This is a genomic window from Vibrio sp. CB1-14, assembly GCF_040412085.2.
Classification (GTDB): domain Bacteria; phylum Pseudomonadota; class Gammaproteobacteria; order Enterobacterales; family Vibrionaceae; genus Vibrio; species Vibrio chaetopteri.
In genome coordinates, this window is record NZ_CP115920.1 from 1 (window position 1) to 57,671 (window position 57,671).

At 48.1% G+C, this 57,671-nt stretch carries 44 protein-coding genes, 3 tRNA genes, 5 rRNA genes, 1 pseudogene and 1 riboswitch (1 of these 54 running past the window's edge); of the genes and pseudogenes, 20 read left to right on the forward strand and 33 right to left on the reverse strand.

The window, feature by feature from the left end:
- The 8 genes from PG915_RS00005 to PG915_RS00040 all read right to left on the reverse strand — a co-directional run bounded on the left by PG915_RS00005 (position 1) and on the right by PG915_RS00040 (position 10,557).
- Positions 1–2,848, reverse strand: a 23S ribosomal RNA gene (locus PG915_RS00005).
- Positions 2,849–3,194: 346 nt separating this feature from the next.
- Positions 3,195–3,270 (reverse strand) — tRNA-Ala (locus PG915_RS00010).
- A gap of 41 nt (positions 3,271–3,311) precedes the next feature.
- Positions 3,312–3,388, reverse strand: a tRNA-Ile gene (locus tag PG915_RS00015).
- 67 nt (positions 3,389–3,455) lie between these two features.
- Positions 3,456–5,006 (reverse strand): 16S ribosomal RNA (locus PG915_RS00020).
- 386 nt (positions 5,007–5,392) lie between these two features.
- Positions 5,393–5,509, reverse strand: a 5S ribosomal RNA gene (rrf, locus tag PG915_RS00025).
- Positions 5,510–5,636: 127 nt separating this feature from the next.
- A 23S ribosomal RNA gene (locus PG915_RS00030) occupies positions 5,637–8,522 on the reverse strand.
- A gap of 343 nt (positions 8,523–8,865) precedes the next feature.
- A tRNA-Glu gene (locus PG915_RS00035) sits at positions 8,866–8,941 on the reverse strand.
- A gap of 64 nt (positions 8,942–9,005) precedes the next feature.
- A 16S ribosomal RNA gene (locus tag PG915_RS00040) occupies positions 9,006–10,557 on the reverse strand.
- The 16S, 23S and 5S rRNA genes sit together here with 3 tRNA genes alongside, the layout of an rRNA operon.
- Before the next feature lie 626 nt (positions 10,558–11,183).
- Between PG915_RS00040 and PG915_RS00045 the strand changes: the two genes are divergently transcribed.
- Complete coding sequence (locus PG915_RS00045; RefSeq protein WP_353497367.1) at positions 11,184–11,639, forward strand: RNA-binding protein; 456 nt, start codon at positions 11,184–11,186, stop codon at positions 11,637–11,639.
- Here PG915_RS00045 and murI read toward each other — a convergent pair.
- The 3 genes from murI to PG915_RS00060 all read right to left on the reverse strand — a co-directional run bounded on the left by murI (position 11,602) and on the right by PG915_RS00060 (position 15,030).
- Positions 11,602–12,393: a glutamate racemase gene (gene murI, locus PG915_RS00050; RefSeq protein WP_353497368.1), complete on the reverse strand. Its 792-nt coding sequence runs from the start codon at positions 12,391–12,393 to the stop codon at positions 11,602–11,604. The genes PG915_RS00045 and murI overlap by 38 nt on opposite strands.
- 87 nt (positions 12,394–12,480) lie before the next feature.
- On the reverse strand, positions 12,481–13,137 hold the full coding sequence (locus tag PG915_RS00055; RefSeq protein WP_353497369.1) for an ATPase: 657 nt from the start codon (positions 13,135–13,137) through the stop codon (positions 12,481–12,483).
- Positions 13,138–13,173: 36 nt separating this feature from the next.
- Positions 13,174–15,030 (reverse strand): TonB-dependent receptor domain-containing protein, encoded by a 1,857-nt coding sequence (locus PG915_RS00060; RefSeq protein WP_353497370.1) that lies wholly within the window; start codon positions 15,028–15,030, stop codon positions 13,174–13,176.
- A 53-nt stretch (positions 15,031–15,083) separates the two neighbouring features.
- Positions 15,084–15,293: riboswitch (cobalamin riboswitch) on the reverse strand.
- Between the two features lie 154 nt (positions 15,294–15,447).
- Between PG915_RS00060 and trmA the strand changes: the two genes are divergently transcribed.
- A complete protein-coding gene (gene trmA, locus PG915_RS00065; protein WP_353497371.1) occupies positions 15,448–16,557 on the forward strand; it encodes a tRNA (uridine(54)-C5)-methyltransferase TrmA in 1,110 nt (369 codons plus the stop codon).
- A gap of 73 nt (positions 16,558–16,630) precedes the next feature.
- On the opposite strand, the gene PG915_RS00070 is transcribed toward trmA, so the two are convergent.
- Together PG915_RS00070 and fabR are read right to left on the reverse strand one after the other, a co-directional pair.
- A complete protein-coding gene (locus tag PG915_RS00070; RefSeq protein WP_353497372.1) occupies positions 16,631–17,002 on the reverse strand; it encodes a YijD family membrane protein in 372 nt (123 codons plus the stop codon).
- Positions 17,002–17,643, reverse strand: a complete 642-nt coding sequence (fabR, locus tag PG915_RS00075) for an HTH-type transcriptional repressor FabR (RefSeq protein WP_338163261.1) — start codon at positions 17,641–17,643, stop codon at positions 17,002–17,004. Before fabR ends, PG915_RS00070 begins: the two co-directional genes overlap by 1 nt.
- A 383-nt stretch (positions 17,644–18,026) precedes the next feature.
- On the opposite strand from fabR, the gene sthA reads away from it, so the two are divergent.
- On the forward strand, positions 18,027–19,427 hold the full coding sequence (gene sthA / locus PG915_RS00080) for a Si-specific NAD(P)(+) transhydrogenase (RefSeq protein ID WP_353497373.1): 1,401 nt from the start codon (positions 18,027–18,029) through the stop codon (positions 19,425–19,427).
- A gap of 86 nt (positions 19,428–19,513) precedes the next feature.
- Here sthA and dinF read toward each other — a convergent pair whose 3' ends face one another.
- From dinF to PG915_RS00095, 3 genes are all read right to left on the reverse strand, one after another.
- Positions 19,514–20,860 (reverse strand): MATE family efflux transporter DinF, encoded by a 1,347-nt coding sequence (gene dinF, locus PG915_RS00085; RefSeq protein WP_353497374.1) that lies wholly within the window; start codon positions 20,858–20,860, stop codon positions 19,514–19,516.
- Between the two features lie 95 nt (positions 20,861–20,955).
- Positions 20,956–21,768: a class I SAM-dependent methyltransferase gene (locus PG915_RS00090; protein WP_353497375.1), complete on the reverse strand. Its 813-nt coding sequence runs from the start codon at positions 21,766–21,768 to the stop codon at positions 20,956–20,958.
- Positions 21,769–22,600: 832 nt separating this feature from the next.
- Positions 22,601–23,218, reverse strand: a complete 618-nt coding sequence (locus PG915_RS00095) for a c-type cytochrome (protein WP_353497376.1) — start codon at positions 23,216–23,218, stop codon at positions 22,601–22,603.
- A 195-nt stretch (positions 23,219–23,413) separates the two neighbouring features.
- On the opposite strand from PG915_RS00095, the gene yihA reads away from it, so the two are divergent.
- Positions 23,414–24,082 (forward strand): ribosome biogenesis GTP-binding protein YihA/YsxC, encoded by a 669-nt coding sequence (gene yihA / locus PG915_RS00100; protein ID WP_353497377.1) that lies wholly within the window; start codon positions 23,414–23,416, stop codon positions 24,080–24,082.
- Between the two features lie 715 nt (positions 24,083–24,797).
- Here the strand turns inward: yihA and polA are convergent.
- Together polA and hemB are read right to left on the reverse strand one after the other, a co-directional pair.
- Positions 24,798–27,587 (reverse strand): DNA polymerase I, encoded by a 2,790-nt coding sequence (polA, locus tag PG915_RS00105; protein WP_353497378.1) that lies wholly within the window; start codon positions 27,585–27,587, stop codon positions 24,798–24,800.
- A 656-nt stretch (positions 27,588–28,243) separates the two neighbouring features.
- On the reverse strand, positions 28,244–29,266 hold the full coding sequence (hemB, locus tag PG915_RS00110) for a porphobilinogen synthase (RefSeq protein WP_353497379.1): 1,023 nt from the start codon (positions 29,264–29,266) through the stop codon (positions 28,244–28,246).
- A gap of 132 nt (positions 29,267–29,398) precedes the next feature.
- Between hemB and PG915_RS00115 the strand changes: the two genes are divergently transcribed.
- The gene (locus tag PG915_RS00115) at positions 29,399–30,160 is read left to right on the forward strand and encodes a TatD family hydrolase (protein ID WP_353497380.1); all 762 of its coding nucleotides are present in this window, start codon (positions 29,399–29,401) and stop codon (positions 30,158–30,160) included.
- Between the two features lie 410 nt (positions 30,161–30,570).
- Here PG915_RS00115 and tatC read toward each other — a convergent pair whose 3' ends face one another.
- From tatC to PG915_RS00190, 15 genes and pseudogenes are all read right to left on the reverse strand, one after another.
- Positions 30,571–31,323: a twin-arginine translocase subunit TatC gene (gene tatC / locus PG915_RS00120; protein ID WP_353497381.1), complete on the reverse strand. Its 753-nt coding sequence runs from the start codon at positions 31,321–31,323 to the stop codon at positions 30,571–30,573.
- A gap of 83 nt (positions 31,324–31,406) precedes the next feature.
- On the reverse strand, positions 31,407–31,811 hold the full coding sequence (gene tatB / locus PG915_RS00125) for a Sec-independent protein translocase protein TatB (RefSeq protein WP_418641802.1): 405 nt from the start codon (positions 31,809–31,811) through the stop codon (positions 31,407–31,409).
- A 3-nt stretch (positions 31,812–31,814) separates the two neighbouring features.
- Complete coding sequence (gene tatA, locus PG915_RS00130; protein WP_353497382.1) at positions 31,815–32,066, reverse strand: Sec-independent protein translocase subunit TatA; 252 nt, start codon at positions 32,064–32,066, stop codon at positions 31,815–31,817.
- Positions 32,067–32,121: 55 nt separating this feature from the next.
- On the reverse strand, positions 32,122–33,756 hold the full coding sequence (ubiB, locus tag PG915_RS00135; RefSeq protein WP_353497383.1) for a ubiquinone biosynthesis regulatory protein kinase UbiB: 1,635 nt from the start codon (positions 33,754–33,756) through the stop codon (positions 32,122–32,124).
- Positions 33,753–34,388: a ubiquinone biosynthesis accessory factor UbiJ gene (locus PG915_RS00140; RefSeq protein WP_353497384.1), complete on the reverse strand. Its 636-nt coding sequence runs from the start codon at positions 34,386–34,388 to the stop codon at positions 33,753–33,755. The genes ubiB and PG915_RS00140 overlap by 4 nt, the downstream gene beginning before the upstream one ends.
- A 10-nt stretch (positions 34,389–34,398) precedes the next feature.
- Complete coding sequence (gene ubiE, locus PG915_RS00145; protein WP_353497385.1) at positions 34,399–35,181, reverse strand: bifunctional demethylmenaquinone methyltransferase/2-methoxy-6-polyprenyl-1,4-benzoquinol methylase UbiE; 783 nt, start codon at positions 35,179–35,181, stop codon at positions 34,399–34,401.
- A gap of 45 nt (positions 35,182–35,226) precedes the next feature.
- A pseudogene (rmuC, locus tag PG915_RS00150) lies at positions 35,227–36,558 on the reverse strand (DNA recombination protein RmuC); the annotation flags it as partial.
- Positions 36,559–36,808: 250 nt separating this feature from the next.
- On the reverse strand, positions 36,809–37,240 hold the full coding sequence (fliJ, locus tag PG915_RS00155; RefSeq protein ID WP_353497387.1) for a flagellar export protein FliJ: 432 nt from the start codon (positions 37,238–37,240) through the stop codon (positions 36,809–36,811).
- Positions 37,241–37,284: 44 nt separating this feature from the next.
- A complete protein-coding gene (fliI, locus tag PG915_RS00160; protein WP_353497388.1) occupies positions 37,285–38,634 on the reverse strand; it encodes a flagellar protein export ATPase FliI in 1,350 nt (449 codons plus the stop codon).
- Positions 38,627–39,376 (reverse strand): flagellar assembly protein FliH, encoded by a 750-nt coding sequence (fliH, locus tag PG915_RS00165; protein ID WP_353497389.1) that lies wholly within the window; start codon positions 39,374–39,376, stop codon positions 38,627–38,629. The genes fliI and fliH overlap by 8 nt, the downstream gene beginning before the upstream one ends.
- Before the next feature lie 2 nt (positions 39,377–39,378).
- Positions 39,379–40,395: a flagellar motor switch protein FliG gene (locus tag PG915_RS00170; RefSeq protein WP_112461401.1), complete on the reverse strand. Its 1,017-nt coding sequence runs from the start codon at positions 40,393–40,395 to the stop codon at positions 39,379–39,381.
- Positions 40,361–42,103 carry a flagellar basal-body MS-ring/collar protein FliF gene (gene fliF, locus PG915_RS00175; RefSeq protein WP_353497390.1) on the reverse strand — a complete coding sequence of 581 codons (1,743 nt, stop codon included), beginning with the start codon at positions 42,101–42,103 and terminating at the stop codon, positions 40,361–40,363. The genes PG915_RS00170 and fliF overlap by 35 nt, the downstream gene beginning before the upstream one ends.
- 3 nt (positions 42,104–42,106) lie before the next feature.
- Positions 42,107–42,463 (reverse strand): flagellar hook-basal body complex protein FliE, encoded by a 357-nt coding sequence (fliE, locus tag PG915_RS00180; RefSeq protein WP_042502074.1) that lies wholly within the window; start codon positions 42,461–42,463, stop codon positions 42,107–42,109.
- A gap of 12 nt (positions 42,464–42,475) precedes the next feature.
- A complete protein-coding gene (locus PG915_RS00185; protein ID WP_418642302.1) occupies positions 42,476–43,813 on the reverse strand; it encodes a sigma-54 dependent transcriptional regulator in 1,338 nt (445 codons plus the stop codon).
- 15 nt (positions 43,814–43,828) lie between these two features.
- On the reverse strand, positions 43,829–44,644 hold the full coding sequence (locus tag PG915_RS00190; protein ID WP_353497392.1) for an OmpA family protein: 816 nt from the start codon (positions 44,642–44,644) through the stop codon (positions 43,829–43,831).
- A gap of 571 nt (positions 44,645–45,215) precedes the next feature.
- Between PG915_RS00190 and PG915_RS00195 the strand changes: the two genes are divergently transcribed.
- From PG915_RS00195 to PG915_RS00265, 15 genes are all read left to right on the forward strand, one after another.
- Positions 45,216–46,034: a FliM/FliN family flagellar motor switch protein gene (locus PG915_RS00195; protein WP_353497393.1), complete on the forward strand. Its 819-nt coding sequence runs from the start codon at positions 45,216–45,218 to the stop codon at positions 46,032–46,034.
- A complete protein-coding gene (gene fliN, locus PG915_RS00200; protein ID WP_353497394.1) occupies positions 46,031–46,402 on the forward strand; it encodes a flagellar motor switch protein FliN in 372 nt (123 codons plus the stop codon). The genes PG915_RS00195 and fliN overlap by 4 nt, the downstream gene beginning before the upstream one ends.
- A 6-nt stretch (positions 46,403–46,408) precedes the next feature.
- Entirely contained in the window at positions 46,409–47,197 is a 789-nt protein-coding gene (fliP, locus tag PG915_RS00205) for a flagellar type III secretion system pore protein FliP (RefSeq protein WP_353497395.1), read from the forward strand.
- Positions 47,198–47,206: 9 nt separating this feature from the next.
- Complete coding sequence (fliQ, locus tag PG915_RS00210; protein ID WP_112461405.1) at positions 47,207–47,476, forward strand: flagellar biosynthesis protein FliQ; 270 nt, start codon at positions 47,207–47,209, stop codon at positions 47,474–47,476.
- The gene (gene fliR / locus PG915_RS00215) at positions 47,476–48,252 is read left to right on the forward strand and encodes a flagellar biosynthetic protein FliR (RefSeq protein ID WP_353497396.1); all 777 of its coding nucleotides are present in this window, start codon (positions 47,476–47,478) and stop codon (positions 48,250–48,252) included. Before fliQ ends, fliR begins: the two co-directional genes overlap by 1 nt.
- Positions 48,249–49,376, forward strand: coding sequence for a flagellar biosynthesis protein FlhB (gene flhB, locus PG915_RS00220; RefSeq protein WP_353497397.1), 1,128 nt, complete (start codon positions 48,249–48,251; stop codon positions 49,374–49,376). The genes fliR and flhB overlap by 4 nt, the downstream gene beginning before the upstream one ends.
- A gap of 36 nt (positions 49,377–49,412) precedes the next feature.
- Positions 49,413–51,506 carry a flagellar biosynthesis protein FlhA gene (flhA, locus tag PG915_RS00225; protein WP_353497398.1) on the forward strand — a complete coding sequence of 698 codons (2,094 nt, stop codon included), beginning with the start codon at positions 49,413–49,415 and terminating at the stop codon, positions 51,504–51,506.
- A gap of 40 nt (positions 51,507–51,546) precedes the next feature.
- Positions 51,547–52,509, forward strand: a complete 963-nt coding sequence (locus tag PG915_RS00230; protein WP_353497399.1) for a diguanylate phosphodiesterase — start codon at positions 51,547–51,549, stop codon at positions 52,507–52,509.
- A gap of 200 nt (positions 52,510–52,709) precedes the next feature.
- Positions 52,710–53,570 carry a lateral flagellin LafA gene (gene lafA / locus PG915_RS00235; RefSeq protein WP_353497400.1) on the forward strand — a complete coding sequence of 287 codons (861 nt, stop codon included), beginning with the start codon at positions 52,710–52,712 and terminating at the stop codon, positions 53,568–53,570.
- A 232-nt stretch (positions 53,571–53,802) separates the two neighbouring features.
- Positions 53,803–55,173: a flagellar filament capping protein FliD gene (gene fliD / locus PG915_RS00240; RefSeq protein WP_353497401.1), complete on the forward strand. Its 1,371-nt coding sequence runs from the start codon at positions 53,803–53,805 to the stop codon at positions 55,171–55,173.
- The gene (fliS, locus tag PG915_RS00245) at positions 55,173–55,559 is read left to right on the forward strand and encodes a flagellar export chaperone FliS (RefSeq protein ID WP_353497402.1); all 387 of its coding nucleotides are present in this window, start codon (positions 55,173–55,175) and stop codon (positions 55,557–55,559) included. The genes fliD and fliS overlap by 1 nt, the downstream gene beginning before the upstream one ends.
- On the forward strand, positions 55,543–55,854 hold the full coding sequence (locus tag PG915_RS00250) for a LafD (RefSeq protein ID WP_353497403.1): 312 nt from the start codon (positions 55,543–55,545) through the stop codon (positions 55,852–55,854). Before fliS ends, PG915_RS00250 begins: the two co-directional genes overlap by 17 nt.
- Before the next feature lie 4 nt (positions 55,855–55,858).
- Positions 55,859–56,923 carry a flagellar hook-length control protein FliK gene (locus PG915_RS00255; RefSeq protein ID WP_353497404.1) on the forward strand — a complete coding sequence of 355 codons (1,065 nt, stop codon included), beginning with the start codon at positions 55,859–55,861 and terminating at the stop codon, positions 56,921–56,923.
- 18 nt (positions 56,924–56,941) lie between these two features.
- The gene (locus PG915_RS00260; protein WP_353497405.1) at positions 56,942–57,418 is read left to right on the forward strand and encodes a flagellar basal body-associated FliL family protein; all 477 of its coding nucleotides are present in this window, start codon (positions 56,942–56,944) and stop codon (positions 57,416–57,418) included.
- An 8-nt stretch (positions 57,419–57,426) separates the two neighbouring features.
- Positions 57,427–57,671, forward strand: partial view of a FliA/WhiG family RNA polymerase sigma factor gene (locus tag PG915_RS00265; protein ID WP_353497406.1) — the start only. Its footprint extends 484 nt past the window's final position; 245 of the gene's 729 nt are visible here — the first part of the coding sequence; it begins with the start codon at positions 57,427–57,429; the stop codon falls past the right edge of the window.

A 57,671-nucleotide genomic window follows, 5' to 3' on the forward strand; every position in this document is an offset into this window, starting at 1 on the left:
CAACGCCTCACAACGCTTACACACCCTGCCTATCAACGTTCTAGTCTCGAACAACCCTTTAGGACACTTAAAGTGCCAGGGAAGACTCATCTCAGGGCTCGCTTCCCGCTTAGATGCTTTCAGCGGTTATCGATTCCGAACTTAGCTACCGGGCAATGCCATTGGCATGACAACCCGAACACCAGAGGTTCGTCCACTCCGGTCCTCTCGTACTAGGAGCAGCCCCCTTCAATCTTCCAACGCCCACGGCAGATAGGGACCGAACTGTCTCACGACGTTCTAAACCCAGCTCGCGTACCACTTTAAATGGCGAACAGCCATACCCTTGGGACCAGACTTCAGCCCCAGGATGTGATGAGCCGACATCGAGGTGCCAAACACCGCCGTCGATATGAACTCTTGGGCGGTATCAGCCTGTTATCCCCGGAGTACCTTTTATCCGTTGAGCGATGGCCCTTCCATTCAGAACCACCGGATCACTATGACCTGCTTTCGCACCTGCTCGAATTGTCATTCTCGCAGTCAAGCGGGCTTATGCCATTGCACTAACCACACGATGTCCAACCGTGTTTAGCCCACCTTCGTGCTCCTCCGTTACTCTTTGGGAGGAGACCGCCCCAGTCAAACTACCCACCAGGCACTGTCCGCAGCCCCGATAAGAGGTCAACGTTAGAACATCAACACTACAAGGGTGGTATTTCAAGGACGGCTCCACGAATACTGGCGTACTCGTTTCAAAGCCTCCCACCTATCCTACACATGTAGGGTCAATGTTCAGTGCCAAGCTGTAGTAAAGGTTCACGGGGTCTTTCCGTCTAGCCGCGGGTACACTGCATCTTCACAGCGATTTCAATTTCACTGAGTCTCGGGTGGAGACAGCGTGGCCATCATTACGCCATTCGTGCAGGTCGGAACTTACCCGACAAGGAATTTCGCTACCTTAGGACCGATTATAGTTACGGCCGCCGTTTACCGGGGCTTCGATCAAGAGCTTCGACCTAAGTCTAACCCCATCAATTAACCTTCCGGCACCGGGCAGGCGTCACACCGTATACGTCATCTTACGATTTTGCACAGTGCTGTGTTTTTAATAAACAGTTGCAGCCACCTGGTATCTGCGACTCCCCATAGCTCCATCCGCAAGGGACTTCACCGCGAGGAGCGTACCTTCTCCCGAAGTTACGGTACCATTTTGCCTAGTTCCTTCACCCGAGTTCTCTCAAGCGCCTTGGTATTCTCTACCCGACCACCTGTGTCGGTTTGGGGTACGATTCCTTACAATCTGAAGCTTAGAGGCTTTTCCTGGAAGCATGGCATCAATGACTTCACTACCGTAGTAGCTCGACATCGTGTCTCAGCCTTAAAGAGAGCCGGATTTACCTAACCCTCAAGCCTACGCACTTGAACCTGGACAACCGTCGCCAGGCCCACCTAGCCTTCTCCGTCCCCCCATCGCAATTGTAAGAAGTACGGGAATATTAACCCGTTTCCCATCGACTACGCCTTTCGGCCTCGCCTTAGGGGTCGACTCACCCTGCCCCGATTAACGTTGGACAGGAACCCTTGGTCTTCCGGCGTGGAGGTTTTCACCCCATTATCGTTACTCATGTCAGCATTCGCACTTCTGATACCTCCAGCAGACCTTACAGTCCACCTTCAACGGCTTACAGAACGCTCCCCTACCCAATGACCTAAGTCATTGCCGCAGCTTCGGTTTATAGCTTAGCCCCGTTACATCTTCCGCGCAGGCCGACTCGACTAGTGAGCTATTACGCTTTCTTTAAATGATGGCTGCTTCTAAGCCAACATCCTAGCTGTCTAAGCCTTCCCACATCGTTTCCCACTTAGCTATAATTTGGGATCTTAGCTGGCGGTCTGGGTTGTTTCCCTCTCCACGACGGACGTTAGCACCCGCCGTGTGTCTCCCGGATAGTACTTACTGGTATTCGGAGTTTGCAAAGGGTTGGTAAGTCGGGATGACCCCTAGCCTTAACAGTGCTCTACCCCCAGTAGTATTCGTCCGAGGCTCTACCTAAATAGATTTCGGGGAGAACCAGCTATCTCCAGGTTTGATTGGCCTTTCACCCCTAGCCACAAGTCATCCGCTAATTTTTCAACATTAGTCGGTTCGGTCCTCCAGTTGATGTTACTCAACCTTCAACCTGCCCATGGCTAGATCACCTGGTTTCGGGTCTATATCCAGAGACTGAACGCCCAGTTAAGACTCGGTTTCCCTACGGCTCCCCTAAACGGTTAACCTTGCCACTGAATATAAGTCGCTGACCCATTATACAAAAGGTACGCAGTCACACCACGAAGGTGCTCCTACTGCTTGTACGTACACGGTTTCAGGTTCTATTTCACTCCCCTCACAGGGGTTCTTTTCGCCTTTCCCTCACGGTACTGGTTCACTATCGGTCAGTCAGTAGTATTTAGCCTTGGAGGATGAATTCTCCATATTCAGACAGGATATCACGTGTCCCGCCCTACTCGATTTCACTGATGATGAGATGTCGACTACGGGGCTATCACCCTTTACTGCGGCACTTTCCAGAGCCTTCGTCTGTCTCATTAAAAGCTTAAGGGCTAATCCAATTTCGCTCGCCGCTACTTTCGGAATCTCGGTTGATTTCTCTTCCTCGGGGTACTTAGATGTTTCAGTTCCCCGGTTCGCCTCGCTGAGCTATGTATTCACTCAGCGATAACTGCTTATGCAGTTGGGTTTCCCCATTCAGGAATCCCAGACTCAAAGGTTATTACTACCTAATCTGGGCTTATCGCAAGTTATTACGCCTTTCATCGCCTCTGACTGCCAAGGCATCCACCGTGTACGCTTAGTCACTTAACCATACAACCCCAAAGAGTTTCAAAGAAACCTCGAGATTGTCGTTAAACAACCAAAGTTGTCTGCAATTTTTATACATGATGCAGACTCGATTTTGCCGGACTCAAATAACTCTTTGTTTCCGCTTTTGAAAAGCAGAGGCAAAAGTGGACTTTCGTCACTTCCAAGAACACTTGAATGTGTGTTGGTACCTAAATGATTAAATCATCTAGGATTTGAGAACTTTTAAATGAATAACATTAATCAAATGTTATTCGTCAGCTTTCCAAATTGTTAAAGAACGAGATTTGCTTTCTAGTTAAAGAAAGAAACCATTTTTAAATATTCTCAAAGAGAAAACACTTAAAGATGGTGGAGCTATGCGGGATCGAACCGCAGACCTCCTGCGTGCAAGGCAGGCGCTCTCCCAGCTGAGCTATAGCCCCATCAGTGTTGATGCTTATCGCCAATCATCTGGGAGGAAGATTGGTGGGTCTGAGTGGACTTGAACCACCGACCTCTCGCTTATCAGGCGAACGCTCTAACCACCTGAGCTACAGACCCAAGCATCGTCTTTAATTCATAAACCTAATCAATCTGTGTGAACACTCATCGCAATAATCTATTCGTATAAGGAGGTGATCCAGCCCCAGGTTCCCCTAGGGCTACCTTGTTACGACTTCACCCCAGTCATGAACCACAAAGTGGTGAGCGTCCTCCCGAAGGTTAAACTACCCACTTCTTTTGCAGCCCACTCCCATGGTGTGACGGGCGGTGTGTACAAGGCCCGGGAACGTATTCACCGTGGCATTCTGATCCACGATTACTAGCGATTCCGACTTCATGGAGTCGAGTTGCAGACTCCAATCCGGACTACGACGCACTTTTGGGATTCGCTCACTTTCGCAAGTTGGCCGCCCTCTGTATGCGCCATTGTAGCACGTGTGTAGCCCTACTCGTAAGAGCTATGATGACTTGACGTCGTCCCCACCTTCCTCCGGTTTATCACCGGCAGTCTCCCTGGAGTTCCCGACATTACTCGCTGGCAAACAAGGATAAGGGTTGCGCTCGTTGCGGGACTTAACCCAACATTTCACAACACGAGCTGACGACAGCCATGCAGCACCTGTCTCAGAGTTCCCGAAGGCACCAAAGCATCTCTGCTAAGTTCTCTGGATGTCAAGAGTAGGTAAGGTTCTTCGCGTTGCATCGAATTAAACCACATGCTCCACCGCTTGTGCGGGCCCCCGTCAATTCATTTGAGTTTTAATCTTGCGACCGTACTCCCCAGGCGGTCTACTTAACGCGTTAGCTCCGAAAGCCACGGCTCAAGGCCACAACCTCCAAGTAGACATCGTTTACGGCGTGGACTACCAGGGTATCTAATCCTGTTTGCTCCCCACGCTTTCGCATCTGAGTGTCAGTATCTGTCCAGGGGGCCGCCTTCGCCACCGGTATTCCTTCAGATCTCTACGCATTTCACCGCTACACCTGAAATTCTACCCCCCTCTACAGTACTCTAGTCCGCCAGTTTCAAATGCAGTTCCGAGGTTGAGCCCCGGGCTTTCACATCTGACTTAACGAACCACCTGCATGCGCTTTACGCCCAGTAATTCCGATTAACGCTCGCACCCTCCGTATTACCGCGGCTGCTGGCACGGAGTTAGCCGGTGCTTCTTCTGTCGCTAACGTCAAATGATGCAGCTATTAACTACACCACCTTCCTCACGACTGAAAGTGCTTTACAACCCGAAGGCCTTCTTCACACACGCGGCATGGCTGCATCAGGCTTGCGCCCATTGTGCAATATTCCCCACTGCTGCCTCCCGTAGGAGTCTGGACCAGTGTCTCAGTTCCAGTGTGGCTGATCATCCTCTCAGACCAGCTAGGGATCGTCGCCTTGGTGAGCCATTACCTCACCAACTAGCTAATCCCACCTGGGCTAATCTTGACGCGAGAGGTCCGAAGATCCCTCTTTGACTCGAAGGCATTATGCGGTATTAGCCATCGTTTCCAATGGTTATCCCCCACATCAAGGCATATTCCCAGGCATTACTCACCCGTCCGCCGCTCGACGCCGTTAACGTCACCCGAAGGTTCAGTTAACTCGTTTCCGCTCGACTTGCATGTGTTAGGCCTGCCGCCAGCGTTCAATCTGAGCCATGATCAAACTCTTCAATTTAAGATTTTGTCGGCTCAATGAATACTGACTTTAAACTACATAAGTAATCTAAAGCTATTATCGTTCCAACAGAACGATAATGAATTGACTAGTGCCAAGTCTTTCGACTTGATTGGTCACTCAGTTCATTGAAAACCTAATTTGATACCGAGGTATCTAATTTGATTATCATCAACGAGTGCCCACACAGATTGATAGGTTTATATTGTTAAAGAGCTTTGCTTTCAACACCTTAGTGCGTCAGCGAGGTGCGTATAATACGCTTCTCACTTTGAAAGTCAACATAAAATTCTAAGAAACTTTAGAACTCTATGGTGACTTGCTTATTAAATAAGCAAGTGCGAACCTTTTGTCTTCACTTTTCAAAAAAGTGAAAATAAATAGGAGCCTGGCGATGTCCTACTCTCACATGGGGAAGCCCCACACTACCATCGGCGCTATTGCGTTTCACTTCTGAGTTCGGCATGGAAATCAGGTGGGTCCACAATGCTATGGTCGCCAAGCAAATTCTGTTTTGCCTTCAGATTTTCTGAAAATCTGAAAACAATAAATCCGGAAAGCTGTTAATGCGTTCTCTACACATTCAATTTGTTCTTGCTTTGAGTCCAATCAAAACCCTTTGGGTGTTGTATGGTTAAGCCTCACGGGCAATTAGTACAGGTTAGCTCAACGCCTCACAACGCTTACACACCCTGCCTATCAACGTTCTAGTCTCGAACAACCCTTTAGGACACTTAAAGTGCCAGGGAAGACTCATCTCAGGGCTCGCTTCCCGCTTAGATGCTTTCAGCGGTTATCGATTCCGAACTTAGCTACCGGGCAATGCCATTGGCATGACAACCCGAACACCAGAGGTTCGTCCACTCCGGTCACTCTCGTACTAGGAGCAGCCCCTTCAATCTTCCAACGCCCACGGCAGAATAGGGATCGAACTGTCTCACGACGTTCTAAACCCAGCTCGCGTACCACTTTAAATGGCGAACAGCCATACCCTTGGGACCGAACTTCAGCCCCAGGATGTGATGAGCCGACATCGAGGTGCCAAACACCGCCGTCGATATGAACTCTTGGGCGGTATCAGCCTGTTATCCCCGGAGTACCTTTTATCCGTTGAGCGATGGCCCTTCCATTCAGAACCACCGGATCACTATGACCTGCTTTCGCACCTGCTCGAATTGTCATTCTCGCAGTCAAGCGGGCTTATGCCATTGCACTAACCACACGATGTCCAACCGTGTTTAGCCCACCTTCGTGCTCCTCCGTTACTCTTTGGGAGGAGACCGCCCCAGTCAAACTACCCACCAGGCACTGTCCGCAGCCCCGATAAGAGGTCAACGTTAGAACATCAACACTACAAGGGTGGTATTTCAAGGACGGCTCCACGAATACTGGCGTACTCGTTTCAAAGCCTCCCACCTATCCTACACATGTAGGGTCAATGTTCAGTGCCAAGCTGTAGTAAAGGTTCACGGGGTCTTTCCGTCTAGCCGCGGGTACACTGCATCTTCACAGCGATTTCAATTTCACTGAGTCTCGGGTGGAGACAGCGTGGCCATCATTACGCCATTCGTGCAGGTCGGAACTTACCCGACAAGGAATTTCGCTACCTTAGGATCAGTTATAGTTACGGCCGCCGTTTACCGGGGCTTCGATCAAGAGCTTCGACCTAAGTCTAACCCCATCAATTAACCTTCCGGCACCGGGCAGGCGTCACACCGTATACGTCATCTTACGATTTTGCACAGTGCTGTGTTTTTAATAAACAGTTGCAGCCACCTGGTATCTGCGACTCCCCATAGCTCCATCCGCAAGGGACTTCACCGCGAGGAGCGTACCTTCTCCCGAAGTTACGGTACCATTTTGCCTAGTTCCTTCACCCGAGTTCTCTCAAGCGCCTTGGTATTCTCTACCCGACCACCTGTGTCGGTTTGGGGTACGATTCCTTACAATCTGAAGCTTAGAGGCTTTTCCTGGAAGCATGGCATCAATGACTTCACTACCGTAGTAGCTCGACATCGTGTCTCAGCCTTAAAGAGAGCCGGATTTACCTAACTCTCAAGCCTACGCACTTGAACCTGGACAACCGTCGCCAGGCTACCTAGCCTTCTCCGTCCCCCATCGCAATTGTAAGAAGTACGGGAATATTAACCCGTTTCCCATCGACTACGCCTTTCGGCCTCGCCTTAGGGGTCGACTCACCCTGCCCCGATTAACGTTGGACAGGAACCCTTGGTCTTCCGGCGTGGAGGTTTTTCACCCCATTATCGTTACTCATGTCAGCATTCGCACTTCTGATACCTCCAGCAGACCTTACAGTCCACCTTCAACGGCTTACAGAACGCTCCCCTACCCAATGACCTAAGTCATTGCCGCAGCTTCGGTTTATAGCTTAGCCCCGTTACATCTTCCGCGCAGGCCGACTCGACTAGTGAGCTATTACGCTTTCTTTAAATGATGGCTGCTTCTAAGCCAACATCCTAGCTGTCTAAGCCTTCCCACATCGTTTCCCACTTAGCTATAATTTGGGATCTTAGCTGGCGGTCTGGGTTGTTTCCCTCTCCACGACGGACGTTAGCACCCGCCGTGTGTCTCCCGGATAGTACTTACTGGTATTCGGAGTTTGCAAAGGGTTGGTAAGTCGGGATGACCCCTAGCCTTAACAGTGCTCTACCCCCAGTAGTATTCGTCCGAGGCTCTACCTAAATAGATTTCGGGGAGAACCAGCTATCTCCAGGTTTGATTGGCCTTTCACCCCTAGCCACAAGTCATCCGCTAATTTTTCAACATTAGTCGGTTCGATCCTCCAGTTGATGTTACTCAACCTTCAACCTGCCCATGGCTAGATCACCTGGTTTCGGGTCTATATCCAGAGACTGAACGCCCAGTTAAGACTCGGTTTCCCTACGGCTCCCCTAAACGGTTAACCTTGCCACTGAATATAAGTCGCTGACCCATTATACAAAGGTACGCAGTCACACCACGAAGGTGCTCCTACTGCTTGTACGTACACGGTTTCAGGTTCTATTTCACTCCCCTCACAGGGGTTCTTTTCGCCTTTCCCTCACGGTACTGGTTCACTATCGGTCAGTCAGTAGTATTTAGCCTTGGAGGATGAATTCTCCATATTCAGACAGGATATCACGTGTCCCGCCCTACTCGATTTCACTGATGATGAGATGTCGACTACGGGGCTATCACCCTTTACTGCGGCACTTTCCAGAGCCTTCGTCTGTCTCATTAAAAGCTTAAGGGCTAATCCAATTTCGCTCGCCGCTACTTTCGGAATCTCGGTTGATTTCTCTTCCTCGGGGTACTTAGATGTTTCAGTTCCCCCCGGTTCGCCTCGCTGAGCTATGTATTCACTCAGCGATAACTGCTTATGCAGTTGGGTTTCCCCATTCAGGAATCCCAGACTCAAAGGTTATTACTACCTAATCTGGGCTTATCGCAAGTTATTACGCCTTTCATCGCCTCTGACTGCCAAGGCATCCACCGTGTACGCTTAGTCACTTAACCATACAACCCCAAAGAGTTTCAAAGAAACCTCGAGATTGTTGTTAAACAACCAAAGTTGTCTGCAATTTTTATACATGATGCAGACTCGATTTTGCCGGACTCAAATAACTCTTTGTTTCCGCTTTTTAAGAAAAAGCAGAGGCAAAAAGTGGACTTTCGTCACTTCCAAGAACACTTGAATGTGTGTTGGTACCTAAATGATTAAATCATCTAGGATTTGAGAACTTTTAAATGAATAACATTAATCAAATGTTATTCGTCAGCTTTCCAAATTGTTAAAGAACTAATCACTTCGTAATGAAGTAACCATTTTTAAGAATTCTCGAAAGAAAACGCTTAAAGATGGTATCCCGTAGGGGAGTCGAACCCCTGTTACCGCCGTGAAAGGGCGGTGTCCTAGGCCTCTAGACGAACGGGACACGGTGTCTTAAATCTATAAACCAATCAATCTGTGTGAACACTCATCGCAATAATCTATTCGTATAAGGAGGTGATCCAGCCCCAGGTTCCCCTAGGGCTACCTTGTTACGACTTCACCCCAGTCATGAACCACAAAGTGGTGAGCGTCCTCCCGAAGGTTAAACTACCCACTTCTTTTGCAGCCCACTCCCATGGTGTGACGGGCGGTGTGTACAAGGCCTAGGAACGTATTCACCGTGGCATTCTGATCCACGATTACTAGCGATTCCGACTTCATGGAGTCGAGTTGCAGACTCCAATCCGGACTACGACGCACTTTTGGGATTCGCTCACTTTCGCAAGTTGGCCGCCCTCTGTATGCGCCATTGTAGCACGTGTGTAGCCCTACTCGTAAGAGCTATGATGACTTGACGTCGTCCCCACCTTCCTCCGGTTTATCACCGGCAGTCTCCCTGGAGTTCCCGACATTACTCGCTGGCAAACAAGGATAAGGGTTGCGCTCGTTGCGGGACTTAACCCAACATTTCACAACACGAGCTGACGACAGCCATGCAGCACCTGTCTCAGAGTTCCCGAAGGCACCAAAGCATCTCTGCTAAGTTCTCTGGATGTCAAGAGTAGGTAAGGTTCTTCGCGTTGCATCGAATTAAACCACATGCTCCACCGCTTGTGCGGGCCCCCGTCAATTCATTTGAGTTTTAATCTTGCGACCGTACTCCCCAGGCGGTCTACTTAACGCGTTAGCTCCGAAAGCCACGGCTCAAGGCCACAACCTCCAAGTAGACATCGTTTACGGCGTGGACTACCAGGGTATCTAATCCTGTTTGCTCCCCACGCTTTCGCATCTGAGTGTCAGTATCTGTCCAGGGGGCCGCCTTCGCCACCGGTATTCCTTCAGATCTCTACGCATTTCACCGCTACACCTGAAATTCTACCCCCCTCTACAGTACTCTAGTCCGCCAGTTTCAAATGCAGTTCCGAGGTTGAGCCCCGGGCTTTCACATCTGACTTAACGAACCACCTGCATGCGCTTTACGCCCAGTAATTCCGATTAACGCTCGCACCCTCCGTATTACCGCGGCTGCTGGCACGGAGTTAGCCGGTGCTTCTTCTGTCGCTAACGTCAAATGATGCAGCTATTAACTACACCACCTTCCTCACGACTGAAAGTGCTTTACAACCCGAAGGCCTTCTTCACACACGCGGCATGGCTGCATCAGGCTTGCGCCCATTGTGCAATATTCCCCACTGCTGCCTCCCGTAGGAGTCTGGACCGTGTCTCAGTTCCAGTGTGGCTGATCATCCTCTCAGACCAGCTAGGGATCGTCGCCTTGGTGAGCCATTACCTCACCAACTAGCTAATCCCACCTGGGCTAATCTTGACGCGAGAGGTCCGAAGATCCCCCTCTTTGGCCCGAAGGCGTTATGCGGTATTAGCCATCGTTTCCAATGGTTATCCCCCACATCAAGGCATATTCCCAGGCATTACTCACCCGTCCGCCGCTCGACGCCGTTAACGTCACCCGAAGGGTCAGTTAACTCGTTTCCGCTCGACTTGCATGTGTTAGGCCTGCCGCCAGCGTTCAATCTGAGCCATGATCAAACTCTTCAATTTAAGATTTTGTTCGGCTCAATGAATACTGACTTCAAAACTCATCCTTACTCAAAAGTAAGAAGTAATTTTAAAGCTATTATCGTTCCAACAGAACGATAATGAATTGACTGTGCCAAGACTAAGTTCTTTTACAAGAAAGTAATCTCGATTGGTCACTCAGTTCATTGAAAACCTAATTTGATACCGAGGTATCTAATTTGATTATCATCAACGAGTGCCCACACAGATTGATAGGTCTATATTTTTAAAGAACATTTTCTAACTTTCGAACCGCTTAGCGTCTCGTCGTTAGGGGTGCGTATCTTACGCTTCCCAGTTTGAGAGTCAAGCGTTTTTTCAAACTTTCTTTTCTCTCTCAACCGACTCCGCTTTGTGACTTTCGTCTCACTCCGTGTCGGTGAGGCGGCATTATAGAGATCACAGCATTGATGACAACCCTTTTTTTTGAAATTATTCTCCGTTCGTTCAAAAAGCCATCAGACACGGTGTTTTTCGATAAAAATTCAACATTTGAAATACATCACACCAAATAATTGGAAAAATAACGCTCAACTACGTAATATTCCTATATCTATTTGTTAACGATAGATGCCATTATTCGTCAATAAGAAAAGTAGTACTTTAATATGGACTCCAATAAATCTCTTTTTCTAGTAATAGCGATCGCTATTTTGGGCGGTATTGTTTTTTCTCAGTTCGCCGACATCTCACCGGCTGTTGCTTTTGTGCTTGGTGTAGTAGCTACATTTTTCGTTGTTAAGTTTTCTTCTGCTACTCCAACCGTTTCGAAAGACAGTTCTCAATCAACAAAAACTCTTTACGTAGGTAACCTACCTTATAAAGCTAACGAATCTCACGTTAAGGATCTGTTCGCTGAATATGGGGAAGTATTTGCGGTAAGACTAATGAAGGATAAACGCACAGGTAAGCGTCGTGGATTTGGTTTCGTCGTAATGGCGAGCTCCGATGCCAAAGGGGCAATCGAAGCGCTCAATGAAAAGGACTATATGCAAAGAACGTTAAAGGTTCGCATTGCCAATGATCCTAAGCATCCTGAATCTGAATCAATTGAACAGGACTAAAGCCGAGATCGTCTAAGGCTTTGTTAAGTGCTTCTTCTTGTATAGGGGAAGCACTGCTAAACACCTCTTTGATCCCTACTCCTTCTTGATCGCCACTCTCTGCTAATAAGCTCACGACTCTACGAGCGATCGCCATACCCGAATCAATCAATTCGACACCTTTGCCTAGCACTTGCGATATCTCTTCTCGAATCAACGGAAAATGCGTACACCCTAATACGGCTACATCAATTACATCTACGAGTGGCTCTAGGATCTGATGCAAGTGAATCATGTCAGTGGGTTGACCTCTCAGCTTTTGCTCGGCCATATCCACCAGTTGACTGCTACCAAGCAGCTTTACATCTTTATCATCTGCAAAGTCTCGAATCAGATCATGAGTATACTGACGAGTAATGGTGGCAGGTGTGGCAATTAAACCGACGGCCTTTTTTGAAAGTAGAGAAGCGGGCTTGATTGCTGGTACGACACCGACAACCGGAATAGACAACACTTCTCTTAAATGAGGCAGCACGATGGTGCTCGCGGTATTGCAAGCGATAACGACGATATCAATGCGCTGGCGCTGCATCATCTGTTGAATAAGACGACAGGTACGATCAACCAATGTATCTGGTGCTAGCTCACCATAGGGATAGGCTTCGTTGTCGAATAAATAGAAGTAGTTTGCACACGGCAGCAAGTTTGCTATCTCTTTATATACAGAGAGACCACCTACCCCGGAGTCAAATATCAAAATGTTATGTCTATTCATCGCGTATTTCACCGACAGTTGTCGTTATCTATCCGCCGACATGATACTCACTACTGGTTAAGCGGTAAACCTATCTGCTCTCGATGCCTACTTCACTTTGTACCTTAGATGGCTGAATCGCTCAGCGGTTTCTATCGATAAGGAGTCTATCTCTATGGGATGGCTAAAGTACTTTGAATTACACACTAAGGTGTGGAACTCACCATCTTCGCCACATGGGTCAACATTGTCTGGCAACTCCGTGATGAGGCTCTCGGTATAACGCGCACCGCATAAAGACTCCTGCAATACTTGCCTGTCTATTGTCACCAAGACTGTATCAATCCCTCTTTCTATTATCTCTTGAGCTAGCTCTTGGCTATTTTCACCAACTAAAGGAAAAACCGCTTCAAACCCAGCAGGCTCTACATAGCTCTTTCGATACTCTACGATGCCATTACAGAACATGTCCCCGAAGGCGATACCGTCAACATTAAGTCCTGATGACTTCACGCCGTCTATTACTAGCGACTGGTATATGTCATTCGGCGGGAACACCTCCGGCAGTTCAATAGACACTAACGGCATACCTAGTCTATCGGCTTGCATCTGAACAACTTCGAGAGGTGTGACTTGGAAAGGCACCTCACCGCTTACGTGAGTGGTGTAAAGACCTACAACATTGTATTCGGACGACTCCATAAGACGCTCAAAGGTCAATGTGGAATCTTTACCTGATGACCAGCTGATAATGATGTTTTTCATAAATAAAAAGGGGTGACGAGCACCCCTTATGTTTCCCTAGAATTTATAGTCTACGGTTGCAAAAACATTGCGCCCGTCTGCTTTGTAATAGTTTGTGCCTGAACCTAGAGCCGTGTAGATCTCTTCATCCAGTAAGTTATTGACTTTAACACTCACCGCTAGAGCCTCTGTCACCTTGTAGCCAGCACCTATATCAACCGTGGTATAAGCATCAAGAGTGCCGCCTACTTTATCTTTACGTTCACCTACGTAATTGGCTATCAAAGCCAATTCAAGATCGTTGAGTTGATAGGTCGAGACCAGCTTAAAGTTCTGTTTCGCGCGGCGAATCAGCTGAGAACCGTCTTTCTCATTTACTGGATTTTTAAAATCCGCTGATAACTGGTGTTGAACTCCCCAAGTAGCAAACTGCCCTTGGAGCTCAATACCTTCAACTGACGCTTCATCTACATTACTTGGCACATAGTTACCCGAATCATTCGGTGCCCAGTTAATCAAATCTTTGATATCCGATTTGTACGCGGTAATTTCCCATGTCATCCAAGACTGGTAACCCCTAACGCCAATTTCAGAAGACATGGAGGTTTCAGGCTTTAGCGATTCGTTACCCGCATTGGGCCAATATAGGTCATTGAACGTTGGTGCCTTAAAAGCAGTCCCTGAACTTGCCACGAGTTGAATCGTATCTAGCACAAAGTAACCTGCACCTAGATTCCAAGTGGTGTGTCCACCAAACGCGCTATCGTCATCGTGACGTGCACTCGCTTCAAGGGAAGCTTTGTTATACTCAAACAAAGCGCTCGCAAATGCAGCTTTGTTGTCTTTGGTTGTTTTGCCGTAGTCTGTGGTGTTGGAGCCACCGCGATTTGCTTTTTCCAGATAGTAATCTAAACCGGCATTAAGAGTTAGGTAGTCAAAACCGCTATAGCTGTTAAACCATAAAATAGAGTTTCGCGATGTGGTGAGTTCTGACTTAGCATTCTTACCTGCCGCATCTCCGTCTCGGCCTTGGTTATAGCTCGTACTCACCTGCAACTCGGAGTTGAATTGCTCCCTGTGGTAAAGAGCGGTGCCTGCGAGTGAATAGTTCGTGGATTCGCTCTCTTGCTTCGTTCCATCAAATGCATTGGCATACTCAACGTCTGATGCAGAACTCATACCATTCAGCTTTAACGTCCAGTTATCGTTGATACTATGGGCAAGATTGCCTATCACTACTTTCGAGTCATAACCGTGCTTGTCGCTCTCTGGTGCCATCTGATACACATTAAAGCCATCACTTCTCTCAGCTTGCAACGTAATGCCGCCAGACGTACTCTCCGAAATTTGCCCTGATGAGCGCCAGCCCAACTGCTTGGTATCGTGTGAACCGTAGCCAAGTCTCGCTTGATGATTGCGAGTCTTAGTCGCTGTTGTAATACTAATAACACCACCAATCGCGTCGGAGCCATAAACCGCAGCGCGTGGTCCTCTCACGACTTCAACTCTTTCAATCGCGTATGCTGGGATCAAACCAATCGATGCACCGCCATTCGTAGCGGAGTTAAGTCGAACACCATCAAGGATCACTAGGGCGTGTTTCGTCAATGTGCCTCTAATGTAGATGCTTGTCTCTTGAGCATTGCCACCCGATGAATTGATTTCGATACCTGGAACGGTTCTTAGTACATCAAGAACACTGTTCGCCTTAATTTTTTCAATATCTTCGCGCGTAACAACCGTCGTAGGTGCTAACACCGAAGCTTTGCTTTGCTCTACACGGTTCGCCGTGACGACCATGGTCTCATCAGCCGATTTAGATTGATTACTTGAGCTTGTTACTTCTGCCAGTGAAAAAGAAGCATAAGAAGAGAGCGATGCAGTCACTGCTATCGCCAAACATGATTTGTTCATTTGTTGTGTTGTCCTAAATCGCGTAAGTCCTACCTACTCGAGCAATCCTTTTTCGCATCGAGTTGGCTGCTGGCAGGTATTCGGACTTAAGAGCACGAAACCATATTGGTTCCACCTACTGCCTCGACTTCCCGTTTATGTCAAACAGTGTCTTTTGAGGGGTTGTTCTCTCTTACCGCTGCGCGTCAGTTCTGGATTTGCACCAGATTCCCTTTTCAGTGAGATATCCATTTGATTCTCACACCAGCTAGGGGCCATGGTATTAACTGATTGATTATTTGTCCATAACGGATTGAACTAAGCTATAAGAGCACAGAGATAATGCGAGACAATTCTGGGAAAAACTGGACAACGACGGGAGATTGAATAAAATCTGCCCTCCTTAATACAACTCATTACCGACGATAGGCAACTACCATGGCAAATCTCGACTTCACACCAGAAGGCTATCAAATCCAGCTTGAAGAAAAATCTCAACGTTTGATCGATATGATGGCGCCGTATTCTGCTCCTGAACTCGAAGTATTTACTTCCCCAGAAAAGCACTATCGTATGCGTGCTGAATTCCGCGTTTGGCATGAAGGCGACGACATGTACTACATCATGTTCAACCAGGAAACGCGTGAAAAGTACCGAGTTGATCAATTCCCAGCAGCAAGCCGTCTTATCAATGACCTAATGCCACTGCTGATGGATGCGATGAAAGGCAACGAGGTATTACGAAAGAAACTGTTCCAAGTCGACTTTCTCTCAACCTTAAGCGGTGAGATCTTGGTATCTCTGCTCTACCACCGTCAACTGGATGATGCATGGAAAGAGCAAGCACAAGCACTGAAACAGCAGTTGAATGATGAAGGTTTCAAACTGAACCTGATTGGTCGTGCTCGTAAGATGAAAATCGTCATGGATCAAGACTATGTGGTGGAAACTCTGCATGTTAATGGTCAGCCATACCACTATCAGCAAGTGGAAAACAGCTTCACGCAACCCAATGGTCCTGTCGCGCAAAAGATGTTGGAATGGGCTGTTGATTGTACCCAAGACAGCAAAGGTGATTTGCTAGAGCTTTACTGTGGTAACGGCAACTTCTCATTGGCATTGGCACAAAACTTCGAGCGAGTCCTTGCGACGGAGTTGGCGAAGCCTTCAGTAGAATCGGCGCAATACAACATTGCAGCCAACAAGATTGATAATGTACAAATCATTCGCATGTCAGCGGAAGAGTTTACTGAGGCTATGGAAGGCAAACGTGAGTTCCGACGTTTGCAGCAGCAGAATGTCGATCTAAAAAGCTACAACTGCAACACGATTTTCGTTGATCCACCGCGTGCAGGTATGGATATCGATACCTGTAAAATGGTTCAAGGCTACGAGCGCATTCTGTATATTTCATGCAATCCAGAAACCTTGAAAGACAACTTGGACGTGCTGGGTGAAACGCACCACATTACGCGATTTGCTCTATTCGATCAGTTCCCGTTTACTCATCATATTGAAGCGGGCGTATTACTTGAGCGCAAAGCCTAATCAATAACAAACAAAAAACGAGCCAACTGGCTCGTTTTTTTATGCTCGCGCTCTACGAATAGAGACCAACAAATTAAGCTTCTTTGAGGATGTAGCCCATCTTTTTACCAATCCAGAATAGCAGTACCAAGACGACTACGATGGCGATGAAGTTGGAACCAGCATCAGGGTATTGCGCCTTCGTAAACGCAGAGTGACCAAACGCACCTACGAAGAATGCCGCAAGACCAACCATTGGGAAGTCTTCTGGAATTGGGTTTCTTAGATACTCTTGATACAGGGCCTGAACTGACAGCACGAGTGCAATCAGTGGAAAAATCGAGAATGCCACTTCGCTGATGGTGAGCCAAGACAACATTGCGTTACCACACATACCTGCAATCAGAGCAAGTACGAGCGTTTTTTTGCCGCTTTCGCGGTTTTCGGAGGACACTTCATTGGACATTATTTGGACCCTTCTTTTTGACGGTTTCTTTCACGTTCTTTGCGATACCAGTGTGCACCCTTGGCCACTATCCTTAATTGGACAATCAGCCTCTCCGCCAGTTCATATCTTTCTTTTTTGCTAAGATCTAACGCCTCTGCACCTGAACTGAACACGAGAATGACAGAAGCTTCCGCTTGGGCAAATGCTTCGTCACGGTCCATACCTGTGCTAACCAAATATTCAGTTAGCTCAGCCGAAAAGTGTTGGATCTCTCGAGCCACTGCGGCTCGAAAGTCAAAAGAGGTGCCAGAACGCTCCCTTAATAATAGGCGGAACACGTTGGGACTGCTTTCAATGAACTCCATAAACGTTTCGACTGAAGTACGGATCACACTGCCTTCTTTGACAATACGTTGGCGCGCTTGTCGCATTAACTGCCTTAGCAGTAGGCCTCCTTCATCTACCATGGTCAGCCCCAGCTCATCCATATCTTTAAAATGACGATAGAAAGAAGTTGGAGCAATACCGGCTTCGCGCGCGACTTCGCGCAGGCTCAAATTCGAAAAGCTGCGATCGGCACTAAGCTGGCTAAAAGCAGCATCGATCAATGAACGACGCGTTTTTTCTTTTTGTTGTGCACGAATACCCATTGATTTCATGTTTAACCTAGGTGCTCTTATTGGTTACCATCGATGACGGTAATTGAGGGAGTGGAGGTAATATAGCGCGAATAGTCACTTTGTATAAGTGTATGGCTGGCGATTTTGCTAAAAAACCTATACGCATCTCACTTCATTTACTCAGCATTATGCTTGAACAAGTTTCATTATTTTGCATACATCAAACGTTTATCCGATGCTAACTCTCAATAAAACTGCGTGATCTTTCACACTCTATTCACGCAGTCATATTTACCAACGTTAATAATCCGTTAAAATCTCGCCATTGCCAGTCTATGAATTGCACTCATCACTCCTGCCCTACTTGTCGCTATTAATGCTGAACGTTTTGTAGAGAGTGAGAGGAACTACGAGGATACTATATGAGTCGCGCTAAACATTTTGATGCCATCGTAATCGGCAGTGGCCCAGGTGGTGAAGGGGCTGCGATGGGGCTAACTAAAGCTGGCCTCAACGTTGCGATCATCGAAAAAGAGAGCAGCGTCGGTGGTGGTTGCACCCACTGGGGTACCATACCTTCAAAAGCACTGCGTCATGCGGTCAGCCGTATCATTGAGTTCAACAGCAACCCACTGTTTTGTGGTAACAACACCAGCCTGCACTCGACGTTTTCCAATATTTTGGGACACGCAAAAACCGTTATCGATAAGCAAACCCGACTGCGCCAAGGCTTCTATGACCGAAATGAGTGCACCTTGCTATACGGAACGGCACGCTTTGTCGATACTCACAGCCTAGAGGTCACTAAGTCCGATGGTACTATCGATACTTATACGGCCGACAAGTTTGTGATTGCAACCGGTTCAAGACCGTATCGCCCTGCTGATGTCGACTTTAATCACCCACGTGTTTACGATAGCGATTCAATTCTTTCTCTTGAGCACGACCCTAGACACATTATTATTTACGGTGCCGGTGTCATTGGTTGTGAGTATGCGTCTATCTTTCGTGGCTTGGATGTAAAAACCGATCTCATCAACACCCGTGAGCGACTTCTGGCGTTCCTAGATAACGAGATGTCAGACTCTTTGTCCTATCACTTCTGGAACAGCGGCATGATGATCCGAAACGATGAAACCTACGCCAAGATCGAAGGTACCGAAGACGGCGTCATCATCCACCTCAACTCAGGCAAGAAGATGCGCGCGGATTGCTTACTGTATGCCAATGGTCGAACAGGTAACACTGACGCACTCAATCTGGATGCCGTTGGACTAGTCGCGGATTCTCGCGGCCAGCTCAAAGTCGACACCAACTACCAAACCGACATCGACCATGTCTATGCTGTGGGGGATGTGATTGGCTACCCAAGCTTAGCGAGTGCGGCATACGACCAAGGCCGATTCGTAGCTCAAGCGATTACTCAAGGTGAAGCTGAAGGTAAGCTAATTGAAGATATTCCGACAGGTATCTACACCATTCCAGAAATCAGCTCTGTGGGTAAAACTGAGCAAGAGCTGACTGAAGCCAAGATTCCGTACGAGGTAGGACGCTCGTCATTCAAACACCTTGCGCGTGCACAGATCGCCGGTAAAGACGTGGGAAGTTTAAAAATACTCTTCCACCGCGAGACCAAAGAAATCTTAGGCATTCACTGTTTTGGTGAGCGTGCGGCAGAAATCATCCACATCGGCCAGGCCATCATGGAGCAAAAAGGCGAAGCGAATACCATCGAGTACTTCGTTAACACCACCTTTAACTACCCGACCATGGCAGAAGCCTATCGTGTTGCTGCGCTCAATGGTTTAAACCGTCTGTTCTAACCTAATTGCAGTGCATAGCACTTTAGACCAATACAACAAAGGCGACATCATGTCGCCTTTGTTTTTCCTTCTACGCAGATGAAACGCTAAGCCAGTAAAAACTGACCGCGACGCCACTGGTAAATAAATATCACCGCCAACCCCAGACCTCGAATACCCATAAAGCTGAGCATCGCGAACCAAAGTGCATGATTTCCTAAACTGCTGGCGGCAAAAAACAAAGCAAAGAAACAACACGTGGCGGCAAACATACTATTGCGCATATCTCTGCCTTTTGTCGCGCCCACAAAAATACCATCAAATAGAAAGCACCACATGGACACCAGCGGCATAGCAACCAGCCAAGGTAAGAAGAATTCCGCTTGCGTTTGCACTGCGGCGATGGAAGTAATCATCGCAATCAAATCACTCCCTAAACCTGCAAATACCAGTGTCAGCAGCACACAAATAACCGCACTCCAGAAAAAGGTCACGACAAGCGAATCAATGAGCTGACTGCGACTCTTGGCACCAATCGCTTTGCCTACCATAGCTTCCATAGCGTAAGCGAAACCATCCATGCCATAAGAAATGAGCATCAAGAAGCTCATCAATACCGCATTCGCCGCGACGATATCATCTCCAAATGCTGCGCCCTGAAAGGTCATAAAACTAAAAGTAGCTTGTAGGCACAATGAACGAAGAAAGATGTCACGATTGAGCTTCACAAAACGTCCAATATCCTGACTCACATCAGAGGCCAATTGCAGCACATTTGGCAGGACTCTTTGACGCCAAGTGCGCGCGGCACACCATAGGCCAAATGCACAACCTGAGTAGTCAGCAATGACCGACGCCAAGGCCGCACCTTCGACTTTCCACCCCAAACCAATGACAAACAAGACATCAAGGCCGATATTTACCAGGTTAGTAATGATCACCATCCACATTGGCGCTTTCGCGTTTTGTGTCCCTAGTAACCAGCCAAGAAGCACAAAATTCATCAACGCTGCAGGGGCACTCCAAGCTCTTATCGCAAAATACTGATAACCATAATGCTTCACTTCTTCACTGGCAGAGCTAAACGAAAAAATAACATCAGCGAGAGAGGTATGCACGAGTAAGAACAGCGCAGCAAACCCCAATGCCATAAGACTCCCCTGCAAAAACACCAGCGCAAGCTGGCGCGTATCATTAGCGCCATAACTTTGAGCGGCGAGGCCTGTGGTCGACATTCTCAAAAAACCCAGCAGCCAGAAGGTGACACTTATCATGGTGCTGCCAAGCGCAACGCCACCTAAATACCAGGCGTGCTCTAGGTGGCCAATCACAGCGGCGTCAACCAGTCCTAATAGCGGGACAGTAATATTGGATAGCACCATAGGAATGGCCAATAGCAAGACTCGGCGGTGCAAGGGCAGATCAGACAGAATGGTAATTGATTGTTGAAACACGAACACTCCAGCACGTCGAGACTCCACTAGAAATGCTTTAGTGGAAAGGATACTTGAAGCGCTATAGTAACGTTATTTACAGGCGAGCACCGCAACTACCACTCAATATTGACGATGTTCGGCGTGAGACGATGTCGATAGATGGGCAGCTTCGCCACCACTCGCTGCCAACGAGACCAGCGTTGACAATGCTTGTCGATGGGCGATTCAATCGAGACTTTGTATGTCCACGGTAGCCAATGAAGCAACTTATCAAGCGGCTTTCTCATGCCATGTTGATAACGCTCACACCCCATCTTTTGCCCTAAGTGACTCGCTGTGAGGTCACCGGCCAGCACCAAGCAGGCTTTGGCATGTTGAAAGTGACACCCGATGGCTTGCACAAAGTGCGCTATTCGAGTCTCAGTTTGTTCCAGTAGAGCATGTTCACATACAACTAGAATCGGTTTGTCGGCAGGAATCAATAGCGTCGACAACCAGCTCATATCATCAATCGAGCCACAGATGAGTGAGTACCGCTCGCTTTTGTGAAACAACCGTTGGCGCCACACCAAATGCTCATTGGTATCGACTTCAAGCCAATGACAGCGGCCATTGTCCAAACGGTAGAAACGGGTATCAAGGCGCGCGCCGACATTAATAACCCAACCATCAGGGTTGGTCTCAAGAAATCGCTTTACTTGCAAATCGCAAAGCTGAGTTAAGGTGGCATGCAATAGCTGACTTTGGTCAACGTTACCCGTGAGGCAATCGGGCGCCAGTTGGCAACGGCGACATGCATGGGCAGCGATGGGGTCATAGATGATGCCATCATCCAGCAAACTTTCACGACTGCGAAACCACAGCGGCTTGAGCAGTTTGCTCGGTACATCTAAGGGAACGCTTTGATGATTGTTTCGATTGTCCATACTGCCTCCATGCATAGAGGCATCGATGATAATCGTTCTCAACAATCATTTCAAGGCAAATGAAATTAGTTATCATTTACATATCAATTTCAGACGTAAAAAAAGCGACAGGCGGACCTGTCGCTTTCCATCACCATAGGGGTGAAATTGTTGGCACTCTTTGAATGCCTCACAAATATCCATTTGTTATTTGTGCTTCCACTGCTAATTCTTGTTTGTCATCGTCCTGATGCGTTTTCACGATCCCTGGCAAAACCTTTTGCTCGAGTTCTTCCTAAACCCTGTCCATTTGTTTTCTCATCCTGAGAATAGTCGATCATCCGTATCTGCCCACACTCCGAGTCTGAGCAATATCCTTATTATTATTTTTGGCGCTCCTCGCCAAACATCCTTGAAGACCTTCTTGGTCTGAAATCCTTGTGTCAGCATCCTGTCGACAAGGAACAATTTACCTGACTCAGAATGGAAGACAACCAAGCACAACGTTTTTTCTAGTTCGCAACAATACACAAACAATTAAAGTAATATAAATCATAAACTTAATAATTATTAACGGCAATTTTGCGCTAACAAGTATGGCAAATATCTCACAAAGCATCTGGATAACTCGCCAATCACGCTCAAAGAGCATCAAGATCGAAGTGAGATCTGAATCACCCAGTGCGTGACACCACTACCAACAGATCTACCAACAACAACGCTACCCAAGCACCAAAAACAACAATGCCCCTTCATCAGAAGAGGCATTGCAAGCTCGGTTTGGCGTTAAAGAAACCCGTTTAGACATTAAACAAACTAGGTTAGGCTGCTAGTTTTTGTAACGCGGTTCGGATTAGTGAAGACCGCCCACGTATTTAGAAAGAACGTCGATATCTTCGTCGTTCAGCTTTTTGGCGATATCACGCATCATAGCGTTCATGTCGTTGGCACGATCGCCGCTGCGGAATTTCTCTAGTTGTGATTTCACATAATCAGCATGCTGACCAGAAATTTTAGGGAATCCTGATAGCTCAGTGCCGTTACCACGAGGGCCGTGACAAGCAATACACGCGGTAATTCCACGCTCAGCATCACCAGCGGTGTAAAGAACTTTACCCACTTCGACCACATTTTCAGGGGTACTATTGGCTGCGATTGGCATAGACGCATAGTAAGCCGCAAGATCCGCCATATCTTCCTCAGACAGTGGCATAGCCATACCACTCATCACAGGATCATAACGACCTTGTTTACCGCCACTTGTCATACCAAGCTTTAGGTCTTTCAGTTGTTTTTCAATATATTTTGCGTGCTGTCCTGCGATGCTTGGGTACATCGTTAGCAGACTGTTACCGTCCGCTCCATGACACGCTACACACGTTTGGGATTTTGCTTTACCAGCTTCAATATCGCCTTGGGCCCATACTGAGCAGCTGACTACAAGACTCAAGATTAGCGCTAATTTTTTCATGACATTCCATTATAATTATCAAGCTTCCAGTACCACTATACGCCTCGCTAAACCCTACAGATTGGTGTCAAAGGGACAAAATAAGGTAACGCGGGCAATTAATACCGATCATGGTACAATGTGTGGCCATATGCCGAGCACGGTTATTTTACACAATTTCACAAAAAAGTAATCAATCGACTACACAAAGTCGAGATGGAGTTAACAGTGAGCGTAAAAATTCATTATCAAAACACGCATTTCATTACAAGTGCACCCGATATTCGTCACTTGCCAGAGGATGAAGGGATCGAAATTGCGTTTGCAGGACGCTCCAATGCAGGTAAATCCAGTTCACTGAACCGCCTTACTAACCAAAGAGCGCTGGCGAAAACCAGTAAAACACCAGGCCGTACCCAATTGATTAACCTTTTCAAGGTTGACGAAGGTTGTCACATCGTTGACTTACCTGGATACGGCTTTGCTCAAGTTCCTCTTGAGATGAAAAAGAAATGGCAAAAATCGCTAGGCGAATATTTGCAGAAACGTCGTTGCCTGAAAGGCCTAGTGGTACTGATGGACATTCGTCACCCAATGAAAGATCTTGACCAGCAGTTAATTGAATGGGCTGTTGAGTCTGGTATTCCAGTTCAGGTTCTTCTGACGAAAGCAGACAAATTGAAAAGTGGTGCTCGCAAAGCACAAGTGTTGAAGATACGTGAGGCAGCACTGGCGTTTGGCGGTGATGTGCAAGTCGATCCGTTTTCGTCACTAAAAGGCATCGGTGTTGATCAATTACGAAATAAACTCGACACCTGGTTTGCGCCAGCGTTTGCACACCTTGAGCAATCTGACGATTTAGAAGGTGGTGAGCAAGACGCTTAACTATCTTTGGTGGTAAAACTATCTTTTAGTGGTAAAACTATCTTTTAGTGGTAAAACTATCTTTCGGTAGTAAAACATCGTTCTACAGAAACAAAACGCCCCGCCTTCCTGGCAGGGCAATGGGAGAGAGAAGATTTAGTATTATTGTTTGTTCCAAGCATCTATGAAGCTTTCAAACAATGCAATCACCAGCCATACAAAGTGTGAGCTAGTCTTCTCTTACCATCCCAATTCCCACAATACTCACAACCCAATAAAGTCTTATATTTCAGATAGTAAAACCCTGGTTACTCGCTGCTTTTCTACGCTTGATTCTAGTTGAGAATTATACAAAGTGTGAAGGTCGTTTAATTACAGAATTTGGTAATCAAATGTCGTAATGACGAAGAGAGAAAAGTGAGAAGAAGGGCGCTAAAAAATTTTCTTTGCCACAAGAAAAAACGCCCCAGTCAAATACTGACTGGGGCGGCTGAATCAGCCTAATCCAATAACGTGAAACAAAAGGTCTGAAAGATAGAACATCTTACCTCTGTACCCTACGCGTTCTAATGTACAACAAGTGATCAGAAAATGAAACTATTTTTGTAGTTTTTTTTCATGAAGTTTTTGTTAATAGACATAAGTCGCTTAGATGCATGAACTTTTTTAACATCAAAAAAAAGCCAGCGACTGTGCGCTGGCTCATGTTAATTTAATAATTTAGCTCAAAATATGACTAATGAGCCTGATCCCAGTTGTCTCCGTGACCAGAGTCAGCAACAAGTGGAACAGCCAATTCTGCTGCAGATTCCATCAATTTTTGTACTTTACTTTCAATTTCGCCTAAAGATGACGATTCCACTTCAAAGACCAGTTCATCGTGCACTTGCATCAGTAGTTTCACCTTGCCATCACCTTCAGCTTGGATCCATTCATCCACCAACAACATCGCTTTCTTAATGATGTCCGCGGCAGTACCTTGCATTGGCGCATTGATTGCCGCACGCTCCGCCGCTTTGCGACGCATACCATTACGAGACTTAATCTCAGGTAAGTGCAGTCTGCGGCCAAAGATGGTTTCAACGTAGCCTTTCTCACTCGCTAACACTCGCGTGTCTTCCATATACTGCATCACGCCTGGATAACGCTCGAAGTAAGTATCCATATATTGCTGCGCCTCACCACGAGGAATACCGAGCTGCTTAGACAGACCAAACGCACTCATGCCATAGATAAGTCCGAAGTTAACCGCTTTGGCACGGCGACGCTGTTCACTGGTGACTTGCTCAATATCGACACCAATGATCTCCGCCGCTGTGGCAGCGTGGATATCTTTACCTTGTCTAAACGCATCCAGTAGCGCCTTATCACCTGACAAGTGCGCCATGATACGAAGTTCAATCTGAGAGTAATCCACCGCAAGGATCTTCCAGCCATGCGGAGCCACAAACGCCTGACGAATGCGTCGGCCTTCATCGTTACGGATAGGAATATTCTGCAAGTTTGGATCGGTCGATGACAAACGACCGGTTGCAGTGACAGCCTGATGATAAGACGTGTGTACTCGACCCGTTTCTGGGTTGATCATCTTCGGTAGCTTGTCTGTGTAGGTGGACTTGAGTTTAGCTAGGCCGCGATACTCCAAAATCAACTTAGGCAGTGGGTAATCCAACGCCAACTCTTGCAGCACCTCTTCATTGGTAGAAGGTGCGCCTGATGGCGTTTTCTTAAGTACCGGCAAGCCCATTTTCTCAAAGAAGATCGCTTGCAGCTGCTTAGGCGAGCTCAAGTTAAACTCTTCGCCAGCAATCTCATAGGCTTTCTGCTCCAGCTCATCAAGACGCGCCGCGATCTCTTGAGATTGAGCGCCCAAAAGCATGTCATCAATCAGTACACCGGTGCGCTCGATACGAGATAACACAGGCACCAACGGTACTTCGATGTCTTGATAGACACGATTCAGTGCTTCGTTTTTCTCAAGCTCTGCATTGATGCGCTGGTGAAGACGCAAAGTCACATCCGCATCTTCTGCCGCGTATGGTGCTGCCTGATCCATCTCGATTTGGTTGAAAGTCAGTTTCGATTTGCCTTTACCGGCAATTTGCTCGAATGAGATGCAGCTATGCTGCAAAAAGCGCAGTGCCAAGCTGTCCATATCGTGCTTACCGCCGACGCTGTTGTAGACGTAAGAAGCAAGCATGGTGTCGTATTTAATGCCCTTAAGCTCAATACCATAGCGTGTAATCACACTGGCGTCATACTTCAGGTTTTGACCGACTTTCACTACGTTGTCGTCTTCAAGCAACGGCTTTAATTGCTCAAGAACCCAATCACGGTCAAGCTGCTCTGGTGCGCCCATGTAGTCGTGAGCAACAGGCAGATAAGCGGCCACGCCTTCTTCGGTCGCAAACGACAGACCGATAAGATTCGCCACCATATAATCTAAGCTGTCCGTCTCAGTATCAAACGCAATCACAGAAGCCGATTTTAGCTTCTCTAGCCACTCAGCAAACTGCTCTTCGGTTAGGATGGTTTCGTACTGGCTGCGGTCAATTTTTACTGCTGATGTGTCCATCGCTGGAGCATCATCATCGCTAGAAATACGTTTTGCTGCACTCTCCACCGCTTGCACTTCACCTGTGCCGCCTTCAAGAAGCTCATTGAGCCAAGATTTAAAGGTCAATTGGCCGTACAGCTTGGTCAGTTCATCAACGTTTGGTGTCTCTTTCAGCAGAGATTCAGGCGTGCAATCGAGTTCCACATCCAGTTTGATGGTCGCCAGATCATAAGAAAGTAATGCATTTTCTTTGTTCTCGGTAAGCTTCTTAGCCATGGTTTTTGAACCACGAAAGCCAAGAGGGGCGATATCATCGAGTCTATCGTATAGGTCTTTAATGCCGCCGATACCTTGCAATAGTGCTGTTGCTGTTTTGTCACCTACGCCTGGTACACCTGGGATGTTATCCACTTTATCGCCCATCAGTGCCAGATAGTCGATAATAAGCTCAGGTGGAATACCAAACTTATCCACTACGCCTGCTCTGTCCATCACCACATTGGTCATGGTGTTGATAAGGGTAACGTTGTCATCAACCAGTTGAGCCATATCTTTATCGCCCGTGCTGATCAATACTGGCATACTCGCTTGTGAAGCTTGATGCGCCAAAGTACCAATGACATCATCCGCTTCCACGCCAGGTACACAGATAAGCGGTAGACCCATAGCACGAATCACTTTATGCAAAGGTTCAATTTGGCAACGAAGATCATCCGGCATAGGCGGACGGTTTGCCTTGTACTCAGGGTACATATCATCACGGAATGTTTTGCCTTTGGCATCAAACACCACCGCGATACGATCAGAGGCAAACTGACGCATCATGCTTCTTAGCATGTTAACAACACCGTAAACCGCATTGGTTGGGATTTCGCCATTGCTCATCGTTTCTGGATAAGCATGAAATGCTCGATAGAGATAAGAAGAACCATCGATAAGGATCAATGGGTTGTCTGGTATTTGCGCCATGTTTAGTCGTCCAAAATTTTTGGTAGTGATCTATAAGGATGCCATGACTCGCAGTGCGATGCTACGCTCTTTCACTGTCTATATACACAGTTACCAAATTAAACTGCGCTCTCGCACCCCTCAGCCTGTGGATAAATCTGTTTATAGAGTTGTTTTAACAAATGATAAAGTTATTCAAGGTCATCAAAAAACAAATATAAGCCACTGTAATTAAAGCATTAAATATCAGATCCCCCACCCTTCCCATGATCCTTCTCGGATCATGCCATGTGGAAAACCTAATTTTGCGTTTAATGTCAGCGATAGGATTATATTCTAGTCAGAGTGTGCAATTAATCTGCAAAGAGTAGATAGAAAAAAAGCGACACCAAAGGTGTCGCCTAGCAATAATTTAAGGAGGTTATCTCGTTTAACGAGTACGGCTAACCAACCAAAAGCTATAAATACACTGGAAGCAATGTGAGCAATGTCGTGTCAAAAAAGAACCGATTAAGTGAACTGAGCCATGTCGCTAGTTGTTTAACCTTTTCCCTTAGGACGAGTTAATGGTAATCATTATCATTTAATGCGTCAACCACTAATTGAGAATATTTATCATTTAATTTCTGAGCACAAAAAAACCGGCGTAATGCCGGCTTCTAATGTCGCGGTGTTTATTAATCTTGCTGGCTATCTTGTGCCAACCACTCCGCCACATCTTTGGCAAAGTAAGTCAGAATGCCATCCGCACCGGCGCGCTTAAAGCACAGCAGTGATTCAAGTACCGTTTCACGCTCTTTTAGCCAACCATTTTGAATCGCGGCTTTGTGCATTGCATACTCACCAGAGACTTGATAAGCAAACGTCGGTACCTGAAGCTCGCTTTTCACACGACGCACCACGTCTAGGTATGGCATACCTGGCTTGACCATCACCATATCCGCACCTTCATTGATGTCCATCGCAACTTCATGCAAGGCTTCATCACTGTTGGCAGGATCCATCTGGTAATTTTTCTTATCACCGCCCTTAAGGTTGGAGGCCGAACCGACAGCATCTCGGAATGGACCATAGTAGTTTGATGCATATTTCGCCGAGTAAGCCATGATCTGTGTATGTACATGACCCGCTTCTTCTAGCGCTTCACGAATACGACCAATACGACCATCCATCATATCCGACGGCGCAACGACATCTGCGCCAGCTTCTGCATGGGACAAGGCTTGTTTGATGAGCACATCAGTAGTTTCATCATTCTGTACGTAACCATCTTCATCGATAATGCCGTCTTGACCATGAGTCGTAAACGGATCTAACGCTACGTCTGTGATTACGCCCATTTGTGGCACATTTTCCTTTAGTGAGCGCACAGCGCGCTGCACCAAGCCTTCTGGATTATAGGCTTCCGCCGCACAGAGGCTTTTTGCATCTTGGTTAACTACTGGGAACAGCGCAATGGCAGGTACGCCCAGTTTTGCTAGATATTCGGCTTCTTCTAGCATCAAATCAATAGAAAGACGCTCAACCCCAGGCATGGACTCCACTGTTTCGCGGCGATTTTTGCCCATTAGAATGAACATTGGGTAGATCAAGTCATCCACCGACACCTTATTCTCTGCCATTAAACGTCGGCTAAAGTCATGTTTGCGCATACGGCGCATACGGCGTGCTGGAAATTGACCTTGAATCGATACAGACACCTTTCTCTCCTTGTCTGGAAAAATGCGAAAATCAAGCATATCACTCTCGCATGTTCATGCTAGTAGTAAAATTGGAAAATGCTAAACCACAAACGATATACTGAACATATTACTCACCAAATTTAGTTAGCCATGATAGATACACACGCCCATATTTACGCCTCTGAATTCGACCAAGACCGCGATGAAGTGGTACAGCGCGCACTTGATGCCGGTATTGAGCACATTTTGCTACCCAACATCGATCTCGACTCCATTGAGCCAATGCTGGCTACCGAAGCGGCTTATCCTCAAGTATGCCGCTCGATGATGGGTCTGCATCCATGCTATGTCGATGCTAATGTCGATCAAACGCTCGACACCATCCATTCTTGGTTCGACAAGCATAACTTTATTGCTGTAGGTGAAATTGGTATCGACTTGTACTGGGATAAAACCTACCGCAAGGAGCAGGAGCATGCCTTCATCACTCAGTTGAATTGGGCCAAAGAGATGGATCTGCCTGTAGTGATCCATACACGAGATTCGATTGAAGAAACTTTGGCTCTACTTAGATCAGAGCAAAACGGCGACTTGTGCGGCGTGTTCCACTGCTTCGGCGGCACAATTGAAGAAGCGAAAGCCATTAACGATCTTGGCTTTCACCTTGGCCTAGGTGGTGTCTCTACCTTTAAAAATTCAGGCATGGACAAAGTGATTCCTGAGCTAGATTTGAGCAAAGTGATTCTAGAAACCGACTGCCCTTACCTAGCACCAGTGCCACATCGTGGAAAACGCAATGAGCCTGCGTATACTGAACTGGTGCTAAAACGCATAGCGGATCTCACCGAATTGAGTAGTAAAAAAGTGGCACAGATAACAACAAACAATGCAAAATCACTGTTTTCATTGTAGTTTTTCATAATTTATTACTCATTCCGTGACGGAGATCGAGTTTGGTGTACACAAGACAACCTCAAGTTAACGTAGAATATGCATCAATTTTATATGCCACTACCGACAAAGGAAACGTGGCAGAGATCACGCAGTTCTATCTCGGAGGTGGAGTATGTGCCAACATGGAAATCTATTACAACGTCAGCATCGCACATTTTGGCAAAAGCTAATGGGCGTGAAAGAAGTGTATGTATGCTCTAATTGCGGTTACGTTCTGAAAATCCGCTAACCTCAAAGCTCAGTTGTCAGAATGAAGAAGCCAGTATTACTGCAACAAAGATTGCCACGACAAAGAATGCAGAGAAAAAAATAGCGGCCTAGGCCGCTATTTTTACATCTAAGATGATGTCATCAATCCATCACAAGCTTTACTCTTGCTCAGCCTCTTCGCTGTCATCTGTCTTACGTGTATAGAAGCGTGCAAAGAACAGTCCCACTTCAAACAGCAAACACATAGGAATCGCTAGCAGAGTTTGCGAAATCATATCCGGCGGAGTGAGGAGCATCCCCACGATAAACGCTCCAACTACGATATACGGACGCTTTTGCTTCAAGCTTTCAACATCCGTCGCCCCTGTCCAACACAACAAAATAATGGCCACAGGTACTTCAAACGCAATACCAAATGCCAAAAATAGCGCCAATACAAAATCCAGATAGCTGGAGATATCGGTCGCGAATTCTACGCCGCCAAGCGATATCGCGGTGAAAAAGCCAAACACCAGCGGAAATACCACAAAATACGCAAACGCAACGCCGCAATAAAACAGCAGCGAGCTCGAGAACATCAATGGCATGACCAGCTTTTTCTCATGCTTGTACAAGCCAGGTGCGACAAAAGCCCATACCTGATAAAGAATATAAGGCACGGCCACAAACACCGATGCGATCAAAGTAAGTTTGAGCGGAGTGAAGAATGGCGACGCTACGTCGGTAGCAATCATGGTCGCCCCCTCTGGTAATCTTTCTACCAAAGGCTTAGAAACGAAATCGTAAATATTGCCAGAGAAATAGACCAAGGCTAAGAACACCACCAACACAGCGACAATCGCACGCAGCAGTCGGTTACGAAGCTCTAACAGATGGCTAATCAAAGGCTGTGTCTGTTCGACGGAAGACATGAAAACCTCGAATAAAATACCGTGAAGATGAGCAAACTAAAGGCCCATCCACGGGAGACATATATACAGACAAGGGCTGATGTTCAGCCCTTGTTTAGATCTTTTTCTGGAGACTCATTCTCGGCAGGTTTAGCAGGTTCCGGTTGCACCGTCTCTTGCGGACGGGAATCAGGTTCTGCAGTTGTCACCTTATCACTTGCGTAAGGTCGGGTGACTTCTTTTGCCGCCTGCTTCAATTCTTCTACCGAACTTTTCAGTTCCGGTGAGAGGTCTTCCATGCCCATTTTCTCAGCTTTTCGCAGGTTCTCTTGAAGCTCTTGAACTTTAAGCTCATGCGACAGCTCGTCTTTGACGTTATTCGCCATCGCTTTTGCTGAGCTGATAAAACGAGAAACACTTCGGATAGCCGTTGGTAGGCGCTCTGGTCCCAGAACCACCAAACCAACTACAGAGATGAGTACCAGTTCCCAAAAACCGATATCAAACACGAATTATGCCTGCTCTTTATCTTTCTTTGTTTCAGTAGAAGCGTCTGTTTTCTGTTGCTCAATGTTCTTTGGTTCAAAATCTGCATCTTTGTCGTCAGATTTCTTTGCCGTTTGCTCATCTTCGCTCATGGCTTTCTTAAAGCCTTTTACAGCACCACCTAAGTCGCCACCAATACCACGCAGTTTCTTGGTTCCAAATAGCAGAATCACAATCACTGCAATGATAAGAAGTTGCCAAATACTAATACCGCCCATTCTTTCTACCTCGGGTCTTGATTAACAAACAAATGATTTAATACGAGTTTATCGCTTAACGCCTGTAAGTACGCCAACTGAACAACCAAAATGTGATACCAGCAACGCCAGATGCAACTGACAGCTGATCGTAAGGTCCTTCAAGTAATATGGCGGAGCATACGATTAAAGTTGCACCAACGCCAAACAAAAATTTACCTGTCCCATGTTGCCGTTTTGTTTCACGGTATCCTTGGTACAAGGTATCCATGCGCTGATTCATAGCTTTACCTTGTTTCAGGCTATCGTACAGCAACTCTGGAAGTTCCGGCAATTTTTCTGCCCAAAACGGCGCACGATCTTTGATACCGTTAATAACTGCCTGCGGTCCAACTTGATTCATCATCCAGTTTTCGAGAAATGGCTTCGCCGTCTCCCATAAGTCTAGCTGCGGATAAAGCTGTCTGCCGAGCCCCTCAACATAGAGCAGAGTCTTCTGCAACAATACCAGCTGTGGCTGCACTTCCATATTGAAGCGGCGAGCAGTATTGAAGAGGTTCAGTAGTACATGACCAAAGGAAATTTCGCACAGTGGCTTAGCAAAAATCGGCTCACACACCATACGAATCGCAAACTCGAACTCGTCGACATTGGTATCGCGTGGCACCCAACCAGAATCCACATGAAGCTCAGCCACTTTACGATAGTCTCGATTAAAGAAAGCTAGGAAGTTCTCAGCTAGGTAGCGCTTGTCGTCGCTATTGAGTGTGCCGACAATACCGCAGTCAAGACCAATCCACAGTGGGTTTTCAGGGTGGTCATAACTAACAAACACGTTGCCAGGGTGCATGTCGGCATGGAAGAAGCTATCGCGAAACACCTGGGTGAAGAAAACGCTCACACCACGCTCCGCCAGTAGCTTCATGTTGGTGCCATTCGCTTCTAGCGTCGGGATATCAGAAACCTGAATACCATAGATGCGTTCAGAGACCATCAAGCTTTCGCTGCTAAAATCTGGCAATACTTCCGGCACATACAACTCTTCGCTGCCTTCGAAATTGCGGCGCAGCTGAATCGCGTTGGCTGCTTCTCGGCGCAGATCGAGCTCATCAAGCAAGGTCTTTTCATACTCACGAACTACCTCGACTGGCTTCAATCTACGAGCATCGGGCAGCGCCTTCGACACGATGCGTGCCATGCGATACATGAGCTTTAGGTCGGCATCGATCACCGGACGAATATCCGGACGAATCACTTTAAGTACGACCTCTTGGCCGGTCGATTTCAGCTTAGCGGTATGTACCTGAGCAATAGACGCAGACGCCAGTGGCTTGATATCAAAATCGTCAAACCAGTTTTCAATCGGACCACCGAGTGCCAACTCCATTTGCGACTTAGCTAGCTCACCATCAAACGGAGAGACTTGGTCTTGCAGCAGAGCCAGTTGGTCGGCGATGTGTGGTGGGAACAGATCGCGACGCGTCGACATCATCTGTCCAAATTTGATCCACACCGGACCGAGTTCTTGCAGCGCCAAACGCAGGCGCTCACCTAACGGCTTTTCTGGATGCTTGTTCTTCATCCAAAACAGCGAACGTCTGACCAGCAGAGGGGCTTTGGTTAATTGATGCGTTGGCATCAGTTCATCAAGGCCATACTCAAGTTGTACCTTGATGATGTGATAAAGGCGCTTTATTTCACTCGGAGTCATACACGCTCCGAGTCGGTATTGTCACTGCCAGCGGCTGCTAGCAGCGCATCAAGGCGAGCATTGAGTCGCTCAGCTTGGCTGCGTACGTCGTCGACATCATCGCAAAAGGCTGCAATCGCCAACGGTGGCGGGGCAATTTTCCACTCTTCGGTGAGCACCTGGCCGAAATGGTCTTGATGCTTTGACGTCTGTGAAGCGATAAAACCAAACAGGTTTTTAACCCCTTGTACTGCAGTGTGCGCAACCACATCACCGGTTACGCGTGACAACCACTCTTCGATATCCGGTTTACAGTCGGTCAGCAATGCTGAGAATTTTTGCGCTAACTGAATATCGCCTTCCAGCTCCAGTTTATCTTGTTTAATAAGCTTGGTGATATTGGCCTGATCTTTAAGCTCAGGCAGCACAGAAAGGTTCAGTGACAGATAACAATCTGACTCACCTTCATAATTAGCCAGCACATCAAGTTGATGACTGAACACAAAGGTCAGTGATTTGTTGAATTCACGCAGGTGAACTTGAATCACCTGGCCTTTAAGGCGAGTGACACGACTGACCAGCGCTTCGTCATCGTTGATCAGCGTATTCAGTGTGGTTTCCACCACCGCGGTCACTAATGGGTCAAATGGCATGACTCAATCCTTAGAATTTGTATCCACGGTGCAGGGCTACAATGCCACCGGTTAGGTTGTAGTATTTGGTGTGTTCAAAGCCCGCCTCTTGCATCATGCCTTCCAGAGTATCTTGGTCTGGGTGCATGCGGATCGATTCCGCAAGATAGCGATAGCTTTCCGCATCATTCGCCACCAACTCGCCCATTTTTGGCAGCAAGTGGAATGAGTACGCGTCATACACTTTTGACAGTGGCTCAACGATAGGTTTAGAGAACTCCAACACCAATAGACGACCGCCCGGCTTCAATACGCGGAACATCGAACGCAGAGCTTTGTCTTTGTCGGTTACGTTGCGTAGGCAAAAACTGATAGTAATACAGTCGAAGTAATTGTCTGGGAATGGCAGCTCTTCGGCGTTCGCTTGCACGTAATGCACGTTGCCAACGATACCAGTATCACGCAGTTTATCGCGACCGACATTGAGCATTGAGTTGTTAATGTCGGCAAGTACCACATGGCCCTTGTCACCAACAATACGAGAGAACTTTGCGGTCAAATCACCCGTACCGCCACCTAGGTCAAGAATGCGCTGACCCGGTCTTGCACCACTGCAATCAATAGTGAAGCGTTTCCATAAACGGTGGACACCGCCCGACATTAGGTCGTTCATGATGTCGTATTTCGCCGCTACCGAGTGGAACACTTCCGCAACGCGCGTCACTTTTTCTTGTTTCGCGACTGTTTCAAAGCCGAAGTGCGTGGTGTCGTCTTGTTGATTTAGCTGATTCGATTGCACAGTACTTTCCGTCATTATTCTTCCTCTTGGGCAGCGTTACGTCTCTGTCGCCGCAAGCGGTCAGTTTACTTTATCCATGTCTGGTTGTCTTTCCACCAGCGCATCATTTTGTGCGATTTCTGTGAGCGAAGGAGAAATCGAGCGTTTTACCTCAACACCAAGCTGTTTAAAGCTTTCCGCCTGACGAATCGCATTGCCGCGTCCCGTGGCCAACTTATTCATCGCACCTTGGTAACTTTGGTTGGCTTTATCAAGCGCGCCGCCAAGCCCTTCCATGTCATCAACGAACAATCTTAGCTTGTCGTAAAGCTTACTGGCCTTGTCAGCAATGACTTGAGCATTTTGATTTTGTCGGTCGTTGCGCCATAAATTATCAATAGTGCGCAGCGCCACCAGTAAGGTGGTTGGGCTGACAAGAATGATGTTGCTCTCCATTGCTTCTTTCACCAAGTTTGGATCGGCCTGAATCGCAACCTGGAACGCAGGTTCGACTGGGATAAACATAAGTACGTAATCCAGCGAGCGAATGCCTTTGAGCTGATGGTAATCTTTTTGTGACAAGCCACGAATGTGATTACGCAGCGCCAGTAAGTGGTCACTTAGGGCACGAGCGCGCTCAGCATCGGTTTCTGCATTGAAGTAGCGCTCATAGGCCACCAGCACCATTTTCGAATCAATCACCACCTGCTTCTCTTGAGGTAAGTGAACAATCACATCAGGCTGGTAACGCTTGCCAGCTTCATTTTGCAGGCTCACCTGGGTTTGATACTCATGGCCTTCGCGCAATCCCGATTCCGCGAGCACGCGAGCGAGTACTACCTCACCCCAGTTACCTTGTTGTTTGTTGTCCCCTTTCAATGCCTGAGTCAGGTTCATCGCCTCTTTGGTCATCTGGTCATTGAGGCGCTGCAAGTTCTTAAGTTCGTGCACTAAGGTATGACGCTCTTTGGCTTCTTGGCTAAAACTGTCATTGACCTGCTTCTTAAAGCCTTCAAGCTGCTCTTTGAGAGGCGTTAAAATCCCTTCCAAGCTCTGACGGTTTTGCACGTCGACTTTGGCGGTTTTGGCTTCAAATACCTGATTGGCGAGGCGTTCAAACTGCTCCTTTAGGCGCAGTTCTGATTGCTGCAATAGTTCGAGCTTTTCACTGTCAGAGCGCTGCTGCTGTTGATAAGTGGCAAGCTGCTCACGCAATTGGGCTTCCGATTGGGCGCGCTGCTGCTTCACTTGCTCAAGTTCGCTGGCGTATTGCTGACGCTCTTGCTTCACGGCATCGAAATAGCGCAGCTTCTCCATCGCGGCCATGACCTTGCCATGGGCTTGCTTGAGTTCAAATGCCGACTTATCTCGCTCATCATCAAGCTCATCAAGCTCTTGTTTTGCTTCTTTTAATTCGGTTCTAAGACGCTCAATTTGCTGCTCTAGCGCTGAGGCTTCTAACTCAGCCTTGTGCTCTGCCAAAGCTTGCAACTGACGAGATTTAAAATGCAGTACTGCGGCGGCGGAAAAACCGACCACTGAGCCTAGTGAAGTGATTGAAAGTAGGAGGGTTTGATTATCAATAATCCATTGCATGCTTTGCTTGCCATCAGCCGAAACTCTTAAGCTAATGGTAATTTATACTGGATAAATGTCCAGATATTTACAGGTCGCGACGCTTGAAACGGGCGTTGATAATATCTTCGATAAGCTTTTGCTCACGCTTAGCTTTTTCGTAATTCTGTTTTTTGTTCCAGCGCTCTAGCACCTGCTCTAAGCCTTGCACTCGTGCTGCTTTTTGCTGCAGTTGTTTTTGAACTGACTGACACTGAGCTTCCATCACGGCCTGCTCTTGCTGATGATGAAGCAGCATTTTTTGCAGCATTTGATCGGCCAGGTTGAGGTTCATCAGCCCCACACTGCAGGTTTTGGTCGCCCCTTGGAAGTTGCGTGCTTTTAGCTCGGATAATGCTGCGAGCTGTTGGCTTAGCTGCTCACTTTGATGGCGCATCGACTCTAGCTGAGCCCCAATTTGATCACGTCTTAGCTCTTCCACTTGGGTCATTTTACCGACGGCGCGAATTTTACTTTCCATTCTTCCCTTCCCTACGTTGCTATTCCCTCAACGAACTATTCCAATCAAGCACTCGGCTGAGCCTGAAACAGCGTCGCGAGCTCAGTCAAACTACTGGTAAGGTTCACCGCTTCGTTAGCGTCTTGTAGTAAATAGCCTTTGAGCTGAGGATGCATCGCCACCGCACGGTCAAGTTCGGGGTCTTGCCCTGGCTGATAACCGCCAAGGGGCAGAAGCTCTTTGACCTGCAAGTAGCTCGAGTAAAGCTGCCTGAATTGATTGGCAATAGTCGAATGCGCCTGCGGGGTACACCCCGACATACAGCGGCTTATCGAGGCGTTAATATCAATCGCTGGATAGTGGCCTTGCTCCGCCAGTTGACGAGAAAGCACCACATGGCCATCAAGGATAGCTCGCGCCGAATCGACCACAGGATCTTGCTGGTCGTCACCCTCTGCCAACACAGTATAGATAGCGGTTAAACTGCCATCAGGGTGCTCACTGTTACCGGAACGCTCCAACAATTGTGGCAAGACACTGAATACCGAGGGCGGATACCCTCGAGAAGCTGGCGGCTCGCCCAATGCTAAGGCGATTTCACGCTGCGCCATGGCATAGCGGGTTAGTGAATCCATCAACAGCAACACGTCGTTGCCTTTGTCTCGAAAATACTCGGCCACACGATGGCAAAGAAGGGTCGCACGTAACCGCATTAGCGGCGATTCATCGGCAGGGGCTGCAATGATGATTGCTTTGCGGCGCATCTCTTCGGTGAGATTGCGCTCAATAAATTCGCGCACCTCACGGCCACGCTCACCAATAAGTCCAACCACAATCACGTCCGCTTCGGTGTTTTGGGTGATCATCCCCATCAGGACACTTTTACCGACGCCACTGCCCGCCATCAAACCGATGCGCTGACCTTTACCCACTGTTAGCAAACCATTAATGGCGCGCACGCCGACATCGAGCGGCGTATCCACCGGACGTCTTTTAAGTGGGTTGATCGGATTCGGCTCTAACGACACTCGCTCGCCGCCTTTGAGTTTCACGCCATCATCAAGCGCTTCACCCAATCCATTCACCACTCGGCCTAACCAGTGATTGCCCAGATTGACAGAGCTATCACCATCGAGCGGCACCACTTTGGCACCAGCAAACAGCCCGCCCAGTCTGCGCACAGGCATAAGATAAGCAATATTGTGGTCAAAACCCACTACTTGGGCTTCAATCATATCGCCTTCGTCAGTTTCTACCAAGCAGCGCTGCTCGAGCTTAAATCGACAGCCGACCGCTTGTAGCATCAGGCCATTCACTTTTACCAAACGCCCGGTCACTCGCGCTACGGGAATCGTGCTCAGCGAGGCAATCGCATCGTGCAAGCGGTCGTTCAGAAGCGGCGAGACGTTAGACATCGCGTTCCTCAGCGTCATTGGCAATCACTTCATCTAGTAGATGCTCTTTTACGGCATCCATGCAGGTCTCTAAGCGCGAGTCGCAGCTAGCATCGGCTTCTGCCTCATCGGTGACCAGATGACAGCCACCGACAGGAAGCTCAGCTTTCGCAACCAGCTTCCAACCCGCGGCAAGTTCTGGATTGATATCGGTAATACGCTCTAGGTCTTGAGGGTTTAGGAACACAGTGACCTTTTCCGATTTACCCGGCATCGCTTCAAGCGTTTCATCGACTAGGGCAAGAATTTGTTGTGGCATCAGAGTCAGTTCAGCACGAATCACTTGCTGGGCTACCTTTTGCACCAACTCACAAATCACATGCCGTTGCTGCTGCTCTTTCTCTTCCTGCCAGCGCGAGAGCGCCACGTAAATATCGTTGACCGGTTTGACGGCGTCCAAGTAGGTCTGCTTACCGGCTTGCTCACCTGAGACAAAGCCTTGCTGAAAGCCTTCTTTTTGGCCTTCGGTCATCCCTTGCTGCTTGCCTTGCTCAACGCCTTGGTTAAACCCTTCGCGATGACCGCGTTCAAGGCCTTGCTGAAAACCTTCTTCCAGACGCTGCTGAATATCCATTTGCGTCGGTGCGTCATCCCAGTTGAGATCCGCTGCCAGTTCTTCACTGGCAGAAGGCTGGGCAACAGGCGGAAAGCGGTGCTGACGATAGCCTGTTGCTGGCAATGTGAATACTTTGCTGCGCGTCATGATTACTCCACCGTCTGCTCTTGATACAGAGTGAGTTCAATCTCACCAGCTTCCGACATCTCTTTGATGATTTGCATGATCTCATTGCGGGCACGCTCCACCGTGCTCAGCGGTACGGCGCCGCGCAGTTGCATGTCATCTTCTAGCGCTTTGACCATACGCTGCGGCATCGAGGCTTTGATCGCTTGCTGCAAGGTAATTTCCGCGCCTTTCAGTGCGACAGACCATAGCTCAACAGGCACCTGTTGTACCAAGGCATCCATGGTGTCTTCACGCTGTCTGCCAAGCACCATAAAGTCGAACATGTTCTCTTCAATTTCGCTCACCACTTTCTCATCATGCAGCTTGAGCATTTCCATCAACATCGCGCGGTCGCCAGAGAAGCGGTTAATGATATCGGCCACCTGCTTCACGCCAGACATAGGCGCACTTTGACTCACCGAGACTTGCTCGATGCAGCGCTCAATCAGCTCATTCAGATCGCCCACCACTTGGTGGTCAATATCTTGCAATGTGGCAATGCGATACAGCAGCTCATCATGGTAGTCCGATGGCAAATGGTTCAGTACTTGCGATGAGGTTTCTGGTGGCAAGTAAGCTAAGAAAATCGCCTGCATTTGTGGGTGTTCGCTGGCAACAAAGCGCGCCAGTACTTCAGCTTCAACCCATTGCAGCCTCTGCATGTTGTTGCGAATTTCATCGCCGTATAGGTTATTCAGAAGGCCTTTAGCCAAATCGTTACCCAGAGCTTTGCGCAGCGTATTCGACAGATACTCTTTTGATGCGCCGCGAATGCCACTGTGTTGCCTAAAGTCGTCAAAGAAGTGCTGAATAACATTTTTCGCACTGTCACTCTTGATGCCACTGAGCTTTGCCATGGCTTTAGTGACGCGCTGAGTTTCATCACGAGAGAAGTGACGCAATACCTGTGCGGCGGCATCTTCTCCCATGCCGAGCAGCACCAATGCCGTGCGTTCGACGTGACTAAGCGTTGCTGGCGTTGACTGTGCTGTTTTCATTGACGTTTACCCATTGTTTAAGGACTTCGGCCACGCGCTCCGGCTCTTCGGTCGCGATAAGTTGTAGATGTTTCAATTGCAGTTCAAGCGGTGATCCCGGCGGTGGCAACATATCGCTGCTCGCATCAAGTCCGGACGATGTCGACTCAATTCCGCGCTCCGTTAGCTTGCGGTTGAGACGTTCTTCGCGCTCACGCTCTTCGCGAGTTTGAATGTTTTCTTGGTACTCTTCTTCTTGAGGCTCCGCAAACTCCAGTTCATGCCCACGTCTGTCTGCACCGGTTAAATGCATGATCAGTGGACGCAGCACAAAGAAGATCATTGCCATGCCAAGCATGCCGCCAATCACGTAGCGCAGTGGCTGCTGAACCGTCGGATCTTGCCACCAAGGCATCGCTGGCGGCGCTTCAATCTCGATTGGCGTGAAATTAAAGCTCATCAAACTCAAACTATCGCCACGCTCGGTAGAGATGCCCACTGCATCGGTGATCATGGTAGAAATTTGTGCACGCTCTGCCGGTGTCCAGGCTGTGCCATTTGGCGCCGCGGTCTCGTTAAGTAGAACAGAAACACTTAACTTATCGATTTGACCTTGTTGGTACTGAGTGCGACGAACGCTACTACCGACCGCATACTGACGATTCAGCTCACTACGTGCGTTGGTATTTTGACTGTCGTTGGTTGGCACTTCACCCGTGACTGGCGGTTGGTTACTCAAAGAGCCAGGGATACCGAGAGCAATCTTATCAACCGTGTTATTCTGAATGCTGTGCTCGTTACGTACCACCGGGTTGGAATCGAGAATTTCTTGAGTCTCTTCAACTTGACTGAAGTCCATATCCGCCGCCACTTGGACACGGAAGTTACTTGGCCCGACAATCGGCGTTAACATGTCCGCCGCGCGCTGGATGATCTGCTTCTCAACGTTCTTTTGATACTCCAGATATTTCGCATTCACCTTACCGGTTGCCGCCGAAGCAACATCAGCACTGAGCAAGCGGCCGTATTGGTCGATAACCGATACCGATTCAGACTTCATCCCAGTGACACTGCCCACCACCAAATTGATGATCGCTTCCACTTGATCCGGCTTGAGATCTTCACCCGGTTTTAGCTCAATCATCACCGACGCCGAAGGATCTTCACCTTGCTGGCGCACAAACAGGGTTTGTCTTGGAATGGCTAAATGCACACGAGCATTGGAGATGGCATTAAGAGAGATAATAGTTCGAACCAACTCCCCTTCCAAACCATGACGATAGCGCGCGTTTTCCATAAATTGGCTGGTACCGAGTGAGCTGTCTTCCTTAAGAGAGTCCAGACCTGTTGGCAACTGAGCTTTAACGCCTTTCGCTGCAAGTAGCATGCGAATCTTGGCAACTTGCCCTTCGGCAACAAGCACTTGGCCGTTTTGCTCTTGAAGACGATAAGCGATACCTTCCGACTCCAACACCGAGACAATTTCGCCAATATCAAAACGCTCTTGCTGGCTATACAGCGGACGATAGCTTTGCGATGAACTCCATAACGCGACGACAATGATCGCCGCAACAATCGCTGCCAACACAGCAGACAATACAAGGTTGCGCTGCGAGCTTGACCACAGTTTTTTCAGTCTGGCTTGAACATCATCTGTTTTGGATGCCGACTTAGGCGCGACATCAATAGAGCCCGGCATGGTCGCCGTTTGAGGGGCTAATTCAGACATAGGTTACACCGGCATCTTCATGACATCTTCAAATGACGCCACAACCTTGTTGCGAACCTGCATCAGTGCCGAGAACGACAAGCTGGCTTTTTGACTGGCGATCATCGCGCCCACCAAGTCATCACTTTGACCCGTTTCCACCGCCGTCATTTTCTTCGACGCTAGCGATTGGTGCTCATTGACCATATCCAAAACGTTTTTCATCGCACCAGAAAATGCCAACGGTTGATTGACCTTTTGAGTGTCCATTGGATTGTTGGTCACCATAAAGTCCGGTTGAACTTGCTGCTGCATCGCTTGCATCTTGGTCAGCATCAACTGCTCTGCAGATACGGCATTATTGATAGGTTGCATCGCCATCTAATTTCTCCTTTATGCAGCCGAGCCGATGGCTGACTGTAAATCAATTCCTTGCTCGCGCATCGCGGCTAGCTTGTAGCGCAGTGCACGTGTGGTTACCCCAAGCGCATCCGCCGTTTTAGTGCGGTTACCGCCAAATTGGCGCAACTTTTCGAGAATAAACTGGAACTCGGCCTGCTTTTTCACTTCCACATGCCCCATACCTTGTTTTCCCATCCCTTGATGGATAGCGACGCTCGCCGTTGGCAGTTCGACTGGCAGCATCAAATCGTGCGCAGTAATGTAGTCGCCGTGGCGCATGACTAAGGCGCGCTGAATGACATTTTCAAGCTCACGGATATTACCTGGCCAGTGGTAGTGACACAGCGCTTGCTCGGCATCCGCCGATAAATGGCAATTGCTATGCTCTTTGTATTTGTTGATGAAGAATTGGCTGATCGGCAAGATGTCTTCTTTGCGATCACGCAGTGGTGGCCAGTGCAGTGGCAGCACATCTAAGCGGTAATAGAGATCTTCTCGGAATTGACCTTTGCGCACTTCCTCACGCAGGTCTTTGTTAGTCGCGGCAATCACACGAATATCTAAAGCGATCGCTTTGTGGCTACCGACACGCTCAACCTCGCGCTCTTGAAGCACACGCAGTAACTTAGCTTGTACAGCTGGTGACATTTCACCAATTTCATCGAGCAAGATAGTGCCTCCGTTGGCCTCTTCAAACTTACCCGACTGAGAGCCTGTCGCTCCGGTAAAGGCACCTTTAACGTGACCAAACAGCACCGCTTCTAGCATCGATTCTGGGATCGCCGCGCAGTTCACTGCTACAAAAGGCTGATTGCTGCGCGGAGATTGATCGTGAACATAGCGAGCCAATACTTCTTTACCGGTACCCGACTCTCCAGTGACCAATACACTAGCACTAGTACAAGCGGCACGATGCGCCAGTTGTAGTACTTGTTTACTGCGCCATGATTCCGCCACGATGTTAGCCATCGGTTTTTCCAGCGCTTCCACGCGCTGAATAAGACTAAGCAGCTGCGCGCCTTCAAATGGACGTAATAGGTAATCCGTCGCACCCGCTTTCATCGCTTCCGCAGCCAAAATCCCTTGGTCTTGTTCAACAATGGCAATCGCTACACCCGGATTGGACTTACGTTGATGACAAGCGATCCATTCACGAACACTCATGTCCGGCAGCGCCGAGCTGATTAAGCTGATGGTGGCTTTATCCTGGAGCAGTGCCGCACGGCCTGTTTTCACATGCGTCACACTAAAGCCCTGCTCTGTAAGCAAGTCGATTATTGGCGCGGCATTGATGTCGCAAGGCTCAACGAAGAGAATATCCTTATGCATTAGCTGAGTTGGCATTTATTGCACCTCTGTCTTCTGATCCATTGAAGACGCTGATTGTGAAGAATCGTGTCTGACTACGCGCACAGTAACGCGGCGGTTTTTCGCTTGGCCAAATTCGGTATCGTTGGTGCTCACTGGATAACGAGCTCCATGAGCACGGACTTCGATAAGCGACTTTGGTGCGCCAAGCTCCATCAAAGTGCTGGCCACATCATCAGCTCGCACACGAGACATCTGTAAATTACTAGTGGTACTGCCTACGTTGTCGGTATGCCCATCGACCAACACTTTAGACACGCTCTGATCGGCAGTGAGATAGCTCACCAGAGATTCCAAGGTACGACGTTGTTCGCTCGATACCACACGCTGACCAAATTCAAAGTTCAGCACCACGTCGCGTGCTTGCTGATAGCTCATTTCTGGTAAGGCAATCCGGCAGGCGTTGAATCGAATAAACGCAGACTCAATGCGAGTCGATGGCAATACGTAAGCGTCACTGTGCGTTTGCGCACCCGACATGGCACTGACTCGAACCCAAGCACCTTTGCTCACTGCACCGAGTAGCGATTCAATACCAACATCGAAAATCGCATAGCCCTTGGTGGTTTTTGCCGCTCTATCGACCATGCTGTGTTGTGCCGGAGTTTGCCAAGGCGCAGTCAGCTGAAATAGTTCGGCTTGTTGAATAGGTTTATTAGGTAAATACAGAACAGCGGAAAGCGGATTATTTGGTTCCGCGTGGAAGTAAAACTTCCCCATATTATTTGGCAACTGATGTTCAAGTTGGCACTCAAATTCACCGTCTTTGGACTGCCAATTAACCAAATCCATAGGTATATTAACGTCAGCGCCAAATGCGAGGTTAGTCCCAAAAACAAAGCTGCTAGAAACAAGTAGCACAAACAATTTATTAACAACTTTAGCTTGAAAGTGTATTTTACAGTCCCTTGACTCAGTAAAACTAGCCAATAATAAAGAGAGCCTATTCTTCCCTGCCCGAGAATTCATATTGCCACCCATCTAATGTTTATGTTGCTGACATATACAAACCTAGTGTCATATAAGCCACATCGCTTGAACGCCATCAGCCAAGTGCTTATAAAACATAAATTTAGGTAAATTACTCATTCTGACACTGATAGCCTACGCGGTACGTAGGCTATTTACCTGGCGTATTAAACGCCTAGATATAATTATTATGCGATTAAGCTACCTGCATTTATTTTATATTTAAAGATGGTTTATTAAGTGATAACAAACATATGAACCAAGTTCACATATTTACATTCAAAGGCTAAAAACAACTAAAAAAACCAGAGTAGACTGACGAAAAATGACATTGTTAACGCCAATTAGCGTGTCATTTACAACAGGTAAATCAGTCAAGAGATTTAAGATGAATATGGATGAACAAATTGTAACCGAACCAGATTCTGTTCAAGCACTAAATGTTGAATTATTAGGCAAGCCTATTCATATCATCAAAAATAAGCTTGAGTCGATTATTAATAGCTCACAGCAATATTTAACCAATGAGCTTCAAGCTTGGTTAAAAACGCCTAACATTCATGTCGAACTGACTGACATTCAGCTCAGTACGCTAGGTGCAAATCTACTTGATAGCCGCAACTGCGCAGCGCAAAAGCACGCCAATCAAGGCGCGTTGTATGTCTCTGTTGAGCCTATGATGCTCATGAGACTCTCCGATGAATTCTACGGTGCAGGCATCGAGCGCAGTCAAGCTGAGCTCACCAACAGCGATGTTCGTTTGCTGCAACGCATTAGCAAACATGTAGCGAACTGGATTGCCCCAAATGACACTTGGCAAACGCAAGAACTCGAAACCCTAACTGGGATTGGCATTGTCGCCACCCTCACTATTCAAATGCAAAATAAGCAGGCGCCCCTAACCATGGTGTTGGATAGCGATCTGATTCAGACCTTGGTCAGCGAACTTGAGCTTACGGCCAACCCAGAGCTTGCCAGCGAATTTTGTCAGGCACTGCACACCACGCCAGTCAAACTGAATGTGCAGCTTAGCAAGAATGTCATGCCACTGACTCAGGTACTCGATCTCAAGCCAGACGACATTCTACCCATCGAATTACTTAACCACGCCCCAGTTAACATCGGCAAACAAACGCTGTTTACGGGTCGAGTCGCCGAACAAGACGGCCAACTGGTACTGATTTTAAACGAAGATAAGGAAACCCACCGATGAGCGAATCGCTAGATCAGACGGCTTTCGATAGCAACGATTTACAGTTCGATGATTTTGAACTGGAAGATTTCGATACCGATACGCCAGTTGCTGCCGCGCCGAACACCGCGACACGCAATCTGGATTTTTTCAAAAACATTCCTGTTACCGTGACGCTGGAAGTCGCCAGCAAAGAGGTTGCCCTTGGCGATCTCATGACTGCAGGAGAAGGCAGCATTATTGAGTTAGATAAACTTAACGGTGAACCACTGGATGTGAAAGTGAACGGCTCCCTAATGGGACATGCTGAAGTTGTGGTCGTCAATGATAAGTACGGTCTACGTCTTATCGACGTGGTGGAATCGGCTCTCACCTCCATGGGTAAGTAGCCTAGCATGTTGAGTTTACGCACTCAGACAATTCCTACGTCAAGATGGCGCGCACTCGCCTCGATCTTTGTGATTGGCGTGCTGCTATTGGTCAGCAGCCAGCCTGCCTGGGCTGAGAATGGACTGACTTTTTTGACCGTCAACGATGGTCAGTCGGAGCAAGAGTACAGCGTTAAGCTGCAAATTTTGCTGCTAATGACAGCACTGAGCTTTCTGCCAGCATTCTTGCTGATGGCCACCAGCTTCACGCGCATCATTGTTGTGTTGGCCATCTTGCGTCAGGCTCTCGGCTTACAGCAAAGCCCGCCCAACCGAGTGCTGATTGGTATTGCCCTGTGTTTGAGTATTCTCATCATGCGACCTGTCTGGAGCGATGTGTATGAGAATGCGTTTTTGCCCTACGACCAGGGTGAAATCACTTTGATGCAAGCGTTCTCAACCGCAGAAAAGCCGGTTCGTCACTTTATGTTGGCGCAGACCCAGCGCAACTCGCTTGAACAAATGTTGCGCATTGCCAATGAACCCGTTGACTCTAATGTTGAAGAAATCTCGTTTGCGATAGTGCTCCCCGCGTTTGTTATCAGTGAGCTAAAAACCGCGTTTCAAATTGGCTTTATGCTGTTTATTCCTTTTTTGATCATCGACTTAGTCGTGGCCAGCGTGTTGATGGCCATGGGTATGATGATGCTGTCGCCGCTGATTGTATCACTGCCATTTAAATTGGTGGTGTTCGTATTGGTCGATGGCTGGGCGATGACGGTAGGCACACTGTCTGCCAGTTTTAGTACCGGGTAAGGACACGCTATGACCCCAGAAATGACCGTCGCGCTGTTCTCTAACGCCGTTTGGCTCATCATCACTATGGTGATGGTACTCGTGGTACCCGGACTCTTGGTTGGTTTAGTGATTGCGGTGTTTCAGGCTGCAACACAGATCCAAGAACAAACATTAAGTTTTCTCCCTAAGCTTTTAGCTACTTTGCTGATGGTGATCTTCGCCGGTCACTGGATGCTTCGAAAGCTGATGGAATTATTCGACTACTTGTTCCACAACATTCCAGGGATGATTGGTTGATGCCAATTACGTTCGCCGAAATTTCACAATGGCTCGGCCAATTATGGTGGCCCTTTTTCAGGATTGGGGCTGCTTTTTTGGCCATGCCATTTTTCGGCGACGCGTTAATTCCGGTATGGGTACGAGCGCTGCTCGCCCTATCGATAGTGGTGATCACCGCACCACTGATGCCAGCGATGCCTGCTGTCGACTTATTCTCGATGACGTCGCTGTTTCTCGCCTTTGAGCAAGCCATGTGGGGCGTGTTCTTTGGCCTTATCCTGCACCTATTTTTCAATATCTTCACCATGCTGGGACAGATAGTGTCACTGCAAATGGGTCTCGGTATGGCCATCATGAACGATCCGGTCAATGGCCTATCGGTCGCCATTCTCGGTCGCATCTTTTTGCTTCTATGTACCTTGCTGTTTTTGGCGCTCGAAGGCCATCTTCTGGTGATCGACATTCTGGTGCAAAGCTTTGTCATTTGGCCGGTAGGTTCCGGATTATCGGTGTTCTCACTTGATAGCTTGGTCTCGCTGTTTGGCTGGATGTTCGCATCTGCATTGGCACTGGCGCTGCCGGCGATTGTGTCTATGCTGCTTGCCAACATCAGTTTTGGTGTCATGAACCGCGCCGCGCCTAGTTTGAACGTCTACGCGCTTGGTTTTCCCATGACCATGTTACTGGGTCTATTTAGTATTTTGATCACGGTGAGCGGTATCCCAAGTCGCTATACCGCGCTGGTGCACGAGACGCTGTCTTACCTCAACCTGTTTATGGTGGGCGGCGCATGAGTGAGCAATCGAGCCAGGACAAAACCGAGAAAGCCTCGCCCCAGAAAGTCAAAAAGGCGAGGCAAGAAGGCCAAATACCCCGCGCCAAAGAGTTCACCACTGCGGTGCTATTTTTGATTGTGGCGATGTTTTTCTACAGCCAACTGCCTTGGATTTGGGAGCACATCTCTGGGGTGTTTCACTTCAATATGTCGCTAACACGCCACGATTTAGAAAACCCACAACAAATGCTCGAGCAGCTTGGACAAAGTCTGGCGATCATCATTGAGCTGTTGCTACCGCTGTTTGCCGTCATCATCATTGCCTCCGTTGGCAGCAGTTTGATTTTGGGCGGCTGGATGTTTCGACCAGCCAATATTCAGCCAAAGCTGAGTAAGCTCAACCCACTGTCAGGCATCAAGCGCATGTTCTCTTCGCGCTCAGTGGTTGAGCTCATTAAATCCTCACTCAAAGTCGCGGTGATTTTTGCCCTGCTTTATACCTATCTCGACAGCAATTTTTCGCAGCTGCTTGGGATGCAAAAGCTGACGTTAAATCAGGGCATTACCCTAGTCATGACTATCTTGTTTGAAGGCTTGCTCCTGATGGGCGTAGCCCTGCTGATTTTTGGGGTAATTGATATTCCCTACCAGCGTTACGAGCACCTAAAGCAGCTCAAAATGACCAAACAAGAGCTCAAAGAAGAATATAAGAACAACGAAGGTCGACCAGAGGTCAAACAGCGTATTCGCCAAATCCAGCAACAGTTCGCTCGTCGCAAAATCGACCAAGCGGTACCGAAAGCCGATGTGGTGATCACCAACCCGACTCACTACGCGGTCGCTCTCAAATACGACAATGATTTATCAGAAGCGCCATTTGTGGTCGCCAAAGGCATCGATGAAACCGCAATGCACATTCAGCGCATTGCCAGAGAAAACAATGTGGAGGTACTTAACTCACCGCCACTCACTCGTGCCATTTACCATACCACTGCGATAGAGCAAGCCATACCCAGCCAGCTCTATATCGCCGTGGCGCACATACTGACTTACGTCATGCAGCTCAAAGCATTTCGTCGCGGCAGCGGTAAAAAACCGATGCCGCTACCGTCGTTTACTATCCCTAAGCACTTGCAGCATTAACCTGCTTAGCGCGCTCGAAACAACAAAGGAACACATATGTTGAATCGTCTTCATCAACTTAGACGCTCAGGAAAAGGATACATTGGCATTCCCATTGTATTGCTGATGATTTTGGCCATGGTGATTTTGCCATTGCCACCTTTGCTACTGGATGCCCTGTTTACCTTCAACATCGTACTGGCGATTTTGGTACTTTTGGTGAGTACCACCGCGAAGCGTCCACTCGACTTTTCTATATTCCCAACCATATTGCTTATCGCGACCTTGATGCGTTTGACGCTCAACGTGGCCTCGACACGTGTTGTGTTGCTTGAAGGCCACAACGGCGGTGATGCTGCGGGTAAGGTAATTCAAGCGTTTGGTGAAGTGGTGATCGGCGGCAACTATGTGGTCGGTATGGTAATTTTCGTCATCTTGATGATCATTAACTTTGTGGTGATCACCAAAGGTGGTGAGCGCATTTCTGAAGTATCGGCGCGCTTTACCCTTGATGCCCTACCGGGTAAGCAAATGGCGATCGACGCAGACTTGAATGCGGGTCTTATCGACCAAGAGTCCGCACGCACGAGGCGTAAAGAAGTCGCCAACGAAGCGGACTTCCATGGCTCGATGGATGGTGCATCCAAGTTTGTGCGCGGCGATGCGGTAGCCGGTTTGATGATCCTGTTCATCAACATCATTGGTGGTATCAGCATTGGTGTGTTTGAGCACGGACTGCCTGCATCGGAAGCGTTTAAAACCTACGCCCTACTGACCATCGGTGATGGCTTGGTAGCTCAGATTCCATCGCTACTGCTTGCGACCGCTGCTGCCATTATTGTGACGCGCATTAATGACAGCGACAGCGATATGGCTGACACCATGCAAAAGCAGCTGTTGGCAACACCAGCCACGCTGTACACCGTTTCGGCGATCATGTTGATTATTGGTCTAGTGCCAGGCATGCCACACTTGGCCTTCTTTACCTTTTCCGCCGTTTTAGCCTTTGCGGGCTGGAAGCAATCGAAAGCGCCCAATGATGATCCGCAGCTTGATGAAGTCGAAGCCATTAGCCATGCGATGCAAAACGACAACGAGCTTCCACTCTCTTGGGATGATATTCCCCATGTGCAAAGTTTGTCGCTCGCGCTTGGGTATCGTTTGGTGCATTTGGTGAATAAAGAGCAAGGCGCACCGGTACTGCAGCGTATTCGCGGAGTACGGAAGAACCTTTCAGAGCAAGTGGGCTTTTTGCTGCCAGAAGTGCGCATTCGCGACAATCTAAGCTTAAAACCCAACCAGTACACCGTTGCACTTAACGGTGAGATCATCGAAGAAGGCTTTATCGAGCCAGACCGCCTCATGGCGATTGCTGTGGGCGAAACCTATGGCGAAGTCGACGGTATCTTGGGTAGCGATCCTGCTTATCATCTGCCTGCAGTTTGGATTGAGCACAACGACAAAGCCAAAGCGCTCAACATGGGTTATCAAGTGGTGGACGACGCTACCGTGATTGCCACCCACATCAGCAAAGTGATGAAATCCCATCTTGCGGAGCTATTTACCCACGACGATGTTGACGCAATGAACCTGCGTTTAACCCAACAAGCGCCCAAGCTTGCAGAAGCTCTTGGTGCAGCTTTAAACCCAGCACAGCAGTTAAAGGTGTACAGGCAACTGCTGCTCGATCAGGTACCACTAAAAGACATTCGCACCATTGCCAATACTATGTTGGAGTCGGCAGAAAATACCAAAGAGCCGATCTTGCTTGCCTCGGACGTGCGCTGTGCATTGCGCCGCACTCTGGTTAACCTCGTCGCAGGCCAGCGCAAAGAGCTCAACGTTTACGCGCTTTCCGATGAGTTAGAACAAATGCTTATGCAGTCACTGCATCAAGCTCAAGCGAATGGTAATGTGATTCTGGATAGCTTCCCGATTGAACCGAATATTTTGAGTCAGTTCCAACAGAATCTGCCTCTGATACAACAGCAGCTAAAGCAGCAAGGATTGGCACCAATACTCTTGGTGATGCCGCAGCTAAGGCCGCTGATTGCGCGCTATGCCCGCACCTTCTCCCAGGGATTGGCCGTGTTGTCATACAACGAAATCCCTGAAAGCAAACAAATCAACGTGGTAGGAAACCTTGGATAATTTAAGTAGCTATAGGGCCCAGTTCCTCTTTGTGCTGCGCATGATAGAGGACAATGCGGTCACAGATGACGATCATAAGCTTGCCGAGCTCATGGCTGCCGATGAGGTGTGTCATGCGTGCCAGCCTATTCGGTATTGCAGCAGTGACGAGATAGAGTATCAGTACATCACCTTGCGTTATGGTGACAAGAAAGACCTTAGCGTTTTCGCGCTCGACATATCGGATACTGTTCGCGCAGCACTCGATCTGTTCGCCTTGTATCTGGCGGTTAGGCAAACCCAATTTGAGCTAGAGACCTTTCATCCAGATCTACTCAACAACCTCGTGTTTTCCATGAACGCCTGCACCTTGCTGCGCCCAGAAGGCAAACACTTTATCGACCAGTTAGGCCAACACTTCAAGCAGCCTATGTCGATGTTGATCCCGAGCCTATACCTCACACCAGGTGAGGCCAGCAACCCCGCCACTAAGGCCATGCTGGAGCGACTTGAAGATCGCTTCCACAAAGTTTGTTTTGACGTGCATCTACCAATCAGTGATTTAGAATACCTGACGCCATTTGACCCACAGATGATTAAAATTTCTAACTCACTCGACAGCCAAGACGAGAAGCGCGCGCTACTGCCAGTGATCCGCTATATCAAGCGTCGTAAAGCGACCTTAGTGGCCGGTCGCGTCACCAGCCAAAATACCTTGTCGCAATATAAGATGCTCGGTGCAAAGTTCTATTTTGGTTACGTATCTGACGTGCCAATTCCAGTGCATTTCAAAGGTTTTGAAGACCCAAAAGCAGAAATGCGTAAAAAACAGCGCGAGCGCGCCAAGGCCGAGCAGTTTGCCGATCAACAAATCGAAGCTCAAAACCAACTCGCACAAGAACAAGCCGAACGCGACCAACAGCAAGCGCTGCTTGATGCCAGTATCGACAATATGTATCAGTCGGCAAAGACAGAGTTTGTCGATGAAGAAATTGAAGCCATCGTCAGACAGGTAGAAGAATAAATCCCTCCATTCTTCCGCTATAGAGCCTAGATTCTAGGCTCTAGCCCCAAAACCCGGAATCAACCTCACAGTTTTATCGCTACTTTTCAATTTCTTAGCTTTTTTTCTTATTTCCAATTAATTTTCAAAATCAACCAACCGCCTCTAGTTAGTGAGCGGGGCGATAGTCCCACATTGAGACAAATCTAGGAGAATTCACAATGGCTCTATCAATGCACACTAACTACGCTTCGCTAGTTACTCAAAACAACCTAAACCGCACTAACGATCTGCTAAACACATCGATGGAGCGTCTAAGTACTGGTCTTCGCATCAACTCTGCAGCTGATGATGCAGCAGGTCTTCAAATTTCTAACCGTCTAGAAGCGCAAACACGCGGCATGTCAGTCGCAATGCGTAACGCTCAAGATGGCATCTCAATGCTACAAACAGCAGAAGGTGCGATGGATGAGATGACGAACATCGCATACCGCATGAACGACCTAGCTCTACAATCAGCGAACGGCACTAACACTCAAGCAGACCGCGATGCTCTAGATGCTGAATACCAACAACTTGGTGCAGAGCTGAACAACATCATCGATAACACTAACTTTGGTGGTCAAAACTTGTTTGGCGCAACTGGCGTTATGACTGGCACTCTTGACTTCCAAATTGGTTCAACCAATGCTGAGCGCATGACGTTTGACCTAACAAACGGCGGTACATCAACAGCAATGGCTGACCTTAAGACATTCGCAGGTGCAATTGGTGACCTTAAGTCAGACGCTACAGCGCAAACTGCAACACAAGCCATCTCAGAAAACGCAAGTAACCTGATTGGTAACCTTGGTGAAATGCGCGCGCAGTTCGGTGCAACAATCAACCGTCTAGATCACACAGTTACTAACCTACAAAACATGTCAGAGAACCTATCTGCATCTAAAGGTCGTATCACTGACGCTGACTTCGCCGTTGAATCTGCCAACATGACGAAGAACCAAATGCTGATGCAAGCGGGTACACAGATGCTAGCTCAATCTAAGCAGCTACCTGGCATGGCTATGTCTCTTCTAGGCTAAGCGTGACAGCAACTCCGATTTTTAAGCCTCCTTCACGGAGGCTTTTTTATCCGCGAAACACACTGCGTAACTGACAAAAACTCGGAAGCTCAAATAGGAAAACACACCCTTTAAAATGGGAAGCGGTGTTTCCGCAAAAACACATAAACCCTTAAAAACAACAACTTAATTCAGGCACACTTCTTGTATCACTTCTTTATATCGTCGTAACCGTGCCCAGCAAGGAATGATTATGAGTTCATTTGATCCAATTACCATGGCAACCCAATTGGCGACCTTTGAGATTCAACCTTTTCAAATTCGTTATCAAAGGCAGGCTGATACTTATCAGGCACAGCTCAGCGCGCTAAGCAGCGTAGAATCGGCACTGCGCGAGTTTCGCACTGCCATTACCGAAATGAACAACAGCAGCAATAGCATTGTAAAAAACAGTGCCAGTGTATCTAATGAAGGTAACCTGACCGCTGAAGCTGATGCCAACGCCATTGCGGGTAGTTATCAGATGTTCGTCGAGCAGCTCGCCAGTAGCCACCAGATAGTGGCCGGTATGCCAAATGACCTCAGCGCAGACACGGCATTGCCGAAGTCCGGTGAGATGACCTTGAATGTGGGCAGCGACCAATTTGTTGTTGATTTCTCAACACTCGATGTCAATGACGCGGGTGAACCAACAATTCAATCCTTGGTTAAGGCCATAAATGAGCACCCTGATAACACAGGAGTGAGTGCTTCACTGGTACGAAGCAACGGTGAAACCAACTTCATTCTCACTAGCACAGAAACAGGCAAAGATAACAGCATCTCAGCCGGCATTTCAAACACACCAACAGCAGAAGATTGGACATGGTTCTCAGATGCATTTCAAACCGCAAACTTAACCACACTCTCTGAGCCTAAAGATGCCATTGTAAGGTTAGGCGGCGAGACTGGGCTTGCGATTACCAGCGCATCCAACACCTTTGATAACGCTATTGAAGGTGTCAAGTTTACCGTCACTAAACCCCATGACGCAGGCTCCTTAGGCACCACTTTAACCGTTGGCTCCGACAGCGAAGCAACCAAAGAGCAGGTCACCGCTTTTGTTGATGCGTACAACGCACTGCTTGAGACCATGGACAAATACACCGCCATTGGTTCAGAGAGCACCGAGCGCGGTGTTCTCGCCAACGATTCCACTCTACGTTCGATCGAAAGCCAAGTTAGCGGCCTGCTTCGCGGTACATTTGAGGGCGTTTCCCTAAGAGAAATTGGCCTTAGCTTTGAGCGAGACGGCTCACTGAGTCTAGACACCAAAAAGCTTGATGAAGCGCAGCAAAATAACGCTGCGCAGCTGGAAGCCATTTTTAATGGCGACGGTAACTTATTCGACTCCCTTGATGCTGCCATTGACCCGTTTTTGAAGTCATCCGTCGGACTTTTCCAAGGCCGTAAAGACAATCTACAGGAAAACCTAAGCCGGATTGAAGACAAACAAATGGGCTTAGAAAGAAAATATGACATGGCGTACAACCGCTATCTCGCCCAATACACCCAAATGAACAACATCATGAACCAAATGAACAGCACCATGGGTATGTTCGGCTCAACCTCAGGAGAATACTAATGTTAATGGACTCAGGCTATGACTCATACCAACAAGTTGATTTAGATGCACAGGCTGCCGCTGCCAATCCTCATCAACTTGTCGTCATGCTCATTGATGGGCTGCTCGACGAAGTAGAGCGTATTCGCGGCCACATCATCGCTAATCGCTTGGAACAAAAGGGCCAAGGCATCACCAAGTGCATGAACATTCTTGTTGGCCTAGATAGCGCCCTTGATGACGAAAATGGTGGTGAAATTGCGGCTAACTTGCACCAACTTTACGATTTTTGCCAGGCGGAGCTGTATCAAGCGAGTGTCAACAATGATGTCGACAAATTGGAAAATGTCGAAAAAGTCATGACCAACATAAAAGAAGGATGGCAGAACTTTGGTAAGCACGCATAAGGTATCACCCGAGCGGTTTCGCCACCTCAGCCAATGCATGACGGTGGCGGCCAAAACCGAGGATTGGCAGTCACTCAAACGCTACGATGGTCAGCTTCGTGAGCTTTTGGACACCCATAGACCTTTCCTTAAAGACCCACGTTTAGCACCTGAAATCGAACGTGCTCGGCGCGCGCATTTACGCGCCTACGAAGCGCTATCGTTAGCGACCAGTAAGCTGAAACAAAAGCTAGATAGCAGTGATGCGGAAAAAGAGCGCGCCATGGCTTATCAACTGGCGATGACCTTGGAGTAATACCATGCTAGTGAGCAACCAATTAGTGAACAATCACATTGGCAGCGCGTCTGCCAGCAAACAAGGCCATAGCACAGGGCAAACTTCGATTAGCCAAGCGCTAGACAGCAAAGAAAATGGCCTGCCTATCGTGCGTGGCTTTGGCTCGCTGCTCTCGCCTAAATCAACCTCTGACAAGGATGCTACACCTGCGTCTTTATTGGATGAGGCTTTAGTTGAAAATGAAATTACCGATGGTGCGCTATTGACGCAGTATGTCACTCCGCCAGTACAGTCGTTCGGCTCTGCAGGTGCAAGTAACGCTGCGCTAGATGCAGAAGCACTCTCAAAATCCACCAGCCCTATGCTGGCTCAGCTCAATGGTTCACAGCGCAGCTTTGGTGAAGTCAACCCGCAGCTTACTAACAGCCCTGCTCAGAGCACCGCAAAAGAGGCCGCTCTGCCGACAGGCTTGTTACAAACATCAGCGACTCAAACCGAGCTCAGCGGGAAATCACTGGCAACCGATATAGCCAATCTGCTCAGTGCCAATCAAACACAAAACGGCGCTGCTGCTCTACCCACTGGCTCACAAGCAGGAGCACCCTCCGTCAACCCAACGACCACAGTAAACACAGCGACTGCGACGACGGAATGGGCACCGGTTCGCATCGACCCTCAAGCAGGAAAGTGGGGCGAACAAATGCTGCAGGTACTCAATGATCGAGTCACGCTGCAAGCACAGCAAAATCTTCAAGAAGCACGGATCAGATTAGATCCGCCCGATCTTGGTAAATTGGATCTTATGGTGCGTGTCGAAGGCGACAAACTCAGCGTTCAGCTCAATGCCAACGTTGCCGCCACGCGCGAAGCCTTAGTTCAAGTGTCAGAACGCCTACGCGCCGAGCTACAAAACCAAAGTTTGATGCACGTTGATGTGCAAATTGGTGGCGGTGACAAACAAGAGTCCAACGGCCAACCAGCTCCCGAGCAAAGCTCAACCATTTTTGCCAATGAGCGCCATGAGTCTGGCAGCAATAACGCCACGGCCTTCTCCACGGATGAACACTGGCTTAGTACCCAAGTGTGATCGCTTTAGGAATACAGCATGAATAAAAAACAGTTTCTTTCACTCTTTGCCACCTGCGTTGTAACTAGTGCTCTCGTCTCTGGCGGCACAGTTGCGGGTGCAATGTGGTACCTCAACTCACCCTCGACATTAAGTGATGGCCAGTTTTCGTTTTTGGAATCTGAGCCAAAGCCGAGTGCCGGTCCTAAATTTCACGCCCTAGACAATGTGATTGTCAGTGTGCGCGGTAAAAAACAGACTCACTTTGTGATGTTGGAGCTGGCGCTGGAAACGCGTCACATCGAGCGTCTTGAGTTCGCCAACGACTACATGCCAAAAGTCAGACACGCAATGCTTAACCTGTTCAGTCAAAAACGTTATGAAGATCTGCATGGTGCAGATGCATTGGATCAGCTTCAGCGGGAGGTGAAAGCCTCGGTGATGACGGCTTACGCCGATACCCAGTTAAACCGAGATATTGACGACGTTCTGCTGACGAAATTTGTTATTCAGTAGGAGCGATTATGCTGGATATGAATCACTCAGACAGCTACGGCGTCGCCGAAGATGTCACATCAAACGCCACTCGTATCGATGAAAATCGCCTACTTAGCCAACATCAAATCTTGGTTAAGCGCGTGGTGAACCAACTGCGCAACCACGCCACGACCCATTGTAGCATTGAAGACATGCAGCAGATTGGACTGATTGGCTTGCTTGAGGCTGGGCGCCGCTATGGCAACATCGATGACCCTAACTTTCCGGCGTT

Excerpts from the sequence above, each read along its gene's own strand:
- sthA (WP_353497373.1), top strand. The coding sequence starts at position 18,027 with ATGAGTCGCGCTAAACATTTTGATGCCATCGTAATCGGCAGTGGCCCA.
- PG915_RS00195 (WP_353497393.1), top strand. The coding sequence starts at position 45,216 with ATGGATGAACAAATTGTAACCGAACCAGATTCTGTTCAAGCACTAAAT.
- polA (WP_353497378.1), bottom strand. The coding sequence starts at position 27,587 with ATGGCGCAAATACCAGACAACCCATTGATCCTTATCGATGGTTCTTCT.
- PG915_RS00045 (WP_353497367.1), top strand. The coding sequence starts at position 11,184 with ATGGACTCCAATAAATCTCTTTTTCTAGTAATAGCGATCGCTATTTTG.
- lafA (WP_353497400.1), top strand. The coding sequence starts at position 52,710 with ATGGCTCTATCAATGCACACTAACTACGCTTCGCTAGTTACTCAAAAC.
- PG915_RS00260 (WP_353497405.1), top strand. The coding sequence starts at position 56,942 with ATGAATAAAAAACAGTTTCTTTCACTCTTTGCCACCTGCGTTGTAACT.
- fliN (WP_353497394.1), top strand. The coding sequence starts at position 46,031 with ATGAGCGAATCGCTAGATCAGACGGCTTTCGATAGCAACGATTTACAG.
- fliF (WP_353497390.1), bottom strand. The coding sequence starts at position 42,103 with ATGTCTGAATTAGCCCCTCAAACGGCGACCATGCCGGGCTCTATTGAT.
- fliP (WP_353497395.1), top strand. The coding sequence starts at position 46,409 with ATGTTGAGTTTACGCACTCAGACAATTCCTACGTCAAGATGGCGCGCA.
- PG915_RS00230 (WP_353497399.1), top strand. The coding sequence starts at position 51,547 with ATGATAGAGGACAATGCGGTCACAGATGACGATCATAAGCTTGCCGAG.
- PG915_RS00170 (WP_112461401.1), bottom strand. The coding sequence starts at position 40,395 with ATGAAAACAGCACAGTCAACGCCAGCAACGCTTAGTCACGTCGAACGC.
- tatA (WP_353497382.1), bottom strand. The coding sequence starts at position 32,066 with ATGGGCGGTATTAGTATTTGGCAACTTCTTATCATTGCAGTGATTGTG.
- murI (WP_353497368.1), bottom strand. The coding sequence starts at position 12,393 with ATGAATAGACATAACATTTTGATATTTGACTCCGGGGTAGGTGGTCTC.
- fliS (WP_353497402.1), top strand. The coding sequence starts at position 55,173 with ATGTTAATGGACTCAGGCTATGACTCATACCAACAAGTTGATTTAGAT.
- PG915_RS00095 (WP_353497376.1), bottom strand. The coding sequence starts at position 23,218 with ATGAAAAAATTAGCGCTAATCTTGAGTCTTGTAGTCAGCTGCTCAGTA.
- PG915_RS00185 (WP_418642302.1), bottom strand. The coding sequence starts at position 43,813 with ATGCATAAGGATATTCTCTTCGTTGAGCCTTGCGACATCAATGCCGCG.
- ubiB (WP_353497383.1), bottom strand. The coding sequence starts at position 33,756 with ATGACTCCGAGTGAAATAAAGCGCCTTTATCACATCATCAAGGTACAA.
- fliJ (WP_353497387.1), bottom strand. The coding sequence starts at position 37,240 with ATGGAAAGTAAAATTCGCGCCGTCGGTAAAATGACCCAAGTGGAAGAG.
- fliQ (WP_112461405.1), top strand. The coding sequence starts at position 47,207 with ATGACCCCAGAAATGACCGTCGCGCTGTTCTCTAACGCCGTTTGGCTC.
- ubiE (WP_353497385.1), bottom strand. The coding sequence starts at position 35,181 with ATGACGGAAAGTACTGTGCAATCGAATCAGCTAAATCAACAAGACGAC.
- PG915_RS00060 (WP_353497370.1), bottom strand. The coding sequence starts at position 15,030 with ATGAACAAATCATGTTTGGCGATAGCAGTGACTGCATCGCTCTCTTCT.
- fliD (WP_353497401.1), top strand. The coding sequence starts at position 53,803 with ATGAGTTCATTTGATCCAATTACCATGGCAACCCAATTGGCGACCTTT.
- PG915_RS00140 (WP_353497384.1), bottom strand. The coding sequence starts at position 34,388 with ATGCCATTTGACCCATTAGTGACCGCGGTGGTGGAAACCACACTGAAT.
- PG915_RS00090 (WP_353497375.1), bottom strand. The coding sequence starts at position 21,768 with ATGGACAATCGAAACAATCATCAAAGCGTTCCCTTAGATGTACCGAGC.
- fabR (WP_338163261.1), bottom strand. The coding sequence starts at position 17,643 with ATGAAATCAATGGGTATTCGTGCACAACAAAAAGAAAAAACGCGTCGT.
- PG915_RS00055 (WP_353497369.1), bottom strand. The coding sequence starts at position 13,137 with ATGAAAAACATCATTATCAGCTGGTCATCAGGTAAAGATTCCACATTG.
- flhA (WP_353497398.1), top strand. The coding sequence starts at position 49,413 with ATGTTGAATCGTCTTCATCAACTTAGACGCTCAGGAAAAGGATACATT.
- tatC (WP_353497381.1), bottom strand. The coding sequence starts at position 31,323 with ATGTCTTCCGTCGAACAGACACAGCCTTTGATTAGCCATCTGTTAGAG.
- PG915_RS00070 (WP_353497372.1), bottom strand. The coding sequence starts at position 17,002 with ATGTCCAATGAAGTGTCCTCCGAAAACCGCGAAAGCGGCAAAAAAACG.
- flhB (WP_353497397.1), top strand. The coding sequence starts at position 48,249 with ATGAGTGAGCAATCGAGCCAGGACAAAACCGAGAAAGCCTCGCCCCAG.
- yihA (WP_353497377.1), top strand. The coding sequence starts at position 23,414 with ATGGAGTTAACAGTGAGCGTAAAAATTCATTATCAAAACACGCATTTC.
- trmA (WP_353497371.1), top strand. The coding sequence starts at position 15,448 with ATGGCAAATCTCGACTTCACACCAGAAGGCTATCAAATCCAGCTTGAA.
- fliI (WP_353497388.1), bottom strand. The coding sequence starts at position 38,634 with ATGTCTAACGTCTCGCCGCTTCTGAACGACCGCTTGCACGATGCGATT.
- PG915_RS00115 (WP_353497380.1), top strand. The coding sequence starts at position 29,399 with ATGATAGATACACACGCCCATATTTACGCCTCTGAATTCGACCAAGAC.
- fliH (WP_353497389.1), bottom strand. The coding sequence starts at position 39,376 with ATGACGCGCAGCAAAGTATTCACATTGCCAGCAACAGGCTATCGTCAG.
- PG915_RS00190 (WP_353497392.1), bottom strand. The coding sequence starts at position 44,644 with ATGGATTTGGTTAATTGGCAGTCCAAAGACGGTGAATTTGAGTGCCAA.
- PG915_RS00255 (WP_353497404.1), top strand. The coding sequence starts at position 55,859 with ATGCTAGTGAGCAACCAATTAGTGAACAATCACATTGGCAGCGCGTCT.
- fliE (WP_042502074.1), bottom strand. The coding sequence starts at position 42,463 with ATGGCGATGCAACCTATCAATAATGCCGTATCTGCAGAGCAGTTGATG.
- fliR (WP_353497396.1), top strand. The coding sequence starts at position 47,476 with ATGCCAATTACGTTCGCCGAAATTTCACAATGGCTCGGCCAATTATGG.